This window comes from Herpetosiphon sp., from assembly GCF_003512625.1.
GTDB lineage: Bacteria > Chloroflexota > Chloroflexia > Chloroflexales > Herpetosiphonaceae > Herpetosiphon > Herpetosiphon aurantiacus.
This window is the reverse complement of sequence record NZ_DOPT01000015.1, coordinates 2,637-60,307: the sequence shown is the minus strand read 5'-3', so window position 1 is coordinate 60,307 and position 57,671 is coordinate 2,637. Positions and strand designations below refer to the sequence as shown.

At 50.4% G+C, this 57,671-nt stretch carries 45 protein-coding genes (1 of these 45 only partly in view); 28 read left to right on the top strand and 17 right to left on the bottom strand.

The genetic code is table 11. The features are described 5' to 3' along the window. The 4 genes in view from DEF47_RS03095 to DEF47_RS03080 are tightly spaced (at most 51 nt apart) and all read left to right on the top strand, a layout consistent with a single transcriptional unit that may run on beyond the window. Nucleotides 1–646: the 3' portion of a hypothetical protein gene (locus DEF47_RS03095; RefSeq protein ID WP_012191188.1), read on the top strand. The gene continues 59 nt to the left of window position 1, outside the view; the window shows 646 of its 705 coding nt (coding positions 60–705); its start codon lies beyond the left edge, outside the window; it ends in the stop codon at nt 644–646. A gap of 21 nt (nt 647–667) precedes the next feature. Beyond that, nucleotides 668–982, top strand: coding sequence for a hypothetical protein (locus DEF47_RS03090; protein ID WP_012191187.1), 315 nt, complete (start codon nt 668–670; stop codon nt 980–982). Nucleotides 983–1,014: 32 nt separating this feature from the next. Further along, entirely contained in the window at nt 1,015–2,016 is a 1,002-nt protein-coding gene (locus DEF47_RS03085; RefSeq protein ID WP_012191186.1) for a zinc ribbon domain-containing protein, read from the top strand. A gap of 51 nt (nt 2,017–2,067) precedes the next feature. Next, nucleotides 2,068–3,114 carry a zinc ribbon domain-containing protein gene (locus tag DEF47_RS03080; protein WP_012191185.1) on the top strand — a complete coding sequence of 349 codons (1,047 nt, stop codon included), beginning with the start codon at nt 2,068–2,070 and terminating at the stop codon, nt 3,112–3,114. A gap of 43 nt (nt 3,115–3,157) precedes the next feature. On the opposite strand, the gene DEF47_RS03075 is transcribed toward DEF47_RS03080, so the two are convergent. Continuing rightward, a complete protein-coding gene (locus DEF47_RS03075; RefSeq protein WP_012191184.1) occupies nt 3,158–3,823 on the bottom strand; it encodes a response regulator in 666 nt (221 codons plus the stop codon). Between the two features lie 157 nt (nt 3,824–3,980). On the opposite strand from DEF47_RS03075, the gene DEF47_RS03070 reads away from it, so the two are divergent. From DEF47_RS03070 to DEF47_RS03050, 5 genes are all read left to right on the top strand, one after another. Continuing rightward, on the top strand, nt 3,981–5,510 hold the full coding sequence (locus tag DEF47_RS03070; RefSeq protein ID WP_012191183.1) for a hypothetical protein: 1,530 nt from the start codon (nt 3,981–3,983) through the stop codon (nt 5,508–5,510). A gap of 185 nt (nt 5,511–5,695) precedes the next feature. Then, nucleotides 5,696–6,514 (top strand): SAM hydrolase/SAM-dependent halogenase family protein, encoded by an 819-nt coding sequence (locus tag DEF47_RS03065; protein ID WP_012191182.1) that lies wholly within the window; start codon nt 5,696–5,698, stop codon nt 6,512–6,514. Between the two features lie 154 nt (nt 6,515–6,668). Then, nucleotides 6,669–8,594: an ATP-dependent helicase gene (locus DEF47_RS03060; RefSeq protein ID WP_012191181.1), complete on the top strand. Its 1,926-nt coding sequence runs from the start codon at nt 6,669–6,671 to the stop codon at nt 8,592–8,594. Nucleotides 8,595–8,669: 75 nt separating this feature from the next. Then, the gene (locus DEF47_RS03055) at nt 8,670–8,882 is read left to right on the top strand and encodes a hypothetical protein (protein WP_012191180.1); all 213 of its coding nucleotides are present in this window, start codon (nt 8,670–8,672) and stop codon (nt 8,880–8,882) included. Between the two features lie 121 nt (nt 8,883–9,003). After that, entirely contained in the window at nt 9,004–10,089 is a 1,086-nt protein-coding gene (locus DEF47_RS03050; RefSeq protein ID WP_012191179.1) for an STAS domain-containing protein, read from the top strand. On the opposite strand, the gene DEF47_RS03045 is transcribed toward DEF47_RS03050, so the two are convergent. From DEF47_RS03045 to DEF47_RS03035, 3 genes are all read right to left on the bottom strand, one after another. Next, nucleotides 10,086–11,261 (bottom strand): NlpC/P60 family protein, encoded by a 1,176-nt coding sequence (locus DEF47_RS03045; protein ID WP_012191178.1) that lies wholly within the window; start codon nt 11,259–11,261, stop codon nt 10,086–10,088. The two genes, DEF47_RS03050 and DEF47_RS03045, sit on opposite strands and share 4 nt — an antisense overlap. Nucleotides 11,262–11,276: 15 nt before the next feature. Next, nucleotides 11,277–11,684, bottom strand: coding sequence for a cupin domain-containing protein (locus tag DEF47_RS03040; RefSeq protein WP_287044956.1), 408 nt, complete (start codon nt 11,682–11,684; stop codon nt 11,277–11,279). 334 nt (nt 11,685–12,018) lie between these two features. Then, the gene (locus DEF47_RS03035) at nt 12,019–13,500 is read right to left on the bottom strand and encodes a ComEC/Rec2 family competence protein (RefSeq protein ID WP_012191176.1); all 1,482 of its coding nucleotides are present in this window, start codon (nt 13,498–13,500) and stop codon (nt 12,019–12,021) included. 509 nt (nt 13,501–14,009) lie between these two features. On the opposite strand from DEF47_RS03035, the gene DEF47_RS03030 reads away from it, so the two are divergent. Beyond that, nucleotides 14,010–15,608, top strand: coding sequence for a M4 family metallopeptidase (locus DEF47_RS03030; RefSeq protein ID WP_012191175.1), 1,599 nt, complete (start codon nt 14,010–14,012; stop codon nt 15,606–15,608). 154 nt (nt 15,609–15,762) lie between these two features. Continuing rightward, complete coding sequence (locus DEF47_RS03025) at nt 15,763–16,602, top strand: DNA/RNA non-specific endonuclease (RefSeq protein ID WP_012191174.1); 840 nt, start codon at nt 15,763–15,765, stop codon at nt 16,600–16,602. Nucleotides 16,603–16,628: 26 nt separating this feature from the next. Here the strand turns inward: DEF47_RS03025 and DEF47_RS03020 are convergent, their stop codons facing one another. Further along, on the bottom strand, nt 16,629–17,138 hold the full coding sequence (locus tag DEF47_RS03020; protein ID WP_012191173.1) for a hypothetical protein: 510 nt from the start codon (nt 17,136–17,138) through the stop codon (nt 16,629–16,631). A 28-nt stretch (nt 17,139–17,166) separates the two neighbouring features. Next, nucleotides 17,167–18,582 carry a hypothetical protein gene (locus DEF47_RS03015; protein ID WP_012191172.1) on the bottom strand — a complete coding sequence of 472 codons (1,416 nt, stop codon included), beginning with the start codon at nt 18,580–18,582 and terminating at the stop codon, nt 17,167–17,169. 300 nt (nt 18,583–18,882) lie between these two features. Here DEF47_RS03015 and DEF47_RS03010 point away from each other — a divergent pair, with 300 nt between their 5' ends. The 9 genes from DEF47_RS03010 to ruvX all read left to right on the top strand — a co-directional run bounded on the left by DEF47_RS03010 (nt 18,883) and on the right by ruvX (nt 31,426). Next, entirely contained in the window at nt 18,883–20,217 is a 1,335-nt protein-coding gene (locus DEF47_RS03010; RefSeq protein ID WP_012191171.1) for an ABC transporter substrate-binding protein, read from the top strand. 80 nt (nt 20,218–20,297) lie between these two features. Next, the gene (locus tag DEF47_RS03005; protein ID WP_012191170.1) at nt 20,298–21,194 is read left to right on the top strand and encodes a carbohydrate ABC transporter permease; all 897 of its coding nucleotides are present in this window, start codon (nt 20,298–20,300) and stop codon (nt 21,192–21,194) included. A gap of 3 nt (nt 21,195–21,197) precedes the next feature. Continuing rightward, nucleotides 21,198–22,076, top strand: a complete 879-nt coding sequence (locus DEF47_RS03000; protein WP_012191169.1) for a carbohydrate ABC transporter permease — start codon at nt 21,198–21,200, stop codon at nt 22,074–22,076. 110 nt (nt 22,077–22,186) lie between these two features. Then, a complete protein-coding gene (locus tag DEF47_RS02995; RefSeq protein ID WP_012191168.1) occupies nt 22,187–24,121 on the top strand; it encodes a beta-galactosidase in 1,935 nt (644 codons plus the stop codon). Between the two features lie 157 nt (nt 24,122–24,278). Next, complete coding sequence (locus DEF47_RS02990) at nt 24,279–24,935, top strand: hypothetical protein (protein ID WP_012191167.1); 657 nt, start codon at nt 24,279–24,281, stop codon at nt 24,933–24,935. Nucleotide 24,936: 1 nt separating this feature from the next. Continuing rightward, nucleotides 24,937–25,740 (top strand): GNAT family N-acetyltransferase, encoded by an 804-nt coding sequence (locus DEF47_RS02985; protein ID WP_012191166.1) that lies wholly within the window; start codon nt 24,937–24,939, stop codon nt 25,738–25,740. Nucleotides 25,741–25,879: 139 nt separating this feature from the next. Beyond that, nucleotides 25,880–28,549, top strand: a complete 2,670-nt coding sequence (gene alaS, locus DEF47_RS02980) for an alanine--tRNA ligase (RefSeq protein ID WP_012191165.1) — start codon at nt 25,880–25,882, stop codon at nt 28,547–28,549. Between the two features lie 436 nt (nt 28,550–28,985). Beyond that, nucleotides 28,986–30,953, top strand: a complete 1,968-nt coding sequence (locus tag DEF47_RS02975) for a hypothetical protein (RefSeq protein ID WP_012191164.1) — start codon at nt 28,986–28,988, stop codon at nt 30,951–30,953. Then, nucleotides 30,950–31,426, top strand: coding sequence for a Holliday junction resolvase RuvX (gene ruvX, locus DEF47_RS02970; protein WP_012191163.1), 477 nt, complete (start codon nt 30,950–30,952; stop codon nt 31,424–31,426). Before DEF47_RS02975 ends, ruvX begins: the two co-directional genes overlap by 4 nt. Before the next feature lie 213 nt (nt 31,427–31,639). On the opposite strand, the gene DEF47_RS02965 is transcribed toward ruvX, so the two are convergent. From DEF47_RS02965 to DEF47_RS02950, 4 genes are all read right to left on the bottom strand, one after another. After that, a complete protein-coding gene (locus DEF47_RS02965) occupies nt 31,640–33,493 on the bottom strand; it encodes a bifunctional homocysteine S-methyltransferase/methylenetetrahydrofolate reductase (protein ID WP_012191162.1) in 1,854 nt (617 codons plus the stop codon). A gap of 272 nt (nt 33,494–33,765) precedes the next feature. Further along, entirely contained in the window at nt 33,766–34,593 is an 828-nt protein-coding gene (locus DEF47_RS02960; protein ID WP_012191161.1) for an endo alpha-1,4 polygalactosaminidase, read from the bottom strand. Nucleotides 34,594–34,595: 2 nt separating this feature from the next. After that, the gene (locus tag DEF47_RS02955) at nt 34,596–36,638 is read right to left on the bottom strand and encodes a glycosyltransferase family 39 protein (RefSeq protein ID WP_012191160.1); all 2,043 of its coding nucleotides are present in this window, start codon (nt 36,636–36,638) and stop codon (nt 34,596–34,598) included. Nucleotides 36,639–36,671: 33 nt separating this feature from the next. Further along, nucleotides 36,672–37,409 carry an alpha/beta fold hydrolase gene (locus tag DEF47_RS02950; RefSeq protein ID WP_012191159.1) on the bottom strand — a complete coding sequence of 246 codons (738 nt, stop codon included), beginning with the start codon at nt 37,407–37,409 and terminating at the stop codon, nt 36,672–36,674. A 493-nt stretch (nt 37,410–37,902) separates the two neighbouring features. On the opposite strand from DEF47_RS02950, the gene DEF47_RS02945 reads away from it, so the two are divergent. Next, nucleotides 37,903–38,895 (top strand): hypothetical protein, encoded by a 993-nt coding sequence (locus DEF47_RS02945; protein WP_012191158.1) that lies wholly within the window; start codon nt 37,903–37,905, stop codon nt 38,893–38,895. A gap of 184 nt (nt 38,896–39,079) precedes the next feature. On the opposite strand, the gene DEF47_RS02940 is transcribed toward DEF47_RS02945, so the two are convergent. From DEF47_RS02940 to DEF47_RS02930, 3 genes are all read right to left on the bottom strand, one after another. Further along, nucleotides 39,080–40,933 carry an ABC transporter ATP-binding protein gene (locus DEF47_RS02940; RefSeq protein ID WP_012191157.1) on the bottom strand — a complete coding sequence of 618 codons (1,854 nt, stop codon included), beginning with the start codon at nt 40,931–40,933 and terminating at the stop codon, nt 39,080–39,082. A 71-nt stretch (nt 40,934–41,004) separates the two neighbouring features. Beyond that, complete coding sequence (locus DEF47_RS02935; RefSeq protein ID WP_012191156.1) at nt 41,005–42,771, bottom strand: ABC transporter ATP-binding protein; 1,767 nt, start codon at nt 42,769–42,771, stop codon at nt 41,005–41,007. A 179-nt stretch (nt 42,772–42,950) separates the two neighbouring features. After that, nucleotides 42,951–43,520, bottom strand: coding sequence for a DinB family protein (locus tag DEF47_RS02930; RefSeq protein ID WP_012191155.1), 570 nt, complete (start codon nt 43,518–43,520; stop codon nt 42,951–42,953). A gap of 180 nt (nt 43,521–43,700) precedes the next feature. On the opposite strand from DEF47_RS02930, the gene DEF47_RS02925 reads away from it, so the two are divergent. The 6 genes from DEF47_RS02925 to DEF47_RS02900 all read left to right on the top strand — a co-directional run bounded on the left by DEF47_RS02925 (nt 43,701) and on the right by DEF47_RS02900 (nt 50,617). Further along, on the top strand, nt 43,701–44,438 hold the full coding sequence (locus DEF47_RS02925) for a glycosyltransferase family 2 protein (RefSeq protein WP_012191154.1): 738 nt from the start codon (nt 43,701–43,703) through the stop codon (nt 44,436–44,438). 139 nt (nt 44,439–44,577) lie between these two features. Further along, complete coding sequence (locus DEF47_RS02920) at nt 44,578–45,003, top strand: GtrA family protein (protein ID WP_012191153.1); 426 nt, start codon at nt 44,578–44,580, stop codon at nt 45,001–45,003. Continuing rightward, nucleotides 45,000–47,084 (top strand): glycosyltransferase family 39 protein, encoded by a 2,085-nt coding sequence (locus DEF47_RS02915; protein WP_012191152.1) that lies wholly within the window; start codon nt 45,000–45,002, stop codon nt 47,082–47,084. The genes DEF47_RS02920 and DEF47_RS02915 overlap by 4 nt, the downstream gene beginning before the upstream one ends. 44 nt (nt 47,085–47,128) lie before the next feature. Further along, nucleotides 47,129–48,295 carry a CaiB/BaiF CoA transferase family protein gene (locus tag DEF47_RS02910; RefSeq protein ID WP_012191151.1) on the top strand — a complete coding sequence of 389 codons (1,167 nt, stop codon included), beginning with the start codon at nt 47,129–47,131 and terminating at the stop codon, nt 48,293–48,295. 549 nt (nt 48,296–48,844) lie between these two features. Continuing rightward, nucleotides 48,845–49,993 carry an acyltransferase family protein gene (locus DEF47_RS02905; protein ID WP_012191149.1) on the top strand — a complete coding sequence of 383 codons (1,149 nt, stop codon included), beginning with the start codon at nt 48,845–48,847 and terminating at the stop codon, nt 49,991–49,993. Nucleotides 49,994–50,056: 63 nt separating this feature from the next. Continuing rightward, on the top strand, nt 50,057–50,617 hold the full coding sequence (locus DEF47_RS02900) for an arsinothricin resistance N-acetyltransferase ArsN1 family B (protein WP_041304685.1): 561 nt from the start codon (nt 50,057–50,059) through the stop codon (nt 50,615–50,617). Between the two features lie 168 nt (nt 50,618–50,785). Here DEF47_RS02900 and DEF47_RS02895 read toward each other — a convergent pair whose 3' ends face one another. After that, complete coding sequence (locus DEF47_RS02895; RefSeq protein ID WP_012191147.1) at nt 50,786–51,433, bottom strand: VOC family protein; 648 nt, start codon at nt 51,431–51,433, stop codon at nt 50,786–50,788. A 253-nt stretch (nt 51,434–51,686) separates the two neighbouring features. Between DEF47_RS02895 and DEF47_RS02890 the strand changes: the two genes are divergently transcribed. Continuing rightward, the gene (locus DEF47_RS02890; RefSeq protein WP_012191146.1) at nt 51,687–53,435 is read left to right on the top strand and encodes a DUF8814 domain-containing protein; all 1,749 of its coding nucleotides are present in this window, start codon (nt 51,687–51,689) and stop codon (nt 53,433–53,435) included. A gap of 104 nt (nt 53,436–53,539) precedes the next feature. On the opposite strand, the gene DEF47_RS02885 is transcribed toward DEF47_RS02890, so the two are convergent. From DEF47_RS02885 to recD2, 3 genes are all read right to left on the bottom strand, one after another. Continuing rightward, complete coding sequence (locus tag DEF47_RS02885; RefSeq protein ID WP_041304684.1) at nt 53,540–53,956, bottom strand: cupin domain-containing protein; 417 nt, start codon at nt 53,954–53,956, stop codon at nt 53,540–53,542. A gap of 12 nt (nt 53,957–53,968) precedes the next feature. Next, nucleotides 53,969–55,360: a Mur ligase family protein gene (locus tag DEF47_RS02880; RefSeq protein WP_012191144.1), complete on the bottom strand. Its 1,392-nt coding sequence runs from the start codon at nt 55,358–55,360 to the stop codon at nt 53,969–53,971. Between the two features lie 122 nt (nt 55,361–55,482). Continuing rightward, nucleotides 55,483–57,642 carry an SF1B family DNA helicase RecD2 gene (recD2, locus tag DEF47_RS02875; RefSeq protein WP_012191143.1) on the bottom strand — a complete coding sequence of 720 codons (2,160 nt, stop codon included), beginning with the start codon at nt 57,640–57,642 and terminating at the stop codon, nt 55,483–55,485. Nucleotides 57,643–57,671: the final 29 nt, after the last annotated feature.

The following is a 57,671-nucleotide window of genomic DNA, read 5'->3' as shown; positions in this document are numbered from 1 at the left end:
CGATTGGCCATTACGTGCGCCCGCAGCCGCAACTTCCTCAGCCGCCTTTGGTGAATCGCCAACCGCCAATGCTTGGGGTCGCGATCAAACCAATGATGCTGGGGTTTGGGAGCCAACCATGCCTGCTTCGGCAGCGTGGGAGCAACCAACTGCTGAGCCAGCCTCGACCTGGGATCAAGCGCCGCTGCAAAGCGTTGCACCACCACCAAACGCCACCATGATGGGCAACGCCATGCCCACAACGGTGACCTTGACCAGTGGCCAAAAGACCCAATTGCTGTTTGGCGCGTTTTTTCCACTCATCATCTTGGCGATCCCCATTTGGTTTATTGGAGGATCGGGGGGTTCCGAGGAAATTAGCTTTTTTTGGTTTATTTTGGGTCTATTTGGCTTGGTGGTGGGTTGGCAAGCAATTATGAATTTGGCCGATTTTTTCAGTGGCGTGGCCCAAGTCCAAGTTGATCGCTTGACTAAAACCCAAGTTGTTAAAAATAAAAATAGCCGAACCTATTATGGGCATTTCGAACGAATTGGCCGCTTGAATATTGGCCGCGAAAACTACGATGGAGCCTTTCAAGGGGCAATTTACCAAGTGACCTATAGCCCTCGTAGCAAACGGCTGTGGGCGATGCAACAGCTTGGCTAATTCAGCAGAATAGGAATCTCGATGCAATGTCCAGAATGTACTGCACCGATTACAACCACCGCTGGTAATTGTGATAATTGCGGTTTTGTAATCAATCAACAAGCCTTACAGGTAGTAGTTGCTCCGCTAGGTTCTCGGCCATTGACTGCCAAGCAAGCATGGCAATTCTTTTTGGTTGGCTTGGTGCCTTGGTCAATAATGCTCATTTTCTGTTGGTGGTTTTTCAGCTCATATGGCTGGTTGTATTGGCTGCTGATGGCGATTTTTGGCGTGTATCTAGTAGCTAAAATAGGCCGATTAATCTTTGATCTTTGGCGGAGTAAACGCGAAAAGTAAGTTCTAGCATGTGAGAACGATGGAACAGAGTTATGTATTGTCCAAATTGTTATATCAAATTCCCATCAGGTGAAACCCGCTGCCCTAAATGTGGTGGGCCTGGTGTACCAAGAAACACTCAATCACCAAAATCCCAGGTGAACTCAGTTCGTCGTACAACTGTGCCCCTAAACGGCAAACAACGTTGGAGTCTTTTTCTGAGTAGCCTTTTTGGGTTATTACTGCTTGCAATACCAAATATTATTATTTTTGGTATTCTTTTACCAATGCAATTTAATTGGTTAGTATTTACGCTAGGTATTGGTGTTATAATTATTGGTATTTATAAAATCTCTAGTTTGCATGAATTAATTGACGGAAATTCCTATATTAAGTCATTCCAACTCATTAGGGTTGATCGTGTTCAAAATAGCAGAACTTACTACTTTGGTTTCTTTAAAGATCTTGGCTGTGTGACAATTGATGCTGAGATGTTTGATAACGCTAAGTTAGGAGCAATATATCAGATACAGTATAGTCCAAGAAGTAAAATCGTTTGGAGCATGAAAATTGAAGATGAAAAACCAGCTAACATAATTTCTGATATAAAACCAAATCATCAGGAAAATATAAGTGATAAACAAAGAAAAATAACATTTATTCAGCGAAAAGAATTATTATTTATGCTGATGAGACATAGTATTCTTGTTTCTTTGTATCCAATATATGTTATTTTTAATCCAGCTTTAGCGTTATCTGATTTAAATGTATTTATAATTATTATATATATCTTTATTTTTTATAACCTAGGAATGATTGTTCTTGCTCTATTAGATTTGATTTCGAATACGAATGAGCTTGACAATGATCGATTGATTCGGGTGGAATTTACCTATGGCCGAAGAGGGAAACGTTTTTATGCAATATTTGAAGGCAATAATCGCCTGAATATTAATGAGCAACAGTATATAGATCTGGTTGAAAATCAAATATATCAAATTACGTATAGTCGATGGACTAGAAAGTTATGGGAGGCACAATTACTCGATTCTTAAACCTAAATTATTGGTTAAGCTAATTATTGATGCGATGAGCGAAGGAGTAAAATGATGAATTGCCCAAATTGTTATACCAAAATTCCTGATAATCAAGCTACGTGTGAACGCTGTGGCTGGCCGGATTTAGCCGAAAAAACTGAATTAAAGCCTGCAACGCCTCGTTCAAAGCAGGCTCCAAGCATGCCAATGACCGGCAAACAACGCTGGTATCATTTCATCAAAGCCTTGTTTCCATTATTATTTGCCTTAGTGCCAATTATTGGAATCTTTACGCTTGTTTCACCCAAAAATTTTACGTTGATTCCATTGTTGATCGTGATTGGCTTGATTGTTGCTGCTACATATTTTAATAAAGATTTACATGATCTTGTCAATAGTGTTGTGTACGTTGAATCGGACCAATTACTCAAAGTAGATCGGTTTTATGGTCATAAAGGAAGCATCATCTATATGGCTTTTTTTAAGCGTCTTGGTGATTTTCAAGTTGATCAAGAAATATATAATACTGTTGAATTGCAATCATTCTATCGAGTAATGTATAGCCAAAAAAGTAAAAAGCTTTGGAAGGTGAAACTTGAATCGAATCAAGCAGTTCTTGATAATGTATTAAGCGAAAAACAAATATCCTACTCACCAAATGAGGGTGTTCAAGGAGTAGGTCAATTATCACTTAATCAACGTAAAGAAATTATAGTATCGATTGTGAATTTTGTGATTTTTATGATATTAATTTATCTATTTTTAGGTAGTTATATAAAAAGATTATTATGGAATTCTGATAATGCATCTATAGGTATTATAGTATCTTCTGTAATTCTGTTTATATTTCTGAATTTATTTAAAGGAATAGTATTTCAAGTTATCGATTTTATTACAGGAAAGGTTGAATCTACGATCGATACATTTATCGATTTTGATAAGAGACATAGCAATCCTGGAGTTGAATATACGGCGAAATTTCAAAAACTTGGCAAGGTATCAGTTAAGCAACAGCACTATCTTGAGCTGGTCAAAGGCGAGAAGTATCAATTATTCTATAGCCGATGGAGTAAGATAGTGTGGGATGTGCAAAAAATTAACGAAAAATCGGCCTAAAAAACTAAAACCGCCACTCAACTGAGCGGCGGCTTGCGCCAAACTAGCGTCCAGGTAAAGGATCATCCATGGGGACGAGGCGTTGGCGTAGGGCATAAATCGCGGCTTGGGTACGATCCGCTAAGTGCAATTTCGACAAAATGTTGCTGACGTGGGTTTTGACAGTTTTCTCACTGATGATCAGCGAATCGGCAATTTCACGGTTGGAATGACCGCGGGCGATCAGGCGCAAAACATCCATTTCGCGCTCGGTCAGGGCTTCAGCATCGGGGTCGTTGTTGCGCGGCGCAGAGAATTCTTGCATCAATTTGGCGGCCACTTCAGGGTGCAACACCGCCTCGCCGCGTTTGGCGGAACGCACAGCCCGCGCTAATTCCAACGGGCTAACATCTTTTAATAGGTAGGATATTGCCCCTGCTTTGATTGCCGGAAAGACTTTTTCATCATCAGAGAACGAAGTCAGAACAATCACTTGAGTGGTGGGGCTGACGGCCTTGACGCGGCGAGTGGCTTCTACCCCGTCGATTTCAGGCATCACCAAATCCATAATCACCACATCAGGCAACAGTTGCTTAATCTGGCCAACTGCCTCAACCGGCATTCCCGAATCGCCGACAACTTCAATATCATCTTGGAGTTCGAGAAAATCGCGCAAGCCTTGGCGAACAACCAAATGATCATCGACTAAAAAAACGCTAATACTTTCCATAAGAACCTCATTGTGAGTGAATCGCGCTCTATTGATTGTACACGCAATCGGCAAATGAACGCCAACTGCTCACCACTTTTTCACTTCCAAGCGGCCAAAGCTGTGATATGCTCAATACACGTTTGAGAGATTTCGGCCTAGTTTTGAAGGAATGTCCATGAATCGAACACGTTCCGTGATTGTTGGTTTGGTGGTATTGCTGTTGGTAGCGCTTGGTGCTAGCGGTTGGCTCTGGTTTGAACGCGGCACAATTATCTCGCGCGATGCCACGACCCAAGCTGAATTTGGCAAATTAAAAGATCAAATTACTGCTGCTGATGAGGTGCAAGATAAAAACCGTCAGCTGCAAGACCAAGTGAATGATTTACAAGAGCGTTTGAATAACCCACCAACCAGCATTGCTGAGCCGACCAGCCCAGCGCTTGAGCCAACGCCTGAAGCTGGCCCGACTCCGACGGTTGATCCGGCTGCCCCGACCCCAACCGGCCCAGGTGGCGTGGAGCCGCCAGCACAAATTGTTGAAGTGATGAAGCAAATTGAGCAAGAAGTGATCGCGTTGCGTGGTTTGCCAGAAGAACGCCCCGTCACACGACGCATGCTCACCCGCGATGAATTGCGTGATTATATTGTGCGCGAAATGGAAACCGAAAATACTCCCGAAGATTTTCGCCGTGAAACCAGCCAATTGTGGATGCTTGGTTTAGCCGAAAAAGATATTGATTTGCAACAACTCTATATTGATTTGCAAACTGAGCAAATTGGTGGATTTTATGATCCCGAAACTGATACCTTCTATATTATTGCTGAAAACAGTGAATTTCCACCAGCTGATCAAATTACCTATGCCCATGAATTTAATCATAACTTGCAAGATCAATTGATTAATCTGCAAGATGGCCTGAAAGTTGGCGAATTTGATGCTGATCGATCTTTAGCATTTCGTTCGTTGGTTGAAGGCGATGCAACCAAATTAATGAGCGATTGGTTGCAAAACGATCTTATTCCACGCATGTCACCTGCCGAGTTGCAAGAATTATTGCGCACCTTGCAAGAACAACAAGATAGCAGCAGCATTCTTGATCAAGTGCCTGGCGTGTTGCGCGATGGGCTAGTCTTTCCTTATGAAGATGGTTTAGCGTTTGCTGAAGCAGTTTATGCCGAAGGTGGTTGGGAGGCAGTGACTAAGGCGTTGCAAGACCCACCAACCTCGACCGAGCAAATTTTGCACCCTGAAAAATATTTGAGTGCCACCCGCGATAACCCAACCCTGCCCGATCAATTTGATCTGTTGCCAGTGCTCGGTGCTGATTGGACAACCGCTATGACCAATACGGTTGGCGAGTTCGATGTTAAAGCGTTGCTCGAATATACCGCGACTGCTGGCGATATGGAAGCTGCGGCAGCAGGAATTGGCGGCGGTCGCATGACCCTGTATGAACACAACAGCGATTTCACGCCTGTGTTGCAATGGACATTGCGCTGGGATAGCGCCGCCGATGGTGATGAATTTTTGAGCTTATTCAATGGTACGCTTAACCCAAATGGCGATTTGCTGCTACGGGCTGGAGATCCAAACCGAAGTGATGATGATGTCCATGTTGGAGTCAAAGGCAGTGGCCAAGAATTTGTGATTATTTTTAGTTCGAACCAAGATTTGGTGCGCAATGCCTTGAATGCCTTACCCTAAATCTGGTTTGAATCGTTGCTTTCACCAATAAACGTTGGATTTCCCTCACGTTTTTTGCCACTGCTGTGGACGAGGATGTGAGGGTTTTCTGTTCTCGATTCTTTACTTTTGCCTTTCGTTGTGGCTTCTCGTATACTAAACTGCGTTAACAACTATTGACCTAAGCAACTTGTAGGCGGGAGTTTATGCAACCCAATGGAATTCTAACGCTGACAACCGATTTTGGCAGCGTTGATGCGTATAGCGCAGTGCTCAAAGGCGTGATTCTTTCGGTTAATCCTCAGGCAACCTTGATCGATGTGACCCATGAAATCGATGCCCAACGGATTGCCCAAGCGGCCTATTTATTGCACACAGGCTATCGCTACTTTCCCGATGGCACTGTTCATTTGGTGATTGTTGATCCAGGTGTGGGCGGTGATCGTAAAGCTGTGGCGTTGTGTTCGCCCCGTTGGGCCTTTGTGGCTCCTGATAATGGTGTGCTTTCGTATATTTGGAAGGATTTAGTCGCCGAATTTGGGCGTGAGCAATTACAGTTGATCGAATTAACTGATGATCGCTGGTGGTTGCCCAAGGTTAGTGCTACCTTCCATGGCCGCGATATTTTCGCGCCAGTTGCCGCGCATCTTTCAAAAGGTGTGCAGCCTGAGGAATTGGGCCAACCATTGGCCGAATTGATCGACTTGCCTTTGGCTGAGCCACGTCAACGCCCTGACGATGCTTGGGAAGGCCGCATCATCCACGTTGATAATTTTGGCAATTGTATTACCAATATTACCCGTGATTTTATTGCTCAGCATGGTGGCATCGAGCAAGTTGAAATTGGAATTCTCGATCAGCAAATTGGCCGAATTTGCCGCACTTACGCCGATAGCGAATGGGGCATGGTGATGGCGTTGTTTGGTTCTAGCGAACGGCTTGAACTGGCGGTGCGCAATGGTAATGCAGCTCGCATGCTCGGCGTTGGCATCGGCGATAGCCTGCGAATTCGCTTTGTAAGCTAAGTCAAAAGGCAAAAATCAAAAGGCAGAATACTAGGCCTTTGATTTTTGCCCTTTTTTGGTACTTTAATCAATTAAAGTAATCCTGCGATTTTGATGATACCATTTATATTCGATTTTTTGACTTTTGACTTCTGATTTTTGCCTTTAAAAAACTATGTTTGATACACTCAATAGCGAACAACGGGCGGCGGTAATGGCGCAGCTTGGGCCAGTTTTGGTCAAGGCTGGCGCGGGCAGCGGTAAAACTCGCGTGCTGACCTACCGCATCGCCTATTTAATCGAGCAGGGCGCTAGCTCCGATTCGATTGTTTCGGTGACCTTCACCAACAAAGCCGCCAGCGAACTGCGTACCCGCTTGCGCGATCTTTTGGGCAAGCGTAGCCGTGGCCTGACTGCCGGAACCTTCCACGCGATTTGTGGCAAATTGCTGCGCCAACATATTAATGGACGAATTCGCAATTACACTGCCAACTTTACAATTTACGCTGGCGATGAGCAATTGCAACTGGTGCAACAAGCCATGGATGGCTATACCGGACGCATGCCGCACGATCTTGAAGCACCGCAAGTGCTCAATTTGATTTCGCGCTTCAAAAGCCGCATGCAACCACCAACCTTAGCTCGGCAGATGGCTAGTGATCCGGTCAGTCAATATGCAGCAGCGATTTATCGCACCTATCAACGTCAGCTTGAGCGCTCGAATGCTGTTGATTTCGATGATATGATCGTGATGACCTACAAGCTGTTGTTTGAGCATCACGATGTGCTCGATGAAGTTCAATCGCGCTGGGCGCATGTGTTGGTCGATGAATATCAAGATACCGATTCGGCCCAATATGCCTTGCTCGAGTTACTTTCACGGCCAGTTGCTCAGCGCCCACGCTCATTGTTTGCGGTTGGCGATGCCCAACAATCGATCTATGGTTTTCGCAACGCCGATTACACGATCATCAATCGCTTCACCCGCGATTTCCCTGAAGCCCAAGTGGTTGAGTTGTTGACCAATTATCGTTCGCGCCAAGAGATTCTTGATGCGGCCTATGCCGTGATGCGCCATTCGGTCGCTGTGCCAGCCTTGACCTTGAAAGCTGCGCGTCGTTCGCCGCCAGTGCCAGCCTTGGTGATCAACGAGGCTACTGATGATCGCGCCGAAGCCGATGCGATTGCCAAATCAATTGGTAATTTGCTGAGCACAGGTCGTCGCAGCAAAGATATTGCGATTTTGTATCGTTCGCGGCATATGAGCCGTGGCCTAGAAACGGCGCTGCGCCAAGCACGGATTCCCTATTCGCTCAAGGGTCAAGCGGGGTTTTACGATCGGCGGGTGATTCGCGATGCTTTGGCCTTTTTGCGGATTATTGCTAATCCCAGCGATAGCCTGAGCATGAATCGGATTATCAATGTGCCAGCGCGTGGCATTGGCGCTAGCACAATCGCCCATCTCACCAGCAAAGCTGCTGCACTGGAACTACCGCTCGGTGAAGCCTTGTTGAAGCGTGAAGCATGGGAAGGCTTGAGTGATCGAGCCAGCCAAATGGTCAGCGATTGGGCACGCAAAGTCTATCGTTGGCGCAAATTGGCTAGCGGCAGCTACCCACCCGAGGGCTTGTTGCAAACGGTGCTGCAAGAAAGTGGCTATCAATCCATGATCGAAAAAGACTGGAACGACCCTGAGCGCAGTGATGCCCTGGCCCACCTTGAAGAATTACGGGTTGCTGCTGGCGAACATACCAGCCTCGCAGCCTTTTTGCAGGAAATTGCCCTGCTGACCAACGTTGAAGACAAAGATGAGCGTGATGCTGTTCAATTGCTGACCATCCACGGAGCCAAAGGCTTGGAATGGCCAATTGTCTACGTGGCGGGCTTGGAAGAAGGTACATTGCCCCACGAACGTTCGTTGGTCGAAGCAGGCGGGGTGGAAGAAGAGCGGCGTTTGTGCTATGTGGCCTTGACCCGCGCAGGTGAACAACTCTATCTTTCGCATGCCAAAAAACGCCAACGCAACCAACGTAATCCATCGCGCTTCCTTGATGATATTTTGGTTTATGGCCGTGAACGCGCCAAAGCCAAGGCTTTCTAACCGTTCGTTAACCTTTAGGTAAACTTTTGAGCCTACACTCAGAGTGTTAGGATTTTTGCAGCGTAGGAGTGACCCATGAAAGAGTTAATTGCCCAACTTGTCGAGAAGGCCAACTTAAACGAAGAGCAAGCCAACAAGGCGGTTGAAGTGGTCAAAGGCTTTTTGGGCGATAAACTGCCAGAAGGTTTGCGCGGTCAAGTCGAGGGCTTTCTGACGGGCGAAAATATTATGGATGTCGCTGATAAAGCCAAAGGCTTGCTCGGCGGCTTGTTTGGCAACAAAGAATAGTCCCAACATCGCCTAACTCAATTGATCAAGAGCAGCCAAGCTTGGCTGCTCTTTTGTTGTATTAGCATATGTCGAAAATTTGATACAATAGCAACACTGTGTGGCAAAAGGAACGTGATCTATGCAAAGCACTCGCATTGTTGACCCTGATCAACTGCCTGATCATCTGCGTTTAGGCCGTTATCTGGGCTTAACTGCCATCGCAATTTACCTTGGACTATTTACCGGGGCTGGCCTGACTGTGATGATTCCCGATGCCTCGGATTTCATCATGCAATCGAAAATTCCGCTTAGCGGTTTTGCGGTGCTGATACAAGGCTTATTTTTCATTGCCGCTCGCTTTTTTGCTCGCCGGAATGAGATCAATCGTAGTATTTACCTTATGATGCTTGGCTGTACCTTATTGCCAATGATCATTACCTTTTTCAATCCAATTGAATGGCCACTCAGTGTTTTGTATGTTTTTTTGATGTTGATTATTGCGGTTCAGTTTGTTAATAGCTATAACCTCAAACGGATTAGTATTGTGGCTTGGCTTTCAATTATTATCATTTTGTTTTTTGGCTTTATCTTCAATGATCAATATAATTATCCAAAAATCAATGTGCTGTTGATTATGATTACCTCTGGTGCACCAATCGTCACCATGATTATTTCAATTTTGTTTAGTTTTCATCGACGCTTGAATTTGACCTTGCGTGAAGTCAAACGAATTAATTATTCGCTAGAAGAATCGCGCGATTCGTTAGAACAACAAGTTGAGCAACGCACCCAGCAATTGCAACAGACGCTCGGCGAATTACAGCAACGTAATCAAGAGCAAGCAGCCTATGTTGCCCAAATTGAGCAACAACGCCAAACAATTCGCGAATTAAGCGTGCCAGTGCTGCCAGTTAGCCGCGATACCTTGGTGTTGCCAATTGTCGGCACTGTGGAAAATGAACGCTTACGCGATTTACAGGCGATTGCCTTAGGCGAAATTCAACGTCGTCGTGCTCAACGCTTGTTGCTCGATGTAACGGGGCTTTCATGGTTTGATAATGATGTGGCTGCTGGATTACTGCGTTTGATTGATGCTGCCCAATTGCTGGGAGCCAAGGTTGCCCTAATTGGCGTGCGGCCAGAGGTAGCTCAAGCTTTGGTCAATTTGGGGATTGTTTTTGATAATGTGGCGATCTATCGCGATTTACAATCGGCATTGAACTAGGGAAATGGCCGAATTGCCCCAACATAGCGGCTGCTCCAATAGCTATTGGATAAATCGGAAACGCGAATGCCTAAACTCTCGGAGAGCGCCTGAATCACTTTGCCATTGCCAGCATAAATGCCCACATGGCTCACGCCTTTTTTATAGGTATTTTTGAAAAAAACAATATCGCCAGGCACTAAATCGCGGCGACTAGCAACTTTCTCGCCATAACCACCAGTCCATTGTTCGGCGGCGCTATGGGGCATATCGATGCCTAATTTGCCATAAACATACAGCACCAAGCCTGAGCAATCGAAGCCACCGCGCGGAGTTTCGCCGCCCCAAACATAGGGATAGCCTACATATTTGCGGGCCAAACGCACCGCTTCAAGCGCGTTGGGCGAGGCACTCAAGGTTGGCACACGCCGCAAAATATAGGCATCGGCTTGTAACAGTTCGGCGGAAACCCAGCCCTCAGTGCCATCGTTGGTGCGCACATTGAACCAACCCTCACGTTGTTGCAATAAATTGACTTGCCCATGCTCAGCGCTCAAGGTCGTGATAATTTCAGCTTCAGTTTGCGGCTTCGAGCGAACATTAGCTCGTTCAACCGTTAATCCCGCCACTAAAACTGGATTTGGGTCGGCATGCAGATTAACTTGGGGCAGGGTTTGGGCTGAACTGGCCAAGGCCACATAACTATCATCAACCCAACCAAGCGCTCGTTGCGGGGTTACAACTTGCAGCCAGCCCTCAAATCGGCCAACTACTGTCAACGGCGTGGTGTTGAGCAAAATCGCCATGGGCAAATAATCAACGCTCGGGCCATCGCGCAAATTCAATTCCTCGCTGGCAACCAACCCAGCAATTGTTGTAGTAAAGACCGTATCAGCAGAGATCGAATCATACAATAGCGCACTAGCGGTTAACGGCAAGGTTTCAGGGATAGCCAAGGCCTGGGCTTCGAGTTCGGGGTTTAAAACGGGGGCTTGCCAATCAGCAGGAATTGGCTCATCGAGGGTTGCGCCGACGCGCACAATTTGCGGTGTGGCCGTTGCCCCAAGCGGCGCGGGAGAGGTTGCGGGAAACGTCCACCAAAGCAGCAACGGCACAGTTAACCCAGCGCCAAGCAATAACCCAGCGATCTGCAAGCGCCGACGATCCCGTGCGAGGATTGGCAATCGGGGCATATTGACGAATCCTTATTATTCAAAAATGATTCCATAGGCTTGATTCAGCTGCTGCAAAGCGGCAGCAGGCAATGGTAAGCCAAATTCTTGAAGGGCATGGCTGAAATCATTGAAATAATATTCGAAACCTGCCGGAGCCGCAACTATCAATGCTATGCCGGGACTGGTTCCAAGCGTGCGGAATGAATGGCGCACGCCCATTGGGAGATTAACCGTTGCCCCCGCCTCGGCAACAATCGTCTCACCATTAATCCAAAACTCAAAGACCCCCGCTTGAATAATAAAGGTTTTATCTTCACGGGTATGGATGTGTTGCATAACGCTCGTTCCAGGCAAGCTGGTATATTCAACTAACGAAAACGCCCCATCAGTATCCGCGCCGGTTAATTTGACCGCAACCTGGCTGTGCTGGGTATTTACCATTGGGTTTTCCTCAAACACCCAAGGTTCCGTAAGCTGTGACATAGGCAACCTCCGCTGATTATATTGATTATAGGCGATCGATAATGTGCTGCCTATGAAGCTTTACTGTGATCTTTGGCTAATACTATTCGCATTCGTGGGGAAGCCCGAAGTACGGGTGGTTTGCTCGGAGGGCGGTTAACCCTAGGTGTACGAAGTCTCATAATTATGGATGAAACTTCGCAAAGAGTGAGCCATTTTTAGCCCCTGATTTGTTTGATTTTCTGCTAGCTCTAAGTTGTTTTCTGGTTTACCACTATGTTTCTTGGCCCCTAGCCCTCTCTTTGCCTCTGCGTTAAATTCTTACTTCGCGTCCTTCGCGTTCTTCGTGGTTAACCATCCACGCCTTCGCCCCAACGCTCAAGCCATACGCCAGCACCAGCCAGCTCATGCCAAACCTAGGAATTTCGACCGCTGCCCAAGATAAATCGGCCAGCCATTCGGCGGCCTCAACGACCCAAGTTAATGCCGCCCATGTGATTGGCAAGGCCAGCAATGCTAACCAACGGCCAAACAACCCCAAGCATGCTAGCATTGCGCCGCTGGCCATAATCAACGGCACAACTGGCACAATCAGTACATTGGCGACGGGTGCAATCAACGAGAGATTACCAAAATGATACAGAATGATCGGCAGTGTCCAAATTTGGGCGGCCAATGTTGCGGTCAATGGCTCGATCATCCATTCGAGCCAGCGCCAACGCAGCCACTGCCGCAATTGAGCTTCAATTGGCTTGCCCCAAGCAAACAAGCTCGCCGTGGCCAAAGCTGATAGTTGAAAGCCTAAATCCCATAAGGTGTGCGGATCGATCAGGGTCATGAGCCAAGTTGCTGCCGCGAGTGCCGCCCAAGCATCGGATTTGCGACCAAGCGGCTGGGCTAGTGCCACGATTGCGCCCATCAAGGCAGCGCGAATCACAGCCCCGCTAGCTCCCACAAAGGCTACATACACCACAATTGCGCCAATTGCCACCATGGTGGCGTGGCGTTGACTAAGCTTTAAGGCCTTGCCCAAACCCAATAACGCCGCCACCACAATTGTAATATTCCAGCCTGAGATGATTAAGATATGCGAAAGCCCAGTGCGATTGAAGGTATCCCACACAGTTTGAGGCACGCTGCTTTTGACTCCCAGCAACATTCCGACCAAAACTGCTGCTTGCGGTTGCGGCAACGTTTGGTTGATGATTGTTTGCGAGCGCTGTTTGAGCGCGATTAAGCGTTGATAGACTGAATTTTTTGCAGGCAAGGCTTGTTCAACGGTTGCAGGCTCAAGCATGGCATAAATCGAGCGGCGACGTAGATAGTCGGCATAATCGAAATTTGGGCTAGCGGTTGGCGTGATGATTGTGCCGCTGACTAACAAACGTTCGCCATTACTGCGTGGTGGCTCGGCTGGAAGAGTTAACATAATCTTGCCAGTTGTGGCAACTCGTTGCTGATTATCTTGATAAGCATGGACGGCTAAAACCACCCGTTGTTGCTGTGGAGTCCATTGCGGCTGGCCGACAATTACTCCTTCTAAACGAGTTGTCATGCCAATCTGTTGACGAATATCGTCAAGATTTGAGGAATTTTGACTGACCGCCATTCGTACTACCCCTAGCATAGTACCAGCATATATTGCTATCAGCATAACCCGCCATGATTTTCGGATATAGATAATGAGTAAAATAATCGCTATTGATGCCATAAAATATAGATACCATGCTATTTGTAGCCTATCATTTAACCACAGCCCAAGCAGCCAGCCAGCAGTAAAACCACAAAGTCGCATATGCAAACTCCTCAATAATGCTGGTTTTTTAGAGCCGCAATCCCCTAAAAATCCCCCATGTCACTATTGCCACTGGATGGTGGTGAAAAATAGTAAAATAATTTTTATCCCTTTGTAGTGGCCTAAAAATAGTTAAAAATTAGTTGAAACAACGTATCAACAATTTTGCATATTGAAATAGGGCGTGGTATTGTTTTCTTGCGCCGATAGTACTATTCAAGCAAACCAAGACTCAGACCCTTCCATAAGCGCCATGAGCATGATAATGCTCCAGCTTTGGCCAACCGATGACTTCTAGCATGATGTCGCCCGACCTCATCAGAGAAGCCAGCGCCAGACCTGCCACGGCACTGCAATTTCGTAATTGGCTATGAACAACGCTCGTTGTTGATGCGCCAGCTGTATGACTATTTTCGTCAATTTTGAATAAGCTGCTGTTTTATGTGGTGGCTTGCTGATGAGCTAGTTGTTCTCGAAATCCCTACAAATTGCGGAGGTTATAATTCTTTATGGTTCGCAAACGTTTAATCACTGTGGCTGCATTGCTCGGTTTAGTTGGGGCTGTCTTTGGTTCTGCTGTTAGCACTGGTGCTCAAGATTACGACAAAGTTCGCGGGCAGTTGATCCGCACTTATCGCGAAGCCGAAGCCAAAGGCGTGCGCCCAGATTGGGTCACCGCAGCGGTTGATACCAGCTTGAATCACTTCGCTGGCAAGGGTGCCAATAGCGCCAATTTGCAAGTGCGTGGCGTTGATCAAGATGATCTGGGCATCAACGTGCGCCTTGACCAAACCTATGCTGGCTTGCCAGTCTTTGGCGGCCAAGTCATTGCGCACCTCGACAATAAAGGCAATGTGACCCAAGAAAGTGGTGAACTCTTCGCGGTTGATGGGATTGATACCAGCGCTAGCTTAAGCTCGGCCGAGGCGATCAAAATTGCTCAAAGCCAAGTCAAGTATGATTTCAACGCCAAAAACGCGAGCGGTACAGAAGTCAGTAGCGAACTCAAAATCTTGCCACGCGAAGGCAAAGATTCGGTGATCGTCTTCCAAGTAAGCTTGCACATTGAAGATGGCAGCGAAGCAACCGCTCACCACGAGTTCTTCATCAACGCCAAAACTGGCGAAACTGAGTTGTACTACAACGACATGGATGGAGTCAACGCGACTGGGACTGGCAAGAGCTTATACAGCGGCAATGTCTCAATTACCACCGACTTGGTGAGTGGGGTTTACTATCTGCGCGATAACTCACGCGGCGGGATGTACACCACCAACATGAACAACCGCACCACTGGCGGTAGCACCTTCACCGATGCTGATAATGTTTGGGGAACCAACACGACTGCCAACGTTCAAAGCGCTGGCGTTGATGCCCACTATGGCGCTCAATTGACCTGGGACTACTACTTGAGCAGCTTTGGCCGCCGTGGCATCGATGGCAATGGCTTCCGCGTATTGAGCCGCGTGCACTATGGCAATCGCTATAACAACGCCTTCTGGAACGGCTCAAGCATGACCTATGGTGATGGCGATGGCACAACCTTCCGTCCATTGGTTTCGCTCGATGTTGCAGGCCACGAAATTACCCACGGTCTGACCGAAAAAACCGCTGGCTTGATCTATAGCAACGAATCAGGTGCTGCTAATGAATCATTCTCGGATATTTTCGGCACAATGGTCGAATATAGCAGCGGCACAGGCGATTATCTGATTGGCGAAGACATCTACACCCCAGCCACCGCTGGCGATGCGTTGCGCAATATGTCGAACCCAGCCGCCGAAGGCGACCCCGACCACTACAGCAAGCGCTACACTGGCACTGGCGATAATGGCGGCGTGCACATCAACAGTGGGATTCAAAACCAAGTCTTCTATCTGTTGGCTCAAGGTGGAACCAACCGCACCTCTGGCTTAGCAGTAACTGGCATTGGCCGACCAAAAGCCGCTGCGATCTTCTATCGTGCCTTGACGGTCTACTTGACCCCAAGCTCAAACTTCAAGGCCGTGCGCACCGCAACCCTCAACGCCGCCCGCGACCTCTATGGCGCAAGCAGCGCTGAATACAACGCAACTGCTCAAGCCTGGACGGCTTGTGGCGTACAATAAGCACTAGCTAAATCTCGTTTCCAAGCACACGCTCCATGTGGGGCGTGTGTTTTTGTGTATTGTGAGAATGATTACCAATGCTCATGCACGTTTAAAGCGCCCAACTGTGCTACACTGCCTAGCAGAAACCATTCTAGTTGCTGTGAGGATGTTTATGCGCCGTTTTTGGATTGGGATCATCACGCTGATTGTATTGTTGAGTGGCTGCGATGCTCAGCAATTTCTGGCCACGCCAAAACCAGGTAGCTCCAATAATTCAAATCAACCGCAAGCCGAAGTGAATCACATGGCGTTGGGCAACCCTAGTGGAGCCTTGCCCGAAACTAGCAGCAGCGATAACTACTTGATCCAGCGCCCAGAATATAGTTTGGCCTATAATCGCAAACTGAATATTCTCAATTGGGTCAGTTGGCATCTCGATATTGGCGATTTAGGCAACACCGACCGCAGCCAATTTACCACCGACCCCGATTTGCCCGAAGGCTGGTATCGAGTTAAGCCGACCGATTACACCAACAGCGGCTATGATCGCGGCCACATGTTGCCATCAGCCGATCGCACCGCCTCGGAAAGTATCAATCGCTCGGTGTTTTATATGACTAACATCGTGCCGCAAGCTCCCGACAATAACCAAGGCCCATGGAAAGAATTTGAGGATTATTGCCGCGATTTGGTGCGTGATGGCAAGCAACTTTATCTGATCGCTGGCCCCGAAGGCTCCGACGGCAGCATTGGCGACCCAAAAATTCGCGTGCCCAAGTATGTTTGGAAGATTGCGCTGGTGCTTGATGCTAACGATCAGATCAGCGATATCAACCGCAACACCGAAGTGATTGCGTTGCGAATGCCCAATCGCGATGGCATTCGCGATAAAGATTGGCGCGATTATATCGTTTCGGTTGCCACCATCGAAGAAAAAACCAAATACACCTTTTTCACCAATTTGAGCAGCGAACTACAAAATAGCCTCAAGCAAAAAGTTGCTACTCCCTAAATCATGCGTTGCACTCAACCCCTCGCCTACAATTGCCGAGGGGTTGGGGTGAGCAAGCGTCGCGCAATAGTTGCCCGAATTGTTTGGGCTTGGCCTGCCGCCAAAATGAGCTCAGTCGCTTCAACCGAGCCAAACTCAGCCAGCCCACTCGCTGCGGCCTCGCGGCTAGCACGTTGCGGGGCGGTTTTAAGCAATTCAGCCAAATCAGCAAAGGCTCGTGCTCCACGAATGCGCACCATTGCCACCGCCGCATAGCTCTCGGCTAGCTGGCCAGGCGTAGCCAGCACAATTGTGCGAGCCGTTGCATATCCACAATCTGCACTAATCCGCCCAATCAAATACGCTACCAACCACGCGGGAGCTGTGCCAGCCTCAAATGCAGCAATTAGCAATTTGGCAGCAGCAGGGTCGGGCATCCGCTGAACCAGCATGGCATCAACCTGCTTGAACTTGGCAGGATCATGCAAGGCATAGCGTACCAATTCAACCGCTGAGTAGGTATGTGAATCTAAGGCTGTTGATCCAGATTCGATCATTCTTCGCACCCTTGAATTAAGATAGCGGCTATTCTCCTGTTGGCCGCCAGCCACGGCTAGCCCCAACAATTGTCGCCAATTCTTGACCTTGGGCATCAACTAGCACAATTCGGTTATTGCTGAGGCTGATTGCCAGCAATCCAGATGGCGATTCGCTGACACAATCGGGATAACTAAACCCCACATTGGGATAATGCAAAAATTGGCGGCTTTGGCCAGTAGCATCAATGGCTAAAACATTGGCCCCAACCCCTTGCTCAACTTGGCAGATCCAAGCATCCCCATCAGTTTTGCGCCAATCGCCAAAAGCTGTAAATAACTGCTCGGTGTTTGGCAACCACGCTACTGCTTGTTGGTTATGCTCAAAATGCCAGCCATCAAGCCGTAAGTTCCAGCTATACCCATTGCGAGCAACCGTTGCGGGTGGTGCGATCCAAGCGGTGCTAGTATTGGAAAGGCTTACCTGCTGGGTTTTTAGATCAAGCTTAAGTTCGTAGGTTTGTTGAAGGGTTGATGAAATCGATTGGGTATGATAAACCAGCGCAGCTTCATTGTTTTCAGCCCAAATTAGGCGCTCATCAAGCAGCAACGGTTGCTCAAACTGTAATCTATATAATTGGCCTGCTTGCCATAAATATAAACCTCGTGCTGCTGCCCGCCAACCATGAAACAACATGCGACCATCAGGTTGTGCTTGCATATCGATTAATCCACTAGAAACATTGCTATCCATCGTCGCAAAAACGCTGATTTCGGTTGTGTGCTCAGTAGCTGGCTCAAACTGATAGACCCATGTTGCTGGTGATGGAGCATGATTATAGGTCAGCCAAAATTGGTTATGTTGGAGCAAGACACCAACATCCGAAGGCTGTTCGCCCGTCGAATCGGCGGCGCTAATTAGCAGCCATTGATTTTTGGCAAGATCAAGAATCGCATAGCGAAATTGTTCCAACTCGGCTTGGCAACCAAGCAAAAACCAGCGACCATCATCTGACCATTGGGCAGACGGGGCGTAAGCAGAATGCTCAGAGCTACACCAACCAAGCTTTTCTAGCTCGTGGTTGGGCGAAAATAAAAGCTGGCCTTGTGGATCAAACAACCCTAGATCACGATAATTCAAGGCAGCGACAGAATCATCAAAACGTTGACTCAGTACGAGCAAGGCAGCGTTGGGCAATTCTTGCCAACGGAGATCCGCATCAACCCGCTGGACTTCCAATGCTGGCGGGATTGCTTCTACGAATAATGGTTCGGCTTCAACGAAATCAAAATGGGTCGGTAAAGCGCTGGTGAGGACTGTAAGTGTGGGTGGTGGCTCTACCAGCGTTGGCGTAATCAACAAGGCTTGGCTTGGGCTTGGCGTTGCTGCTGATGGTTGTTTCGTGGTTTGGCCACAACTCGTAAGCACCAATCCGAGCACGCCAAGAGCGATCAAGCGACGCATAGCATCCTCCAATAAACTATCTTCGCCCTAAGCGTAACAGACTGCATCACTCGCCGTTAATGAGCGATGGCTGAAAGTAAGCTTAGAAAGCACTGAAATGGATCGTTACAAGCAATGGAAACGCTCCCACGAAATAGCCAGAATATGCTATGATAGCTATAATAATTTAATCCATGATCTCTGTTAATGCGTACCTAGAGCTAAGCAAAGGAGGTCAGCCCCGATTAAATTTCCACAAGCCAGAACGTACCTAATAATTCGCAGTATGGTGGTATGTGCAATGTAGCGCAAGGAGACCCGATGATGGTTCGTCGCAAGATTCATGGTTCGTTAATTAGCCTGTTGGTATTGACGCTGATTTTGGCTGCCTGTGGCAGTGATAGCACCGCAACCACTACCAGCAACACCGGCTCGACCAATCCCGCCGAAGTTAAGGGCGAAATTACGGTTTGGGCTTGGAATGTGGCCGCCAAGAGCCTCGAAGCAACGGTTCCCTCGTTTAACCAAAAATACCCCAACGTCAAAGTTACTGTCCAAGATATTGGACGCACAGATGTCTACGATAAGCTAACTTCGGGCTTACAAGCTGGCGGCGCGGGCTTACCCGATGTAGTCGCGATCGAATCCGACCGCATGGATGTCTATACGTCAACCTTCCCCGATGGCTTGGCCGACTTAACCAGCCGCGCCAGCAAATACGAAAAAGATTTCGATCCTTCCAAATGGGCCCAATCCAAAATTAGCGATAAAATTCGCTCGATTCCCTGGGATTCCGGCCCAACTGGTTTGTGGTATCGCGTTGATATTTTCGAGCAAGCTGGCGTAGATCCTAAATCGATCGAAACATGGGCCGATTTGATCGCTGCTGGCGAAAAGATTTTGGCCGCGACCGATGGCAAAACCAAGCTCTTGCCAGTCGATATTGTGGCCGATGATGCTGGCTTCCGCATGATGACCAGCCAATTGGGCGTATGCTGTTATTTCAATAACGATGGCAAAATCAACCTGACCAATGACAAATCGGTACAAGCGCTGACCTTGCTCAAAGAAATCAACGATAAAGGCTTAGTTGCCAATATCAATGGTTGGGATGGTACAGTTGCCGCGACCAAGAATGGCGATGTTGCCACGGTTCCATTTGGGGTCTGGTATAGCGGCACAATCATCGACCAAGCGCCTGATCTTTCAGGCAAATGGGATGTGATGTTGTTGCCAGCCTTCGAAAAAGGCGGCAATCGCGCTGCCAACCTTGGTGGCTCGACCTTGGCAATTCCGGCTGCAACCAAAAATCTCGATGCAGCTTGGTTGTTCGTTGAGCATGCCTTGGCCACCAGCGAAGGCCAAAACATTATGATGGAAAAATTCGGCATTTGGCCAAGCTATCAGCCAGCCTACAGCGCTGACCTCTATAGCAAGCCAGTGGCTTTCTTCAACAACCAACCAATTTGGAAGTTGTTTGCTGATGAAATTAAGAACATTCCACCAGCAACCTACACCAAAGACTATGCTAAAGGCCAAGCAGTTTTGGCTTCAGCTCAAGCCAAAGTGCTGAGCCAAGGCATGGACCCCAAACAAGCTCTGCAAGAAGCTGCTGCCGAATTGGCCAACCAAACTGGCCGCGAAATCGCCCAATAGGTCATACCCTCACCCCAACCCCTCTCCCGTATGGCGGGAGAGGGGAGTTTGAATTAATGGCCTTTGCCTAGGAGGGTTCTATGGGGTCGCAGCTACTTACACCAGCAGAGCGCCGCCACCAATGGCGACGGCGACTAACCCCGTACATGTTTTTACTGCCAGCATTGTTGATTTTTGGCATCTTTATGCTCTACCCAATTATTGCCTCGTTGCAATTGAGCTTTGAGAGCCAACTCAACCCTAACAGCGGCTTCAGTCTCGATAACTATCGGCGCTTGTTCGGCGACACGGTGTTTCGTAAAGCACTAATCAACACGGTGTTTTTGCTGGTATTTCAAGTGCCACTGCAACTTGGCCTCGCCATGGTCTTGGCGGTGTTGCTCAATAGCGCCGTGCTCAAATTTCGCACAGCCTTTCGCTTAATTTATTTTCTGCCAGCAATTACCGCCTTATTCGCGGTAGCCTTGATCTTTCGGCTGCTGCTGAATGATGAAAAAGGCCTGATCAACTATGTGCTCAATGGCTTGGGCGTGCAGCCTGTGCCCTGGCTTACTAATGCTTGGCCCGCTAAATTCTCGCTGGTTATGGCAATTACCTGGCGCTGGACGGGCTATAACATGGTGATTTATCTCGCCAGTTTGCAGAGTATCCCAACCGAATTGTACGAGGCGGCAGAGCTTGATGGCGCAGGCGCATGGGCCAAATTCTGGGCGATTACCGTACCGATGATGCGCCCCACGATTTTGCTAACCACGGTGCTTTCAACCATTGGTACGTTGCAAATTTTCGATGAGCCATATCTGCTGACCCGCAGCGGGCCATCTAATGAAACCCTCAGCATGGCCACCTTGCTCTATCGCACGGCCTTCCAAAATGCCGAGTTTAATTATGCTTCAGCAATTGCCTACGCCATGGTCTTGATCATCGCCGTCTTTTCGCTTTTACAATTTCGCATCGCCCAGCGCGGGGAGGACTAAGCGATGGCAAAAACCAAGCTTTCCGATGAACTTGTGCCTAAGCCCTTTGTGAGCCGCTTCCAGCGTGGCGCGATCTATCTCTTATTGGTCGTTGGGGCATTTTTATCACTATTCCCCTTCTACTATATGTTTGTCCAAGCCTCGCAGCCCTCAAGCGAAGTGCTGCGCTTTCCACCACATTTGTGGTTTGGCAGCGCTGCTTGGTCGAATATTCAAGGCCTGTTTGCCAATGGCTTTGGGCGTTCGCTGTTCAATTCGGCATTTATTGCGGTGGTGTATGCCAGCCTCAGCGTTTTTATCGCTTCGCTGGCGGGCTATGCTTTTGCCAAATTCCGCTTTCGCGGGCGCTCAATCTTGTTTGGCATGTTTTTGTTAGTTTTGATGATTCCCTATCATGTCACCGCCGTGCCACTGTTTCAGCTCATGGCCAAAATTACGCTCTTTGGCGATCCAACCTGGATCAGCAGCTATCAAGCGGTGATTTTGCCTGCCCTAGCTAATCCATTTGGCATCTTCTTGATGCGCCAAAGCATGCAATCCTTGCCTGATGATCTGCTTGATGCTGCGCGAATTGATGGTGCTGGCGAGTGGCGGGTTTTCACCAGCGTGGCGCTGCCAACGATGCGCCCAACCTTGGCGGCCTTGGCAATTTATTCGTTTATGTTTCAATGGAACAGCTTCTTCTGGCCGTTGATTATTATGCGCGACAAAGCCATGGAAACCCTGCCCGTGCGGATCAACGCCCTCGTTGGCTTATCAATTATCGATTATGGCCAATTGATGATGGGCACAGCGCTCACCACCCTACCAATTATGATGATCTTTATCGCCTTCCAGCGCCAATTCATCTCCGGCGCACTCGCAGGCGCAGTCAAAGGGTAAAATCAAAAGGCAGAAGGCAAAAATCAAAAGGCAGAACCAAGGATATTTTCAAGCTGCATAGGCATTTTGCCCTTTGACTTTTGCCTTTTGACTTTCTAAAAGAGGTTTCTATGCCATTAGGTGTTTGTTATTACCCCGAGCATTGGCCCCAAACGTGGTGGGCCGATGATGCCAAACAGATGCAGGCCTTGGGCTTGGAATATGTGCGGATTGGCGAGTTTGCTTGGGCTTTGATGGAGCCAGCCGCTGGCCAGTATGATTGGGTATGGCTCGACCAAGCAATTGAAACCTTGGCGAGCCAAGGCTTGAACATTGTGCTTGGCACGCCCACCGCTACCCCGCCTGCTTGGCTAACGCATAACCAGCCCGATTTAATGCGGATCGATGCCCAAGGCCGTCGTTTAGGCCATGGTGGTCGTCGCCAAGCTTGTTTGGTCAATCCTCAGTACATCGAATATAGCCGCCAGATCGTCACGGCCATGGCCGAGCGCTATGGTCAGCATCCAGCGGTTGCCGCTTGGCAAATCGATAACGAAATTGGCAATCATGGCTCGGCGCGTTGCTACTGCGAACATTGTGCTGCGGCTTTTCGCCAATGGCTGATCCAACGCTATGGCGATTTAGCAGGCCTCAACGAAGCATGGGGCACGGCCTTTTGGAGCCAAACCTACAGCGATTGGCAACAAATTCCCTTGCCAAATGTACCAGTTGGCGGCGGCCATAATCCCTCGTTAGTGCTCGATTATCGCCGCTTCGCCTCGGATCAGCAGGTAGCATATTGCGCGATGCAGGCAGAAATTTTGCGCCAGCACTCTCCAAATCGCACGATTTTAACCAACATCGCACCTGGCGACGATGAGATTAATTGGTTTGATATGGCGCAGCAAGTCGATACAATTGCTTGGGATAATTACCCGCATGGCTTTCCCGATTGGCAAGCGGTGGCGATGTATCACGACCATATTCGTGGCCTCAAGCGTCAGCCATTTTGGGTGATGGAGCAACAGCCAGGCCAAATCAATTGGACTCCCACCAATCCACCAGTGCCACCCAACCAAGTGCGCTTGTGGAGCTATCAAGATGCCGCCCATGGTGCAGCCAATGTGCTGTATTTCCGCTGGCGGGCATGTTGGCTCGGCCAAGAGCAATATCATAGCGGCCTGCGCGATCATGCCAATCGGCCAGCGCGTGGCAGCACCGAAGCGCGGATTGTTGCCAACGAATGGCAGCAGCATGGCCAGCCCGAAGCTGCACCGCGCAAGGTTGCCTTGCTGGTTTCCTACGACGATCATTGGGCGCAACAACTCGATCCGCATGCTCAAGGCTGGAATTATTGGCAATTGCTGCGCACCATCCATCGCACGCTTACCAGCTATGGCGTTGGGGTCGATATTGTGCAGCGTGGCACGCCACTCGCTGCCTATCAACTAGCGATTGCTGTCGCCCCAATGCTCGATAATCCTGCTGAAACTGCGGGCTGGCGTGAGTGGGTTCAGGCAGGCGGCACGTTGATCTGCACGCCACGCAGTTTAACCAAACGCCGCGACAATCGCACCGCTCCCGATGGCTTCCCCAGCGGCTTGACCGATTTATTTGGGGCTGATGTTGCCGAGTGGAGCGCCCTCGACCCAGCCAAGCCGTGGGCAGTCAAATTTGGCGAGACGAGCCACACCGCACCACTTTGGATGGAAGTGCTGAATGTGAGCCATGCCAATAGCTTAGCAACCTGGAGCAAAAGCTACGCAAAGGGTCAGGCTGCAATCACCGCCGCGACCTATGGCAAAGGCCTAGCAGTATTGATGGGCTGCTATCCCACCGAGGAAATTTTGGGCGATCTGCTGCCACGGCTCTGGCCCGCTGCCCAACGCTTGCCCAACGAAATTGAACGCATCGAGTTGACCGATGGCGTGTTGTGGTTCAACCATGGCGAACAAGCCCAAAGCGTCAAACTTCAAGGCACTTGGCACGATCGCTTGAGTGGCGAGCAATGCAGTGGCGATTGTTCAATCGAAAGTTTAGGTATTCGCTGGCTCAAACCCCTATAAGCTTTGATTGGACTATGTTGTAAACTACTGGCCCCTCGCCGTCTTCGTGCGCGAGAGGCCAGCTTGAGTTGTGATTAAACGCTAGCGCTAATCTGCGAGACAATGCTATAATCCTTGCGACTGCCCATCGTTTTTGCAGTGGAATTTCGGAGGAGCTATGTCACGGCTCAATCATGAGACAAATGAATGGCATTGCAAGGTCGTGTTGTTTGGCCCACCTACCCGCAATGCAGTGAAGCTAGCCGCCCAATTGGTTACAGCGATTCCATTAGCTGAACGCGAAGTAACGTGGGATACCCCGCCAGCCGAAGAACCAACCCTCGTAGCTCGCTACCGTCCTGCAAATGCTGCCCTTGGGGATATCAAGCCTGTTTATATGTTGCATACCTTGCGTTCGGCTGGATCGACTGCCGCTGATCGCCAGCATGTGTTGCATAATACCGATGGCGTGATTTTGCTGCTTGATCTCGAAAGTGAAGATCAATCAATTTTTGCTGAGCGCGAACTCGAACGCTTTTTGAGCACCTACGGCAAAACGATTGCCTCGATGCCCGTGATTTTGCTGGGAGCCAGCCCACTTGATGATGGTCAGCAAGCCCGTTTGAATGCTAATAGCCTCTCGTATTTTGCAGCTGAAAATGCTACAACGTTGCAACGGGCTTTGCATACGCTCACCAGTGGTCTCGAAGAAGATTCGGGCTTGGCTGGGATTGGCTTTGACCTTGATGACTTCGATAGCGACGGCAGCGCTGTTGACCTTGATGATATAGAGTTTGATGATTTACATGCCTACGACGACGACGATCTCAAATAGAATGACGTTGCGCCCAGCAACTCTCGCCGATCGCGAGCCGATTGTAGCTTGGTGCAACACCCTCTGGAATGGTCAGCCCGATTATATTGGCGATGTTTGGGAATATTGGTTGCCGCAAGGCCATTTGTATGTTGGCGAGATGGCAGGTTGGCAAGTTCCAGTCGTGGTGCTGCGCCTGCGCGTGCTCTCGCCAACTCAGGCTTGGTTTGGTGGTTTACGCATTCATCCTGAGCTTCAAGGCCAAGGTTTGGGTCGCGAATTGATCGACTATTCGATTGCTTGGGCCAAAAGTTGGAGCGCAGCTACGCTTGGCTATATGACCGAGCAGAGTAATCAGCGCATGCATTCGATGGCCGAAAAACTCAATTTTGCCAATGTAGGCTTTATTGAGTGGTACGAATTGAATGATCTGCCTGCTGCGCAAGCCGAAGTTTTGCCCGACCCACGTTTGGTTGATCTGAGCCAAGCGGCGAATTTGCAGGAGCAAGCGGGTCGCTATGTCTATCAGTGGACGGTGCGCAACCTCGATCAAGCTGAGCTTGAACGCTGTGCCGAGCGCCAAGAATTGTATGTTCTGGCGGATGGCAGTGGTTGGATGATTTGCGAACACGATGGCTTTATTGCCCAAATTGAGGGTGATTTGGCCGCCCAAACCCGGCTTTTGGCTCATGCTCGTACCCTGCCCGAATGCGAAAATTTATTAACTCCAGTTTGGCGGGGCAGTCGGCAAGCTCAATTAATCACCCAACTCAACTGGCGTAATACCAACGAAGCCTATAGTTTGTTTGAATTAAGCCTAACCTGATGCACAAATAGCCCATCAGCATCGTGTATAATCGTGAGAGCACAGAGCATAGAACATAGAACATTAAAGGCTTGAGCACGATAATTGGCTTTGTTCTATGCGCTTTGTTCTATGTTCTTAGTACCTTGAGGTTTCCTAAATGAAAGGTTCAGAGCTACGGCAGCGTTTCTTAGACTACTTTGCGCGGCAAGGGCACGCCGTCGTGCCAAGTAGCTCGCTGATTCCTGCCGATAATCCCACCCTGTTGTTTACAGTGGCTGGGATGGTTCAGTTTAACGATGTCTTTTTAGGTCGCGAAAGCCGTCCCTACAGCCGCGCAGTTTCATCGCAAAAATGTTTGCGCATCTCCGGCAAGCAAAACGACCTTGAAAATGTTGGGCCATCGCCGCGCCACCACACCTTTTTTGAGATGCTGGGCAATTTTTCGTTTGGCGATTATTTCAAAAAAGATGCCATCCGCTTTGCCTGGGAGTTTCTGACCCAAGAAATTGGGCTTGATCCCAAACGCATGTGGGTCAGCATTTACGAAGGCGATGAGCAAATTCCTGCCGACGAAGAAGCTCATGATTTATGGCTGGCCTATATGCCTGCCGAGCGGATTTTGCGCTTCGATGCCAAAGATAATTTGTGGTCGGCAGGTGATGTCGGGCCACGCGGGCCATGCTCAGAAATTCATTATTACATCGGCGATGATCCTGATAACCAAGTGCCTGAAGGTGTTAACTCTGAAGATGACACCTATATGGAAATTTGGAACTTGGTGTTTATGCAATACAACCGTGATGAAAACGGTGTATTGACGCTGCTCCCCAAGCCATCAATCGACACAGGCATGAGCCTCGAACGCTTGGCAATTGTTAAGCAAGGCGTGTTTCGCTCGTATGAAACCGACTTGTTCACGCCAATTATCCACACGGTGATGGAATTGCTGGGCACTGGCAGCGACCATTATCAAGCCAATAGCTCGGCTTATCATGTTGTAGCCGACCATAGCCGCTCGATCGCTTTTATGATTGCCGATGGCTTGCGGCCTGGTAACGAAGGTCGTTCGTATGTGTTGCGGCGGTTGGTGCGGCGGGCGGCCTATTTTGGCCAAACGATCGGCTTCAAAGCGCCGTTTTTGGCCGAAACGATCGCAACTGTGATCGATATGATGGGTGCTGCCTACCCTGAGTTGCGCAGCAAACAAGCCTATATTGCCGAGGTTGTGACGGGCGAAGAAGAACGCTTCAACAAAACTTTGGCTGGTGGTTTGCGCCAACTCGAAGCGATGCTGCCCAATCAAGCCGACAAAGCCGTTTTCAGCGGTGCTGATGCCTTCAAGCTCTACGATACCTATGGCTTTCCGCTCGACTTGACCGAACGAATCGTGGCTGAACGTGGTTTGACGGTTGATTTGGCGGGCTATGAGGCTGAACTTGAGGCTCAACGCGCTCGAGGCCGTGGTGCTGCTCAATTCAAAAAAGGTGCAGTGACCGAACGCTGGGCTGAGCGTAATTTGGCTCCAACTAGCTTTACTGGCTACAACGAGCTGGAAAGCTGGGGTCATGTTTTGGCGCTCGAATTCGATGGCGAGGAGCTTGGCACGGTTCAACGTGGTCAAGAAGTGGCCTTTGTGCTTGATCGCACGCCCTGCTATGCCGAAAGCGGCGGCCAAATGGGCGATAGTGGTGTGTTGGTCGGGCCACATGGCACCATCGTGATCGACGATGTGCAAAAGCCCGTGCCTGGTGTATTTGTCCATCGTGGCAAAGTCAGCAAAGGCAGCGTGAGCCTTGGCGAGCAAGTCACCGTAACGGTTGATGCAGCGCGTCGCCGCGATATTGTGCGTAATCATACAGCAACCCACTTGCTGCACCGAGCCTTGCGCGATACGCTTGGCGATCACGCTGAGCAAAAAGGCTCGTTGGTTGCACCCGAACGCTTGCGCTTCGACTTCAACAACCAAAAAGGCTTGAGCAGCGAACAACTCCAGCAAATCGAAGATCAAGTTAATGCCTGGATTCGCGCTGATAGCAAGGTTGAGGCTGCCGAAATGGCCTTGCCGCAAGCCCGCGAATTGGGCGCAATGGCCTTGTTTGGCGAAAAATATGGCGATGTGGTGCGGGTGGTCACCGTTGGTTGTGGCAATGCAAGTGATCACATCCATACCAACAGCGAAGCGCCAGTATGCTCACGCGAGCTTTGCGGTGGTGTTCACGTTGCCCGCACTGGCGAAATTGGCTTCTTCAAAATCGTCAGCGAAGGCTCGGTTGCCTCAGGTGTGCGGCGGATCGAGGCAGTAACTGGCCGCGCTGCTGCTGAATGGGTCAGCCAACAAGCCCAATTGATTCGCACGCTCGGCGATAAACTGGGTGCACAACCAGGCAAAGTTGAAGAAAAACTCGATGCCCTGTTGCTCGACCAAAAAGCTCGCCGCGACGAAATCGAACGCTTGCGCGGCGAAATTGCTGCTGGTCAAGTCGATAGCTTGCTCGCCCAAAAAATTGAGCAAGCTGGCACGCCATTGGTGGTCGCCCGCGTTGAAGCCAGCGATGCTGATAGCTTCCGCCGTTTGGGCGAACAACTACGCGATAAAATTGGCAGTGGCGTGGTGATCCTCGGCACGGTAATCGATGGCAAGCCTTTGCTGCTCGCCGCTGCAACCGCTGATCAAGTCAAAGCTGGTCGGCATGCTGGCAATTTAGTCAAAGCCTTGGCTGCCAAAGTTGGCGGTGGTGGTGGCGGTCGCGCCGATTTTGCCCAAGCTGGCGGTCGCGATGCGGCTGCGCTTGATCAAGCCTTAGCCGAAGCCAACGGTTTGCTGTAACTGGAAATAGCCCTTGCCCCCTAGCCCCCTCTCCCGCCCAGCTAGGCGAGGGGGCACTATACTTGTAATGGTAGATTTTAATCGAGGCCTGTTTCGAACCACGGAATCGGTGGTTCATCGATGGATGTGAGACAATCCCGAATTGTCATTGAGGGGGTGCAGGGGGATTAAAGCCCCCTGCGTTTCCCGCCTTGAGGCGGGACGGAAGGGTGGTGATCACTGATTTTGGTGATCATCCATACCATTGGTTAAAACTTATCCTTGAAAGGAATGGGCTAAGGGTGATGACCCACTCTTAGCTTACCCCAATCGCCCAATGAGGGACCAAACTGTGGTGTTGCCCTCATCAGGATAAGATCGTTGTACAATATTGCCGATCCTGCCAACACCACAGCATCCGATGTGTGTTCATTCTGAAAGCTTTGGGGGCAACCCAATGACAACTGGCAAAACTGAACTGATCACGATTGCCCTTGCTGATCCAATTGATAGCATTATTCAGCAAGTGCGCAATGCCAAAGCAGAGCATGTTGATATTTTCATGCCCGAAGGCTCGATTTCGTTACAAAGCCGTAAAACCTGTGATCGCTTGCGCGAAACTGCCAATCGCGAGGGCATTGAGTTAACGCTCTATACCAGCGATCCCAAGGTGGTTAAGGCGGCTTTGACTTGCCAGATGATGGTGGTCGAAATTGAGCCAGCCGTTGTTTCAACCAAAGCGCCTGCTGCTCCGCCAGCTCCAGCTAAACCAGTTGCACCAGCTAGCCCTGAAGAAGATTTTTTGGCTTCGCTGGAAGGGTTGCCCTCTGCTTCCACCACCGATCGGTTGCAAACCAGCCCCAGCATTAGCAAGCCGATTCCAACGGCAGCCCCCAGTCAACCAGCCCGCAGCGAAATCGACGATTGGGCTGATGCCCTTGATAGCCTTTCAGTGGCTTCGACTGCTGGCGAAACTGGCTTGCGCCAACATGAACAAGCGCGTGGCAACGATAGCTGGGATTTTGATTCATTCAACGATCTTTCTGATGCGCTGAGTGGCGATACGGCCAGCGCTGCGCCAGCTCGCCCACGGATTCGCCCCGAGGATATTGAATTAACTAGCGATGATATGCATCGCCAAGATGCCAAAGCTCGCCGTGCTCGGGCCGAGCAAAAACGCGCTGACGAAAAGGCTGAACTCAAACAACAAACCGCGCCCAAACGCAATTATCCCTTGTGGGGTATGGTTATTCTAGGGGCGATTGCAATTATCGCGTTGTTATGGCTGCTGTTTGGCAATAAATTGGCCAGCGGCGTAACCGTGGTGGTGCGACCAGCTCCAACCTCTGGCGGCCAAACCTACGAAGATGTGCGGCTCAACTATCAAGCCGACCCAATTAGCGAACCAAGCTCGGCGGCAATTCAAGGGCGCTTGATCAACGTGCCAATTTCGGTGAGCGTGCGTGGTACGGTCATTACGGCAACCGAACAACCTGATCAAGCGGCGACTGGCATCCTCGAAGTTTATAACCGCAACACCCAGGCCTACCCAATTCCTGCTAATACGCGGGTTCGAGTGCTCAACTCGGCTGGCGAAGAAATTATCTTTTTGACCCAAGCCGAAACGACGATTCCTGCCGCAACAGGCAACTTTGCCGGAATTGTCAGCGGGGTTGGTTCATTGCAAATCGTGGCCAGTGCTGGTGGTACGCGCTACAACATGCCTGCTAGCCAAGATCCGGTTTGGACGATTGAAGGCTATGAAGGTGCACTCTTTTCGATCAATCCTGAGCCAATTCAAGGCGGCACAACTGCGCTGCTAAAATTGCCAGTCGAAAGCGATTGGATGCCGTTACTGCCCCAAGCAGTAGCCCAATTCCGCAGTGCGATTCCGGCTCAAATGCAAACCGTGCTACAAGAAGGCGAAGTCTTGGCTGATGTTGAATTTTTGCCGAATGTCGATGCCTTGACTCAAGACCCTTCGCTTTACGATATTCAAACCCGACCAGTGCCCGAAACCGATGGCGGTTTTGAGTTGGTCGTAACAGCGAATTTCCAAGGCTTGGCGGTGCGTGGCAGTTTTGCCGAGCAGTTGAATCGAGCTTTGCCGAATGCCTTGCGGATCAAAGACCCATCATTCAGTACCGATACCACCAGCATTGTGCGTAGCCAAGTGCGCTTGGATGATTCAGGTGCTAGTTTGTTGCTGGCAACGGTCGAAGTTGCTCCCAAAACCGCAGTTGGTTTACCCGATAGCACTAAACTGAAAATCGCTGATAGCATCAAAGGCCTAACCCCAGCCGAAGCCTTGGTGCAGTTGGAAGCTTTGCGCGAAAGTGGCTTGATTGGCGATATTGTGTCAGTGCCCGAAGTTGAGCGCTTGCCCGTTGATCCAGCCGAAATTAATATTCAGGTGCAGGAATGAGTGAGCGTCCAACCCATGGCCGAATCATCGCTTTGGATGTTGGCAACAAACGAATCGGGGTGGCTATGTGCGACCCCGACCGAATTATTGCTAGCGGCCAGCCGACCTTGCCAGCACAGCCAACTGATAAAGCCTATGCTCAGCTTTTGCACATGATTACTGAGCACGAGGTGGTTGAAGTTGTGATTGGCTTGCCTTTGACCTTGCGTGGCGAGGTTGGGGCACAGGCCAAAGCGGTGCAAGCCTTCAGTCGTGGGCTGGAAAAACGCACCAAGATTCCGATTACTTTGTATGATGAGCGCTTTACCAGCGTTGAGGCTGAGCGTTCGCTCGAAGCCATGGGCATCAAAAAAAGCAAACATCGCGATCATGTCGATGAATTAGCTGCGATTTTGATTCTGCAAGATTATATGAGCTCGATTGCGCCGCCCCGCCCGCGCTACCACGACCCCGACCACGACGATTGGGAGTGAACTGATCGTTGTCACAATCAGTTGAGGTTGCAATAAAGGCTAAGCCCCCTCACCCATTGCCCTCTGCGGCGGGTGAGGGGCTTTTGGTTTGGTGGTTCCCCCTCGCTCGCTGGGCGGGAGAGGGGCCAGGGGTGGGGGCATATTAATCGACAGGAAATTCCACCCAACCATTGTTAACAACCTACCATTATACGGCAGGGGGCGAGGGCATGCTCACGCGTTAGCGGCTTTCAACACTTCCAACACTTCGGCGGCCATTTCGTAGCGCCCAAACGATGGCATGATGTAGACCCCTTGAATGCGATCGTAGGCAGCAGCCAAAATTTCTTGTGAAACTTGTACTCCGACCGCCCGACCATTGGCCCCAGCTTCTTTCATACGCTCCAACACATCCTTGGGCAAGGTAATGCCTGGCACTTCGTTATGCAAGAATGAGGCATGGCGATAGCTCTGCACTGGCATCAAGCCCAAAATAATCGGAATTGGCAGTGGGCCAAGCTTATCAAGGAACCGATCAAGCTCTGTTGCATCATATGAAATTTGGGTCATGGCATAATGCGCACCGGCTGCTACTTTTTGATGCAACCGATCAATTTCCCAATCGGGGTCTTCGGCATTGATATTCAGCGCTACGCCAATTAAGAAGTTGGTTGGTGTGCCAATATCGTTGCCAGCCGTATCAACCCCGCTATTCATACCCGCAATTACCTTAACCAAGCCGATGGTATCAACATCGAATACCCCCGATGTACCAGGATAGGCTCCAAACGAGGGCGGATCACCCTTTAATGCCAAGATGTTGCGCACACCCAAGGCATGCGCACCGAGTAAATCGCTTTGTAGGCCCATTAATGAGCGGTCGCGGGTGGTAAAGTGCAGAATCGTTTCCATGCCAACTTGTTGCTGAATCAAGTTACACATGGGCAAGGCACTCATGCGCACCCGTGCCATCGGGCTATCAGCAACATTGATGAAATTGACCCCAGCGGCCTGCATTTGGCGAGCACCTTCGAGGCAACGCCGTGGATTATGGCCTTTAGGCGGATCGATTTCGACACTCGTGACAAACGCACCATCGGCCAACATGCGGCCAAGTTGGGTCGTTTCGGCGCTCTTGCTGGGCAATTGGACGCTTGGCACTTCATCATCAACAATCGTAATATTCAGCGTGCTAGCTGGATTCAGATCCTGCAAGGCGCTGTGCATGTTGCTAATATGCTGCGGAGTAGTGCCACAACAGCCGCCAACAATTTGCACATTCAATTCTTCGACCATGCGGCGGGCATAATCGGCCATATATTCAGGCGACGACGGATAAAACACGCGGTTATGGCGCTCGGTTGGCCAGCCAGCATTTGGTTGTGCTGAGATCGGAATCGTCGGATTGACGGCTCGCATGCTTTGTACCACGCGAAAAACCCGTTGCGAGCCAACCGAACAATTAACCCCAACTACTGCCACGCCCAGCTCAACCAATTTGCGCACCACTTCCTCAGGCGTGTTGCCCAGCACCGTGCGGCCATCTTCGGCAAAGGTCATCTGCGCCACGATTGGCAAATCGCCAACTTGCTTCGCAGCTTTGACGGCAATCAGCATCTCGCGCAAGTCGCTAAATGTCTCGAACATCAACAGATCAGCGCCCTGCTCCAGCAAGGTGCCAATTTGTTCGGCAAAGGCTTCGTGGGCTGCTTGCTCGGTTAGGGGTCCATAGGGTTGTAATAAAACACCCAAAGGGCCAACCGCACCGGCAATTAAGGTGTTGGTGCCAGCTATTTCGCGGGCTTCGCGGGCCAGCTTCATGCCACGATGATTAATTTGGCGGACTTTATCGGCCAAGCCAAATGGCTCCAATTTGAAGCGATTTGCGCCGTAGGTATTAGTTTCAATAATATCGGCCCCAGCCTCAATATAACTCTGGTGAATTTCACGCACGACATCTGGCTGGGTCAGATTCAAGGCATCGAAGCACTCGTCAAAATCGATGCCGCGACCATACAGTTGCGTACCCATCGCGCCATCACATAGTAAGGCTCGCTGCCCTAGTTGTTCCAAAAATGGATTTGCCATAGCCTTAGTTCCTTGTCCATTGGTAAAGTTGTTGTCGCACGATCCCCATTGATCGCCAGTAACTATAGCATATTGCTTAACATTTGCAGGTATACGCTTTAAATGATCGAACTCATAATTCCTGCATCCCCTTATTGCATCGCCGCCTCAAGGCGGAAGCCGCAGTGGGCTTTAATTCCCCCGTATCTCCTCAAGGATAATTGATGGTGAGCAGATAGTGATCGCTGAACCTTACGATGCATGGAGCGAGGGGAACGGTTTTATTGTGGATTTTAGGGCGTACAGCCCAGCCGATAGGCATCAAGATTACGATGTTTGAGCATGGCCTTAATTCCCAGTTGGCGGGCTTGGGGGCAGAATTGGCTGGTTTGTGCCCCAGTATCAGTATATTCAATCGCGAATACTGGCTTGCCTGCGGCAATAAATGGACTTAATTCGGCACACCAGCCTTGGTCAAAACAATCTTCAGTTAATGCCCAATCGTAATAATCGATCAGCTCACTGATTTGCTCGGAATCGTTTTTTAGGCCAATTGATAGGCCACGGCTATGGGCTTCGTTGGCTAGCCAGCGGTTGAAAATCAATTGATCATTGGCAGTTAATGGAAAACCAGTATTATTTTGATAGCCATTGATATTATCTGGCTCGATGCCATCGAAGCCTTTGCTTTTGCATGCATCCATGCGTGCTCGCATAATCGGCGCAAGCAAGTCGATTTGGCGAATATCCAGCCATTTTTCACCTGGCCAGCCATCATAATCATTGCCCAGCACACTACTCGGAAACGCAGCGGCATCATCGCGCCAATCTTCCCAAGCGCCAACATTGATGTAGCACACAACTTTACGGCCTTGGCTATGCAGTTGGCTGACCGTTGCGCTGCTGGTATCAAACAAATCCAAGTCATACACCGTTACATCAACCGAAAGATCAAGCGGTGTTCCAGTGAATTGTAGTTGCATGGTGGAATTAACGCTCGGTTGCCACCATGAATTGCGCTGGGCGATCGGCACAAACGCCCGTTGGCTGAGCGGACGCGCAAACAGTACCGAGGCTACCACCAAGGCCAAGCCAATGCCAATCAACCAATAACGGCGCATACTTACCTCGCTAATTCAACCCAATCCACCACAATGCCCAGCTGACGTTGGTCGCTTGGGGCTTGCCATGGCTGAGCCAATAGTTCAATCTGACGTTCGTTTGAACTCTCAGCAAGTGGCAGATGCAGCACCCGCCACTCAGCCCCAAGTTCGGCATGGATACAGTGCTGCTCGCTAACACAGATTTGCAGGTTTGCCGCTGGCGCATCGCCTGGCCGTGGATTGGCAATCCGCAAACGGACAACGCCAGCCTCGCCCGCAGGCAGGCGCAAACGAGCATGAGCGGTTGACCAACGGGCGGTGCTCGCATTCAGGTTTTCAGCCGGATAAAATCCCTCGATCAAGCCAATATCCAAGCCAGCCCCAAGATCGATCTGTGTTTCGGCTGAGCGATCGGCTGACCGCCAAGCCCAATCCAGCAGGCTGGTGCGATCAACATAGGGGTTAGCCCAGGCCTCACGCGCCGCTGCCAGATCCCCGCGTTTGAGTAAATAATTGCCTAAGCGATAGCTAGCCAAGGGATAATCGCGGTTGTGATTGGCCGCAGCAATATAGGCTTCGAGTGCAGCATCAGCTTGACCAAATTGCTCTTTAATGTTGGCCAAGGCCAACCAGCCATCAGCAGAAGGCAAACGATTGAGTGCGCGTAAACTTGCTGCCTCAGCTTGGGCCAAATCGCCAGCCGCTAGGGCTTGGTCGGCTTGCCAGCGCCACCAACCACGGCTTATTTGCTGTTGCAGCAATTGCCAAGGCGAATGATCAATAATCACCCAGCCAATGATTAGGCCGAGTGCGCTTGCTCCCAAGCGTTGCCAAATTGGCGTGCTGACCCGTAATTTAGCCAAACTAAACGCCGCATACATCAGCATGATTGGCCAGAAAAACTGGCGATAACGGGCCTCGCCGTGGGTGAACATCGTGCTACCAACAATATAACCCACCCAGAGCAAGGCCAGCCACCAGCGGGCATCACGCGGAGCACGCGCAAAGCCCCATAGTGCCAACACGACACACAGCACATACCACATATCATCGAAAATCAAGGCAGCAATTAAATATGGTAAAGCCACATCACTATAATAATTGGCCTGAATAAAACGATCCTCAATCGGCTTGATCCGCCAGAGATACACCGTATTCGTCCAAGGCTTACGCGCCAAAATGCTCGGATCGGCGGCTAACAACTCGCGGCCTTTGGCTGAGGCATAATCAGCTCGCTCCGCTGGATTAGGTATCGCCGCGAGAATAGTATTAATCTCGCTTAGCTCAAGTGCTGGTTCACTAAATGCCCATAGATTATAGGCAAAGCCAGTTTCAACCGTAATCAAACGGCCATAAGCCAGCCAATTGCGTAACGACCATGGTGCAACCACCGCACAGGCGACTAAGCCCAAGGCCAAGCCATGCTGCACACTCCGCCAACCTCGCCAATTCCACCACATCCAGCCAATTAATACTGGCACAAATGCTAAGGGCAACGAGCGCGTCAGAATCGTCAGGCCAATCGTTAAGCCTGCTGCCAAGGCAAAACGTAGTTGTTTCGTCCGCTGCCAACGCAGGATCAGCAGCAAACTGCTAGCCCAAAGCACATTCCAGAGCGTTTCGCTCATCCATAAATTGGCAAAAGTTGCGAAGGTCAACAAACCACTAGCCAAGCCAGCTGTCCACAGGCCAACTTTTTCAGCATGAGGATGATCGCCAGCCCAATCGCGCCCAAGTAACCACAGCAACCACAGGTGAATCAGGCTCAAACCGATATTAAAGAGCAAGGCATGTTGGGGATCGTTGTTGCTTAACCAGAGGGTTGCCGCCAGATAGAGCGGGTACAACGGAGCACGTAGCCATGGGTACGCATCATAAAAACGCCAACCTTGGCCTGCCAACAAATCGCGGGCAACCGCGAGGTATTCAACTTCATCATTGGCTGGTTGGTGGCTTGGCAATAGCCATAGCCCTAAGCGAACCGCTGCCGCCCCAACCAGCAAAAGCATTAATATCAGTCGATAGCGCCGAATGGTCGGCCACCAACGAAAACGTTCATCCATGTAATCAGCCAACTTGATCAATCTATCACAGCATTATTGATCAAGTTGTTGCAATACGTCTAGCGCTGCATCTAGGGTTTGCTGTTGTTGCTCTGCATGGCTAATGGTGGCTGGCAAATCGCCCGATTGCTCACCATACCAGCCAAATTGGGCATGATTCCCACCCTGAATCTCAACCCAACGAGTGGTGCTTGGCATCAGTGGTCGGGCTGCTTCAATATCAACTAATGTTGCCAATCCATCGTTGCTTGCATAAATCATGCTGCTAGCTAGCTCACGCTCGGCCAAACTGTTCGAGGCCGTCGGGTAGGCCGCCAGCAGAATCAGACCATCGATGGTATCGGGATGTTCATAGGTGTATTTCGCGGCCATGGCACCACCCAACGAATGCCCCCCAAGCGCCCAATGCTCAATCTGCGGATAAGCCGCCAGCACCGCATCGGCGCGGTCGGAGCCAAAAATTGCCATATTCAGCGGCATTGGCACAATCACAACCAAGTAGCCAGCGCTGGCCAATTCATGAGCCAGCGGGGCATAAGCTGCAGGCGTAACTCGTGCCCCAGGATAGAAAATTAGGCCTGTGGTTGGTGCTGCGCTTGGCTCAAAAATCAGCCAATCGGTTTCTGTCACCGTGACGGTTTGGTCGGAAACTAAGGCTTCGTTGGCTGTTGCCATGGCGGCAGCGGGATTACTCGCCCACACCACAAAGCCGACAACTCCTATGATTAACAGCAAAACTAGCCCAATCGCAAGGCGTTTAACCAATTTCATCAGCGTACTCCTAGCATGTATTTCAGTTATATTCTACGCAACGCCCAGCATGCAGGATGAATCACAAGAACAAAGAACATAGAGCAAAGAACCTAAGAGTTGGGGGTCGGTAGTTGCTTACAAGGGTAGGTTTTAAACAATCGTTGGATGGGATTCGCCGTCGATTGGCAGTCCCTCACCCCCTAGCCCGCTCTCCCGCCGAGCGAGGCGAGGGGGAACCCTCCATCATGAACAGTGGAACGCCCCTCGCCCGCCGCCGTGGGAGAGGGGTCGGGGGTGAGGGATCTTAAAACCTACTCTTGTAAGGTCGGTAGTTGGGGATTGGGGATCGGAATGTGAACGCAGAACCCATAGCCGTATCGACCTTCGTGAATCATTAACCTAGCTTTTTGACTATAAGCCCATTTTCAGCTAATTATCATTGCTTGGGCTTGGCTGCACACATTAGGCTAATAGCAAACTGAGTAGAATTAAAGAAGGAAGAGGTTTTACGATGCGCTATCGTTTGTTGATTGGGTTGATCGTGGTCGTGATCTTGGCAGTAAGTTGTGGTCGTACACAGATAAGCAATGACGAACGTTCCGCTCAATCAGCCACCCTTCAAACAGCCACAAGCCCTATTGAACCATCGCATACCCAAGCCCCATTGATTATCTACGAACCAATTGTGAATACTCCAACCCGCGAATATCGGCTTTTTACCCAAAAAGAATGTGGTACTTATACTGAAGAACCTGGGCCAGCAAGTTTTACCATCAACTGTTGGCATGGCTTAGTTAATGGCAACGATTTTTTCGTCGATGCCAATGGCGTTCGCCATAAACCAGCCAATTACGCGGTTCTTGCTGGGTTTCTTACGATTTATAAAAATGGTGAATTTATCAATCATTTTCATTTTCCTGTCGAGCTAGGCGGCTTGACGATTGTCAGAGAGATGTTGCCATCGCTGGTTATTTCGGTTGGCGGGCACTTTGAGTCTCTGTTCAATTTAGAAACCTATCAATGGACGGATCTGGAAGGCATGCCGATTGTGCTCAATCCAACCACTACTATTTGGCCAACGATTTCTATTCCGACGATTGCCCCAAGGATCGAGATTTTAGGGGTGAGCTTGCTTGATGGCGATACAAACCAGCCAATCCCGGGCTTTGATCCCATGCCCAATCCTGCGACTATCATCCTTGATTCGTTGCCAACAAAGCATTTTAATCTCCAAGTGCATACAAACCCCGCAACGATTGGTCATGTCGCCTTTCTGTTTGATGGAGATACTCCATATCGAATTGATGATACGCCACCCTATACCTTTGTTGAGATCAATGAAAGGTGGTCGCCGCAAGTAGGTATTTACCAATTGGCAGTTGTTGCTTCCCCAGGCGATTCAGTCGAATGGCAACGCAATAGTACGGTGATAGAAATGATCGTCAGCAAACATCCAATTACCCCAACCATTGAAACCAAAGCTACGCCTGCAAAACCACGATAAGCAGAAAAGGTTGAGTGTTCAGGATGCAGGGTTGGGCTAGCGGAATAAGCAGCCTTCACGATCTTTGCGCCCTTCGTGGTTTCGGCCCTTCGTGTCCTTCGTGCCCTTCGTGGATCAAAATTAAGCGGCGCTGAGAACCGAAATTCCCAGCGCCCCTATGCTCGATGTTCAATGCTCTATGTTCTTACTCGCCAATCGTGCCGTTGCCTTTGCTCCATTGCATGGTGTAAAGGTTGTAGTAGCGGCCTCGACGGGCCAACAACTCGGCATGCGTGCCCATTTCGCTAATTTGGCCGCGATCAAGCACCACAATTTTGCTAGCATTGGTGATTGTGCTCAGACGGTGGGCAATCACAAAGCTGGTTCGGCCACGCATCAGTGTATCCAAGGCGGCCTGAATTTGGCGCTCGGTGGTGGTATCGACACTGCTGGTCGCTTCATCCAAAATCAGCAAGCGCGGATCGGCCAACAAGGCCCGCGCAAATGAGAGAATTTGGCGTTGGCCCACACTCAAATTGACCCCATTTTCGCCAACATCGGTGGCGTAGCCTTCGGGCATGCGCTCGATAAACTTGTGTGCCCCAACCGCTTTGGCGGCAGCAACTACATCGTCATCGCTCGCATCCAAACGGCCATAACGAATATTTTCGGTGATGCTGCCGCCAAACAAGAAGGTATCTTGCAGTACGATGCCCAATTGTTGGCGTAAGCTGGCTTGGGTTACCTCTCGAATATCATGACCATCGACCAAAACTGCGCCATCGGTGACATCGAAGAAGCGCCCAAGCAAACGAATAATCGTGCTTTTGCCAGCGCCTGTTTCGCCTACCAAAGCGATTGTTTCACCTGGCTGGGCTTCGAGGGTCACATCGCGCAGCACTGGCTCGCCGTCGGCATAGCCAAACGACACATGATCAAACATCACATGACCACGCACGGCAGGCAAGGCTTGGGCATTCGGCGCGTCGAGCATATCTGGCTCGGTGTCGAGCAAGGCAAACATGCGCTCTGAAGAAGCCATTGTTGATTGAAAGGTGTTGTAGCGTTGCGCTAACTCCAAAATTGGGTCGAAGAAACGGCTGACATATAGCACAAACGCCACCAAAACCCCCGGCGTAAGATTATCGCCGAGCACCAGCCAACCGCCCACGCCCACGACCAAGGCCGTTGCCAACGAACCCATAAAATCGACAGCGGGAAAAAAGGTTGCCGCTAGCCGCGCAGCGCTGGTGTTGGCGTTAAAATATGAGCGATTCAGATCATCGAAGTGCTCGCCGTTGGCTGCTTCGCGCACAAAGCTCTTGGTTACCCGAATGCCTGAGATTGATTCGTTCAAATAGCCGTTGATCAAGGCGATCCGTTCGCGGGTTGAGCGATAGGCTTGGCGCACGCGCACTCGCCAGTAGTTGGTCACGATGACCATAATTGGCAGCACGGCAAAGGTTACCAGCGCTAATTTCCAATTCAGCAAGAGCATGGCAATTGTGATGCCAACCAGCGAGAAGGTTGCCCGCGTTAGCCCAGTAATCGACCAAGTAACAAAATCTTGTAAGACATCAACATCAGAAATGAGGCGGCTCATCAAGCGGCCAACGCTGTAGCGATTGTAGAAATTGAGCGATAAACGCTGCAAATGGCGAAAGAGCGCCGAACGCACATCGGCAACCACGCCCGTGCCCACAATCGCCAGCAAGTGAATCCGTGAGCGGTTGGAAAGCCATTCGCCCAACGAAACCACTGCAAAAATGATTGTCCAAGTGTAGAGCGAATCGAGCGATTGAGCTTTAATTCCCACGTCAATTGCTTGACCAATCACCCATGGCGAGACGACCGACAGCACTGTGCCAATAATCATCAGCACAATTGCGGCGGTCATGGTGCGTTTGTATGGCCCGATAAAGGCCAAGAGTCGCCGCATCAACCGTGGATCATAGGCCTTGCCCAAGCTATTTTCATCGTCCTTGGGCAATAAATCGGCGACCTTTTTTTCTATTTCATCATCGCGCTTACGCGACGGTGCTAAAGCTTTGGTTGTCATAACACCCTCATAAAATCAAAAGGCAGAAGTCAAAAGTCAAAAAACACCAACAAAGTCCTATGCTCTATGTTCTATGCCCTTTGTTCTTCAACAAGGCTTTCCTCTTGATCTTTGAGTTGCAGATCGTAGATGGTGCGATACAAGCCTGGTTGGGCCAGTAGCTCGGTGTGCGTGCCATGCTGCACGACGTTGCCAGCATCGAGCACCAAAATTTGGTCGGCATTTTTCAGCGTCAGCAAGCGTTGGGCAATCACAAAGGTTGTGCGGCCTTGCATCAGTTGTTCAAGCGCTTGTTGAATCAAGTGCTCAGTTTCCGTGTCAACGCTCGATGTCGAGTCATCCAAAATTAAAATGCGTGGGTTGAGCAACAAGGCACGAGCGATCGCGATGCGCTGACGTTGACCACCAGAGAGGGTCACGCCACGCTCACCAATTTTGGTTTGGTAGCCTTCGCTAAAATGCAAAATAAAATCATGAGCACGCGCTGCTTTGGCTGCCGCAATCACTTCTTCATCGCTGGCCTCAGGCCGACCGTAGCGAATGTTATCGGCGATGCTTGAGCTAAATAAAAATGAATCTTGCAGTACAATCCCAATTTGTTGGCGCAAACTTTGAATTGCCAAATCACGCACGTCGTGGTCATCGACCAACACCCGACCTTCGATTGGGTCGTAAAAGCGTGGGATGAGATTGGTAATCGTGCTTTTGCCTGAGCCAGTTGGCCCCATCAAGGCCACAACTTGACCAGGCTTGGCCTCGAACGAAATATCGTGCAACGTTGGGCGGCCACCTTCGCGATAGGCAAACGAAACATGCTCAAATTTAACGTTGCCCTGCACATGCTCCAACGAATGGGCATCAGCTTTATCGGCTAATTCATCAAACGTATCGATAATTTCAAATACGCGAGCCGAGCTTGCTACCGCTGTCGCTGCCAAGTTGACGGTAAAGCCCAAGCGTTGCACAGGGTTATTCAGCAATAGCACATAGCTGATCATCGCGAATAACGAGCCAACCGTAATTGTGCCGTTCATCGCCTGTGGTCCGCCAATCCAGAGCAAAATAATCACGCTGATGGCGACCAAAAAGTTGAAAAAGGGCCAGCTATTGCCCCAAATGCGAATTACCGCAAAACGGCGGTTATACCACTCGCCATTATCACGATCAAATTTTTCAAGTTCATATGGCTCACGCGCAAAAGCCTTGACCACGCGAATACCAGTCAGGCTTTCTTGCATCATAGTCGAAAGCTTGCCCATTTGCTCTTGAATTTTGGTAAACAGCGGCTCAACCGTGTTGCCAAAGCGAATTGTGGCGTAGAGCAGCACAGGCAAGGGCAAGAGTGCCAAGCCAGTCAAGCGTAAATCTTCAACGACCATCGCCACGATAATGCCGAATAGTAAGAGCATAGTTGAGCTAAGTTCGAGTAGCCCAACCCCAACAAAGCGCTCAGTTTCGGTAATATCACTGGTGGCGCGGCTCATCAGGTCGCCAGTTTGTGAGCGATCATGGAACGAAAATGGCAGCCGTTGAATCGCATCGTAAAAACGATTGCGTAAATCATAGGCCACTCGAAAGCTCAGCCATTCGCCATAGTAGCGTTGAGCAAAGCCAAAAATTACCCGTACCACCGCCACGCCCAAAATAATCAGTGCTGTAATCAGCAAAGCACGACTTGAACCGCTAGCAATGCCTTCGTCAATTGCTTGTTTGAGCAATTGCGGAATTGCGATGTTTAAACCAACCGCCAATAGAGTAGAACCATAGGCATAGAACACTTGCCTAGGGTAAGGCCGTAGGTGCGCCAGTAGCCGTCGATACTGATCTAGATGCTTCACGCATGCCTCCTTTTTGATGGTTATCCCGAACCAGCAGACTATATAGTATATGCTAAAATGTGCATAACAATATCAGTCTTTGGTCGCATGATCATGTTCCAAACGGTTAGATCATGGGTTAAACCACAAGGACACATCAGCTTAATCGCGATGTGTCCTTGTTTTCTGGCAAGTGAAATTTAGCTGCGGGCGGCTTTGGCTTGGCGCATTACTTCGTGAAATTGCGCAACATGATCGTTTAAATGCTTCAAACCAAGGAAGTAGCGGCCATGGGCGTTGAGCGGCCCCCATGCTTCATACAACACTTTGCTAATTTCAAGATGGGGTTGGTCGGGCCATGCATCGAGCATGCTCAGGCACATACGGCGGCTTTCTTCGAGGCGTTGGCGAGCTTGCTCAAGGGTTTGCAAATCGCGCCATGGGGTTTCGTAGCGCAACCGTTCATTAGGCAAAATGCCCGAAGCCATGGCCAAGGCGGTTAAGGCGGCCTCTTCGTTGCTCGAAGTCACATGGCAAATCAAATGGCCAAACGTCCAAGCCATATCCTTTTCTTCCTCTGAAGCTCCAGGATCATTGGCCTTGGGATCGGATGGCACAAAGACGATATCGGCATCAACCGCATCAGTTAATAAACCGAGTAGGTCGCCGATCATCTCGTCGGTTGCATCCCATAGATCTTGCTTGCTCAAGCTTGCCCCAAGCTCGCCCAACGTTAGTTTCCCTTCCTTCAACGGCCCAAAATCGATCATAACACACCACTCCTATTGCCAAGTTGAAACAATATTCAGTGTACCCCAGCTTCTACACAAATTTAGCGATGTTTATTCACGATTTTTTCACACGGCTGGCCGATAGTAAAGCCAAGCAAACATTCTAGTGCTATGACAAGCACCGACCACCAATCGCTCGTGTGTTTAGGAGGCCCGCCAATGGATTCGCAGCCCGATCTTTCGATTGTTTTTCCGGCCTATAACGAGGCTGAAAATATTGAAGCCAGCATTCTCGATGCCATTCAAGTGCTCAACCAGCTTGGCCTGAACGGCGAGATTGTGGTGGTCAATGATGGCAGCCACGATCAGACTGCCAACGTTGTGCGCGATGTGGCAACCCGCCATCACCAGGTGCATTTAATCAATCACGACATGAACCAAGGCTATGGCGCAGCGGTTTGGACAGGCCTAACCAACGCCATGGGCAAATTGGTTTTTTTCTGCGATGCAGATCGTCAATTTGATTTGGCTGAATTGGAAAAATTGGTGGCGCGTCGCCATCATGCGCCGTTGGTGGTGGGCTATCGTGCACCGCGCCGCGACCCAGTGTTGCGCCGCTTGAATGGCTGGGGTTGGAGCCATTTGGTGACGCTTTTGTTTGGCTACACCGCTCGCGATATCGATTGCGCCTTCAAAATGCTCGATCAACGGGTGATCGATACGCTGCGCCAACAGGTGCAATCACGCGGGGCCACCTTTAGCGCTGAATTATTAGTGCGGGCCAAACGCGCAGGTTTTCAGATTGCCGAAGTGGCGATTATTGGCCATCGCCCACGGGTTGCAGGCAAGCCAACTGGAGCCAAATTGAGCGTTATTTTGCGGGCGTTTCGTGAATTATTGCAGCTTTATCGCGTGCTCAATCGCGAGAGCCGCACAACCAAGCCCGCCATCCTCTAAATCGAGATTAAGCCAGTTGTGTACCAATTGCGCTGTGCTGTTTACACTCAAGTTTGCGCAAGCCACATCAATGGAGATCGAAGCGGTACGTCATGGCTATTTAGCAGTTGTTACAAAACCACGGTCGGAGGACGTTTCCATGACTATTTTAATCGCTGAAGATCGGCAACGTTGGTGGCGTTTCGCCTTGGTTGGCCTCAGCGGAACCTTGGTCGATCTGATCTTGCTGGGCATGCTCAAAATGCTGGGTTGGGCGACGATTTTGGCCAACATTGTTTCCTACAGCGTCGGCATCATCAATAACTTTTGGTGGAATCGCCGTTGGACGTTTGCCAGCAACAATCCCGCTTGGTTGCCGCAATTTTTACGCTTTGGGGCAATTAGCCTAAGCGCCTTGGTGATCAATACCTTGATTGTGGCCGTAACCGAAGCTCCGCTCAATGATCTTTGGCAAAGCCATGGCTATGTGCTAGCCAAGGGAGTGGCGACGATGGTTGGTTTTGCTTGGAATTTTGGTTTGAATCGAATTTGGACATTTAATCTTGAACATGAGGTGGTCGCATGAGCGCATCAACCACGACGAGCAATCTGCGCCGCCCATTGGCTTGGCGGATTGCCCAATTAACCCGTAGCCAAGCGTTGGTCCTGCTGAGTATCATTTTGCTATGTGCTGGCTGGCTGCGTTTGCAGAATTTCGCTGCTGTAGCTGAAGGCAATACCTACTACACCGCCGCCACCGTTGCCATGACCCAATCGTGGCATAACTTCTTCTTTGCAGCAGCCGAGCCTGGTGGCTCAGTCACAATTGACAAGCCAGCGCTAGGGTTATGGATTCAGGCGATTTTTGGCAAGTTGTTTGGGGTTAGTGGCACAGTGGTGGTGCTGCCGCAAGTTTTGGCTGGGCTAGCCACAATTGGCCTGCTATATTGGATTGTGGCGCGGCGCTGGGGGCGGTCGGCAGGCTTATTGGCGGCAGCGATTCAGGCGATTAGCCCAATTAGCATCGCCGTCGAACGTACTAACAATCTTGATGCGTTGTTGATCGTGACTTTGGTTGGGGCGATGGCCTTGTTTTTGGTGGCAACCGAACGTGCCAGCACTAAATATTTGTTATTGGCAGGTGCAGTGGTTGGCCTCGGCTTTAATATCAAAATGCTACAGGCCTTTTTGCCCTTGCCAGCCTTTTATGCGATGTATTTTTTTGCTGCCAAAACTGGCTGGTGGCGTAAGCTTTGGCAACTTGGACTGACCACACCTGTGCTGTTGGCGGTCAGCTTTTCGTGGGCAATCGCGGTTGATCTGGTTCCAGCCAGCGAACGGCCATACATCGGTAGTAGCGATACCAACTCGGTTGTCAACTTGATTTTGGGCTACAACGGGGTTGAGCGCTTGACTGGACGCGAAGGCCAAGCCATGGGCGGCGCAATTCCAACAACTGATGATCGCCAGCGACCCAATGCCACCGATGGTAATGCTCAAATGCCTGCAATGCCCAATGGCAACGCACAAACTCCGCCCAACGGTATGACCGATGAAGGCATGCGCGGCCAATTTGGCGGCCAAACTGGCCGCACTGGTGGCGGTGGCCCAGGCATGGATAGCGGCGAATCGGGTTTATTCCGAATGTTCAGTTCACCGATGAACACTAACATTGGTTGGTTGCTAGGAGCGGCACTCTTCGCCGTGGTTGGCTTGGCTGCCCACTACATCAAGCAACGCCGCTGGCCCGATGCCGATGTTTGGGGCTGGGCTGGTTGGCTGGTTACTGCCTTTGTCGTGCTGAGTTTTGCTGGTTTTTCGCATGGCTACTATAGCGCTACGATTGCTCCGGCGATTGCCGGCACACTGGCAATTGGCATCACGGTTTGGCGACGCAGCGCCAGCAAGATCGTTGGTTTATGGCTCATTGGTTTGGTAGCAGCGGCCTTGGTAGTGCAAGTGATTGCTGCGCAGCCCAGCGTCAGCGGCTGGCTGATTCCCTCAGTGGCACTTGGGTTGGCGCTGGTGGCGGCTGGCTTGGCATTCCGAGCTTCGTGGCGGGTGGCAGCAACGGCGGTTGGCATCGCCGCGATTCTGCTCATCCCTAGTGAATGGGCCTACAAAACGTCGGCGATGGAGCAAATGAATACAACCTTGCCCAGCGCCGCTGCCCCAACCGATAATGCCACTGGCTTTGCGGCGGGCTTTGCTGGCAATCGTAACCGCTCGGATAGCAGCAGCCCCAGCGCTTTGGCAACCTATCTACAAGAGCGTACTAGCGATACTTACTATATGCTCGCCGTGCCAAGCTCGATGATGGGTTCGTCGTTGGTGATTGAAACTGGGCGGCCTGTTTTGATGATGGGCGGTTTCTCCGGCAGTGATCCGGTGATTGATGCCGCTGATATTGCCCAGTTGGTAGCCGACGGCAAATTGCGCTACATCATGACTGGCGGTATGGGCGGCGCTGGCCGTGGTGGCAGTTCAACGGTGCAAACTTGGGTCCAGCAAAACTGTACGGCAGTCACTGATGCACCGAACAGTCAAGCAGGCTTTGATTTGCCAAATGGCCAAATGCCAAATGCTCAAGCAGCCCCCACCAATGGCAACACTGGTGGCGCACAATTTGCTCAAAACAATTCATCATTGTATCGTTGTGGCGAATAATTCGCCTGAGGAAGTTACTTCCTTCTAGTTAACGGTACTGCTCAATGCTGAGTTCTCCGCTCGATGGCCTGCTCGTGCTCGACCTCTCACGGGTGCTGGCAGGCCCATATTGCACCATGATTCTTGGCGATCTTGGGGCTGATGTGATTAAAGTTGAAGCGCCGCAAGGCGATGATACCCGCCGCTGGGGGCCGCCGTTTGTTGCTGGCGAGAGCGCCTACTATTTGGCGGTCAATCGCAATAAACGCTCATTGGTCGCCGATCTCAAAACTGCCACTGATGCTGCGTTGATTCGCACAATCGCCAACCACTCCGATATTGTGGTTGAGAACTTTCGGCCTGGCACGCTCGAACGCTTTGGCTTGAGTTTAGCCAGCCTGCGCGAGCAAAATCCCCGTTTGATCACGCTCACAATCAGCGGAATGGGCGCGACTGGGCCTGAAGCTGAGCTGCCAGGCTATGATTTTATTGTGCAAGCGACTGCAGGTTTGATGAGCATTACCGGACCCGCCGAGGGCGAGGCCAGCAAAGTTGGAGTTGCTGTCGTCGATTTGACGACTGGAATGTTGGCGAGCAACGCGATTTTGGCGGCGTTGTATGCCCGAGAACGCACAGGTTTGGGGCAGCATATTGATATTTCGCTGTTAGAAGCCCAAGTTGCTTGGTTGGCGAATGTTGGCAGTGCCTATTTGGTAACTGGCGAGGAGCCAAACCGCTATGGTAATGCTCACCCTACGATTGTGCCCTATCAAACCTTTGAGGCCAGCGATGGCGCGTTTGCCTTGGCCGTCGGCAATGATCGCCAATGGCAACAGTTATGTGCTGTTTTGCAACAACCAGCTTGGGCGGAAGATCCACGCTTTAGCACCAACCCGCAACGAGTGCAGTACCGCAGCGCATTGGTTGATTTGCTGAATCACCAGTTCGGCCAAAAACCAAGCGCCGAGTGGGTGGCGTTAATTCAGGCGGCGGGCATTCCGGTGGGCGCAGTGCGCAGCGTTGGTCAAGTGTTGAACGACCCGCAGGTGTTGGCACGTGAAATGGTGGTCAGTGTGCCACACCCAACGATTGGTGATTTAAAAGTCTTGGGAATTCCGTTTAAATTCTCGGCAACACCCGCGAGTATTCGTTTGGCCCCACCACTACTGGGACAACATAGCCAAGAAATTCACCAACAATTTAACCCAAAAGTACCATCTAAAACCGACTGATTTAATTGCAACCCCGCCATGACTCTGCTAAAGTTGCTAGTACCGATAGCTGTTAGGATCTTTGATGCTGGACGAACGCTTGTTTGCTGGTTTCGGGCTATTTTGGTCAAATGCTCAGGCTGAGCATTGTTTGGATAATCGAATTCATTAAATATTGTTAATAATCGTTCGATTGCGATCAACAAGACCCAAAATAATGCCAATATTTTGATTGAACAGGGCCAAACGAATAATGCTAAGCAGAATTAATCTGCATTCGATGAATAATGATAATTGATTTGCTAAAGATAATTTTAGCAACAATAATGTAAGGAGGCAGCTTTATTTTTGACGATAAAGTTGCTTTTTTATTTAGATCGAGTTCTTGATCAATTGATTCATTTCTACTATACTAGGTCGTATCAATCGCAGCCTGCGATCCTCACACTGATATCCCATCGACGCTGAACTGTTTGGCATTGTTGCTGCCTGTGGCGGTGATTCTTTGAGTTCTGAGTTTTTTGCAGTGTGGGGCATCGATTGGTTGGCGAATTTTGCTGAGGAGGCATTATGGCATTTTTTCGGCAGCGCTTTGAGCTAGCCCGTGGTTTAGCAGGAACCAACCTGCGCTCGATGGAAGGCTTGCGCGGAATCGCAGTTTTTCTGGTGTTTTTGGTGCACTTTCGTAGTTCAATTCAGCCGTGGTTATTCAGCGATAGCCCAACCGCAACGATTAATAATGCATTGGCAATGGTTGGCAACACTGGGGTTGATTTATTTTTCGTGCTCAGTGGCTACTTAATTTATGCCTCATTGATTAAACGTCAGCAAGCCTATATGGGCTTTATTGGGCGACGAATTCGGCGGATCTACCCGACATTCTTTGTGATTTTCATGGTCTATCTGGGGTTATCAATTCTTTTTCCGGCTGAAAGCAAAATCCCCAGCGGCGTAACTGCTGCAACGCTCTATTTCATTCAAAACTTAATCTTTTTGCCTGGGTTGCTGCCGATTGAGCCAATGATTACGGTGGCTTGGTCGCTGAGTTATGAAGTATTTTATTATCTGATTATGCCAGTCATCGTCGTGGCGATTGGCTTGCGTGGCAAAACCCCCCAATGGCGGATCGGCTTTTTCAGCGTGGTTGGCGTGGTGCTCACCGCCGTTTGTATCATCTGGCAAGGCCCGCTGAAATTGGCGATGTTTATTGCTGGCATTTTGCTGCACGAATTGTTGGAATCGTATCGCGAGCGCACGCCAGCGGCTTGGCTCGGCTTGCTTGGTTTGGTTATGGGAACCTGTGCACCGTTGTTGCCGCTGACTGGCACGCTGGGTAATGCGATTCGGTTTACATTAATTTTCAGTGGCTTTTTGCTGGTATGCTGGCACTGTTTTAGCCAAACTGAATCGTGGCTCAAACAAGCGCTTTCGTGGACACCACTGCGTTGGTTGGGCAATATGAGCTATTCGTATTATTTGATTCATGGCTTGGCCTTGCATGCAGGCTTTATGCTGCTTGCTAAATTACTGCCCGCTACCCCGACGGCTGGCTGGTTCTTTTGGCTGATCTTGCCGTTGATGTTTGGCTTGACGCTGGTGGTTGGCGCAGCGTTATTTATTGTGGTTGAACATCCAATGTCGCTGAAAAACAATGCCAAACCTGCGGTTGAACCGCGTGATCCAGAAGTTCGCCCAGCCCTCAACGCTGACGCTGCCTAACTTTCAAACCAGCCCTTTTCAGCTATCATGCAGAGGGCTGGTTTCTTTTTAGTTGAGGTGGCTATGGCTGAAATTCGTGTTGCGACGGTGGCTGATGCGGTGGCTATTCAGGCGATTTATGCGCCAATTGTTGAGCAAACCGTAATCTCATTTGAAATAGAAACTCCAAGTGTGGCTGAAATGGGCCAGCGTATCGGCAAAACGCTCGAATCATACCCATGGCTGGTTTGGTGTGATGAACAGGCTGTGGTGCAAGGCTATGCTTATGCCAGCCAGCACCGAACGCGGGCGGCCTATCAATGGTCGGTTGATACCACCGTGTATGTGGCTAATACTGCCCAGCGCCAAGGTGTTGGTCGGGCGTTATACCAACAGCTTTTAGCGATTTTGCGTGGGCTTGGCTATTATTCGGCCTATGCTGGTATCACCTTGCCCAATGTTAAAAGTGTTGGTTTGCATGAGGCGTTGGGTTTTACGCCAGTTGGGGTTTATCGCCAAGCAGGCTTTAAACACGAGCGTTGGCATGATGTTGGTTGGTGGCAATGTCAGTTACAAGTTGGCGATCAAGCTCCAGTCGCGCCACGCAAGTTTGATCCAAACAAGGAATCAGTTGCTAAGGGCTAGGGGTTAAGTTTGATCTGATCCACACGGGGCTGGCAACTACGAAGGCTACTTTCGTTTCTGCTGTGGCTGCGTAGTAAACCTAGCCCCTTGATCTATCCTCTGCGCTTCTGCGTTAAAATCTAGCCCCAATTCCTACCCACTGATCCCTAGCCCCTAGCCCCTCACTTTTCATCCTGGCGCTTGCTCGATGTGTCTGATCCCGCTTGGGGTTGCAATCGTGGCGATTAATTGTGGCTGGGCGGCAGTTTGCCAACGAATTACATCCTTCATACCAATTTGGCTGAGCATGATTTCGATCTGGCTGGCCTGAGGGTGGTGTAGCTCCAACTGCAATAAACGACAACCTTGATCGGTTAATCGCTGGATTGGATGTTGCTCGCGTGGCCATTCGATCAACATTGGCGCAACGCCAGCAAACGGCAAACTGCCATCGGCGGGAATCGTGATTTGCCAAGCTAAATCGCCACGGCGCATCGGCGTGACCACCCCAAGTTGTTGGTGCAGCAATTCGCTTGCCGCCTGAATCAGGATTGTTTGCGCGACCCAAGTTGCCAAGCGCGGAGCACTGGTTGGCTGCAACGAATCTAATGCGAACCAGCGTGGGCGATCGGGTGCAGCCAGCGTTGGATCAGGCGCGATCACTTCGAGGTAGCAATGCTCGCCTAGTTTGAGCAAACAATTGTGGGTTGCCATCGCCTGATGTTGGCCACCAGCCTGCATCGGCACGCCCAACAAATCTTCGATATAGGCCACGCCCAGTGCGAGATCGGGCGCAGTGACAACTAAATGATCGATCCATGTGGCTAACGGCATCATTGGAATAACTCCTTTTTTATGGCTATTTTTAGCATATATGTGGCCCCAAAATAGCCCAAACTGAGAAAAACCTGATAATTAGCTGAAAATTATTATTGACTTTAAGGTATCAACCCGCTATGATTGGCCTCCAAGCCCCATCTCCCTGTTGAGATGTTTGTTGCCATGAACGCTAAGAACGTGGAGTTTATGGCCATGTATTGCCTTGCTGTGGTTCGTGGGCTGAATTCACACTTGTAGGAGGTTGTCGATTATGCGGCGTTATTTGCTCGCCGCCGTCGCCATTGCCCTCTTGATTATGCCAGTATTGACGATTAATGCTGGTCCAGAGCAAGTTTGGGTTGATGATTTAACGGCTGGCAGCTTTGATGGGTTGGTCGGCAGTGGCACTATCACCCTCGCTCCCAACGCCCCTCCCGCTCCTGCATTCGTTGGTGATTATCCGCAAGCAGGTAGTTACCTTTCTTCCGAGCATCAATTTGAATCAGTCGTTGCTGCGGTTGTAATTGATACCGATACAACCTTGACGACTGGGAGTGCTGTGCGCTTTGATGTGCGTGGCAAAAATCCCAGCGGTTCGTGGCAGATGTGGCAAGAGGCTCCACGTGGTGGCCGAGTTGCGCTCGAACGCCCAAGTAGCGTGATTCAATATCGTTTGTGGCTTTTGGCCAATGGCGAATCACCACGGGCGCGTTCGGTCACAATGGTGGCTGAATGGTCAGATGGTATGACGATTCAGGCTGAATCGCAAGCACCAACCTACCGAATTTATGCCACTCGCGAGGGTTTGGTCGGCCATCGGACGGCTAACGGCCATATCATTCGCCCATACGATCAATTTGTGGCCTTGCCTTCATGGCGAGCACTCTCATCGTATCGGGGTTATGAATACCAAGTGCGCGTGACCTACAAAGGTCGCTCCAAGGTTGTGCCAGTTTGGGATGTAGGGCCGTGGAATACCCGTGATGACTATTGGTCAACCAATCGTCAGTCGTGGAAAGATTTGCCACGCGGTTTGCCCGAGGCTCAAGCCGCCTATTATGATGGCTACAATGGCGGGCGCGATGAGCGTGGTCGCCGCCCGAATTTACCCAACGGCATTGATATCGCCGATGGAACATTCTGGGATTTAGGTATTCCGGATAATGCCTGGGTTGAAGTAACATTCTTGTGGGAAGGCTACGATCCTGGGGCTGGCACGCCTGCGGCAACCCCAACCCCGAATGTTACCGCAACTCCATTGCCAGTGGCCTTGCCGCCAGCAGGCTCGATCTTGGTCGATAATCGCGATAATAGCTTCCGCGAAATGCAAGGCACATGGTTCGATGCTCGCTGTGGTTTCAATGGTTCACACCGTTGGACCAAGAGCGTCGCCAACGAAAGCCAAGTTGATAACCTTGGGGTTTGGAAAGCGCCAATTACCAACCCTGGTTTCTACGAGGTGATGGCCTATATTCCGCCGTGTGGCGAGCCAGCCACCAAAAATGCCACCTACGTGATTGCTCACGACGGCAGCAATACCAAAGTACGCGTCGATCAAGAGGCCAATCAGAATAAATGGTATTCTTTGGGGGTCTATTACTTCAAGGGTGGTAATGAAATTCGGCTCGATGATGTGACTGGTGAAGAGGGCTTGAGCGTGCGTTACGATGCCATGGCTTGGTTGCCGCGCTCCGATAACACTGCACCAAACGCTACCATCATCGATGTCAAGGATCTCGGCGCGGGCCGCTACGAGGTGCATTGGAACGGCCAAGACGATAGCACAGGGGTGGCTAGTTTCGATGTACAGGTGCAACGCAATGGTGGTGAATGGGTCGATTGGTTGGTCACAACGACCGAACTGAAAGATACCTTTATCATTGATGTAAGCGCTGCTGATGCCGAAAATAGTACCTATGGCTTTCGTGCGCGGGCGCGTGACTGGGCTGGTAATACTGGCGAGTTCCCGCCGAATGCCCAAGCTACCTCAGCTGAACCGTTGATGATTCAACAACCCTAAAATTGGGCAACGAACGCAATGACCAAAACTCCCGTTATCAAGCTTGATAACGGGAGTTTTGCGCTGTGTACCTCACGGGCTGATCGGCTCGTTCTAGGTTAAAATCAACTGCTCAACCGTTCTAAATCAGGGCGTAACACAACGCTTTCTTGCTCGTGAGGATCGGTGCGGGCAATGATTGCCACGGCTTCTTCAGTGTACGGGTTAAATGGGAAGTGTGGCATTCCAGCTGGAATATACACATATTCGCCAGCGTTTACCACCGCATGGTGTTCTAATTGTTGCCCATAATACATTTCGACGGTACCGCTAAGCATGTAAATTGCCGTTTCGTGGTTTTCGTGGTGATGCGCTTTGGCCCGTGCTCCTGCTGGCATGCGCAACATATGCATACAAATTGCTTGCGATCCCGCAGTTTCCGCAGCGATTCCGCTAAAATAATCGAGGCCTTGTTTGCCAGCAAATCCGGTCTGCTCGTTTGGTCGAATAATGACACAGCTCGCTTGGTCGGTCATCAGCATTCCCCCGTAATCTTAGCTTTCCCAAAATGGCTTGAGTACGCCTCGTTCAACCAATACCTCACGCATTTCAAGCATGGCAGTATAGGTCGGCAACATCGTCAACGGCTCATCGCCAGCAATTGCTAGATCAAAGGCCTGAGCCAAATCTGGCTCTACCTGCAATTGGTGCTGGTCAATTCCTGCATATTTTAGGCGATTAGCCATGTCAGCGGCCCGCGTGCCACTCACGACAATCCGCTGTGTATGGCCAGCTAATGCTTCAAAATCGGCATCCCAAAGCCATGAAACATCAGTGCCATCGGCAATTTTATCGTTGATTGCGATCATCAGATTAAGCGGTGCTTGGCTGCCGCTCGTAATCATGCGTACCGTTTCGCTTGCCCCAATTGGATTTTTAATCAGCGCCATCAACACCGATTTTTGCTGATATTCAAAGCGTTCGATTCGGCCAAAGGCGGCGCTAAATTGCTCTAATGCGTTGCGGATGATTGGCAAAGGTACATTCAAGGCACTGGTTGCGGCGATCGCGGCCAAGGCATTAAGCGCATTGTAAAGCCCAGGCAAGGGTAAATTTAATTCGAGAGCTTGCTGCCCTTGGTTTTGCCCCGCAATCACCCGCAATGTGCTACCACGCGTGCCATCGAGCTCCAATTGGCGCAAAATAACGTTTGGCTCAGGCCGCCGATGCCCACAAGCTGGGCAATGATAGCGCCCAATATGGCCATAATAGGCTGGCTCGTAGCGATAGGGCTGGCCACAACGCCGACAGAAAATCGAATCGGCGGCATGGCGCAGGGCATCGTTTCCATGGCGTTGATCTTCTAGGCCATAAAAGAGTACTTGAGCTTGCAAGCCGGTCGCCAAATCGGCCACCGCCGGATCATCAGCATTCAAAACGACCGTGCTGGTGCTCGGCAAGCTGGCAAGTACTTTTTGCCATTTGGCGGCTAGCGTATCAACCTCACCATAACGATCAAGCTGATCGCGGAAGAGATTGAGCAACAGCACCACCCGTGGCTGGGTTTCAGCAATCGCCGCAGGTAAATGGGCTTCATCAACCTCAAACAAGGCCCGTTGATAGTGCGGCTGGCCCCAAATGCCTAAATCAAGCGTAGCCGCAGTTAAGCCGGTGATCAAATTGGCCCCAGCGCGATTGTGCAAGGCGGGTTGGCCTTGCTGGCTACAAATTGCTGCAATCATGCGGCTGGTCGTAGTTTTGCCATTCGTGCCTGAAACTAACACCACCCCGCCGGATAAGCGCTTAGTTTGATGGCGCAGTACATCGGGCGCAATCCGCCGAGCAATTCGGCCAGGCAAATTTGTGCCGCCACCAAAGCCAAACTGGCGGCTTGCCCATTGCGCCATTTGCGCAACACTTAATGCAACATGCTCTCGTATCGTCATCGGTATCCTCAATCGCAACCAGCTCACAATATGCTGTGCATAGAGTAGCATAAAAGGCTAATATTTAAGTGTAGGATGTTTGACACTTCCACAGCGCAGCGCTTGATCCTGCGAGACATCCATCAATGCATCCCAAAGCGTTGGCTTAACCCCGTGATGCGCTGCCCACTGCGGCGTTGGGCAATCGCAAATTCGACGGCCTGCCAATCGCCAGTCAGAATCACCAATTGACGAGCGCGAGTGATGGCGGTATACAGCAACGGTCGGTTGAGCAGCACATTGTAATAACGCAACATTGGCACAATCACCACCGGATATTCTGAGCCTTGGGCTTTATGTACGCTAATTGCATACGCCAAGGCCACTTCATCAAACTCATTCCACTGATAGACGACGTTGCGAGTATCGTCAAAATAAACGCTAACCGTGCGTTCTTCGAGATCAATCGTTTGAATCAGGCCTAAATCGCCATTGCTGACATCGAGATCATAATTGTTACGGGTTTGAATAACCCGATCACCTTCGCGAAAGAGCGTGCCAGCAATCGTGGCTTCTTGGCGAGTGGTGTTTGGCGGGTTGAGTGCTGCTTGCAGTTGGCTGTTTAATTCGAGCACGCCTGCCGCGCCCCGATGGGTTGCTGCCAACACCTGAATATCGCGCAGAGGATCAAATTGCGGGAATTGGCGTGGAATACGGGTAGTCAACAAATCCACAATCATCGCACCGCATTCGGCTGGGTTACTGCGCGGAAACCAATAGAAATCACCTTGATTGACGCTGGGTAACTGGCCTTGATTGATTGCATGGGCATTGGTGATAATTTGGCTATCAGCGGCTTGGCGAAAAATCGTATCCAAATGGACGGTTGTGATGCGGTTGCTAGCCAACAAATCGCGCAATACAGCGCCTGGCCCAACTGCTGGCAACTGATCAGGATCGCCAACCAAGAGCAAATGGGTGGTTGGAGCCAAGGCCTTGACCATATGATGGGCCAGCACAATGTCGAGCATTGAGGTTTCGTCGATGACCACTAAATCGGCAACTAGTTGGGCATGTTCGTTGCGGCCCCAGCGGTCATTGCCAGCGCCGCCGCTATATTCGAGGGTGCGATGAATTGTGGCAGCTGGATGATTGGTGGTTTCGGCGAGACGACGGGCGGCGCGTCCGGTTGGAGCCGCCAAAATTGTGCGTAACCCAACTTGTTGGAGCAAGGCCAAAATTGCGCGGACTGTGGTGGTTTTGCCTGTGCCAGGCCCGCCAGTTAGCAACACCACTTTGGAGCGGAGCACGGCCAGCACGGCTTCGGCTTGGCGTTGGCTCAAATCGAAGCTCGCATTATGCAATTGGCGCATAATAATCGCATCGCTTTGCTGCTTGAAGCGCAATTGGATTGCACTGGGGAGCTGTTGCAAGCGCTGCAAGTTATGTGCTAACTCGGTTTCAGCATGATAATAGGCTGGTAAATAGACTAGATCGCCATCAAGCACCAATAACACTGATTCGGTTGCCACCGCCAATTGTTCGGCAATCAGCTCATGGGGTAATTCTAGGATGGTTTGAGTTTGCGCGATTAACTCGATTTGGGGCAGAGCGCAATGGCCTTCGGTGTTGGCAACCATGCTGAGGGTATAGCGCAATCCAGCAATCACCCGACTGGGAGCATCTCGCGCTACGCCCAAAGCTTGGGCAATGTGGTCGGCAGTCGGAAAGCCAATGCCTTCAATTTCTAAGGCTAGACGATAAGGGTCGTGTTGCACAATCTGGCTAGCCTGCTCGCCATAGTGCCGAAAAATGCGTAAGGCTAAACCTGTCGTTAACCCAACGGCTTGGCCCAATTCGAGCAAGGCTTTGATTGCACGTTGTTCTTGCCAGGCTACGATAATTGCGGCAATTTTCTTCGTGCCTAAGCCTTTTACTTCGCGTAAGCGTTCGGGCATAGTATCAAGTACATCGAGCGTGGCTTCACCAAAGGTATCAGCGATGCGTTGGGCATTGACTGGACCAATGCCTGGCAATAAGCCCGATGCCAAGTAGCGCACAATACTTTCGTTGCCAGTTGGCCGGGCAGTTTGATAGCTAGCAACTTCAAATTGGCGGCCATGGGTTCGATGCTCGATCCATTGGCCTTCAAGTTGCAACTGTTCGCCAACTTGCACATCGGGCAAACGCCCAACAATTGTGATCACGCTGCGCTGGCCTTGGGCTTTCAAACGCGCCACGGTATAGCCCGTTTCATCCGAGCGATAGGTGATGCGTTCTAGGTTGCCTGTTAGTTGATCCATAGTTACGTCAAAAGTCAGAAATCAAAAGT

Bases quoted from the DNA above. Each gene is read 5' to 3' on its own strand.
- DEF47_RS03090 (WP_012191187.1), top strand. From the start codon at position 668: ATGCAATGTCCAGAATGTACTGCACCGATTACAACCACCGCTGGTAAT.
- DEF47_RS03085 (WP_012191186.1), top strand. From the start codon at position 1,015: ATGTATTGTCCAAATTGTTATATCAAATTCCCATCAGGTGAAACCCGC.
- DEF47_RS03080 (WP_012191185.1), top strand. From the start codon at position 2,068: ATGATGAATTGCCCAAATTGTTATACCAAAATTCCTGATAATCAAGCT.
- DEF47_RS03075 (WP_012191184.1), bottom strand. From the start codon at position 3,823: ATGGAAAGTATTAGCGTTTTTTTAGTCGATGATCATTTGGTTGTTCGC.
- DEF47_RS03070 (WP_012191183.1), top strand. From the start codon at position 3,981: ATGAATCGAACACGTTCCGTGATTGTTGGTTTGGTGGTATTGCTGTTG.
- DEF47_RS03065 (WP_012191182.1), top strand. From the start codon at position 5,696: ATGCAACCCAATGGAATTCTAACGCTGACAACCGATTTTGGCAGCGTT.
- DEF47_RS03060 (WP_012191181.1), top strand. From the start codon at position 6,669: ATGTTTGATACACTCAATAGCGAACAACGGGCGGCGGTAATGGCGCAG.
- DEF47_RS03055 (WP_012191180.1), top strand. From the start codon at position 8,670: ATGAAAGAGTTAATTGCCCAACTTGTCGAGAAGGCCAACTTAAACGAA.
- DEF47_RS03050 (WP_012191179.1), top strand. From the start codon at position 9,004: ATGCAAAGCACTCGCATTGTTGACCCTGATCAACTGCCTGATCATCTG.
- DEF47_RS03045 (WP_012191178.1), bottom strand. From the start codon at position 11,261: ATGCCCCGATTGCCAATCCTCGCACGGGATCGTCGGCGCTTGCAGATC.
- DEF47_RS03040 (WP_287044956.1), bottom strand. From the start codon at position 11,684: ATGGTAAATACCCAGCACAGCCAGGTTGCGGTCAAATTAACCGGCGCG.
- DEF47_RS03035 (WP_012191176.1), bottom strand. From the start codon at position 13,500: ATGCGACTTTGTGGTTTTACTGCTGGCTGGCTGCTTGGGCTGTGGTTA.
- DEF47_RS03030 (WP_012191175.1), top strand. From the start codon at position 14,010: ATGGTTCGCAAACGTTTAATCACTGTGGCTGCATTGCTCGGTTTAGTT.
- DEF47_RS03025 (WP_012191174.1), top strand. From the start codon at position 15,763: ATGCGCCGTTTTTGGATTGGGATCATCACGCTGATTGTATTGTTGAGT.
- DEF47_RS03020 (WP_012191173.1), bottom strand. From the start codon at position 17,138: ATGATCGAATCTGGATCAACAGCCTTAGATTCACATACCTACTCAGCG.
- DEF47_RS03015 (WP_012191172.1), bottom strand. From the start codon at position 18,582: ATGCGTCGCTTGATCGCTCTTGGCGTGCTCGGATTGGTGCTTACGAGT.
- DEF47_RS03010 (WP_012191171.1), top strand. From the start codon at position 18,883: ATGATGGTTCGTCGCAAGATTCATGGTTCGTTAATTAGCCTGTTGGTA.
- DEF47_RS03005 (WP_012191170.1), top strand. From the start codon at position 20,298: ATGGGGTCGCAGCTACTTACACCAGCAGAGCGCCGCCACCAATGGCGA.
- DEF47_RS03000 (WP_012191169.1), top strand. From the start codon at position 21,198: ATGGCAAAAACCAAGCTTTCCGATGAACTTGTGCCTAAGCCCTTTGTG.
- DEF47_RS02995 (WP_012191168.1), top strand. From the start codon at position 22,187: ATGCCATTAGGTGTTTGTTATTACCCCGAGCATTGGCCCCAAACGTGG.
- DEF47_RS02990 (WP_012191167.1), top strand. From the start codon at position 24,279: ATGTCACGGCTCAATCATGAGACAAATGAATGGCATTGCAAGGTCGTG.
- DEF47_RS02985 (WP_012191166.1), top strand. From the start codon at position 24,937: ATGACGTTGCGCCCAGCAACTCTCGCCGATCGCGAGCCGATTGTAGCT.
- alaS (WP_012191165.1), top strand. From the start codon at position 25,880: ATGAAAGGTTCAGAGCTACGGCAGCGTTTCTTAGACTACTTTGCGCGG.
- DEF47_RS02975 (WP_012191164.1), top strand. From the start codon at position 28,986: ATGACAACTGGCAAAACTGAACTGATCACGATTGCCCTTGCTGATCCA.
- ruvX (WP_012191163.1), top strand. From the start codon at position 30,950: ATGAGTGAGCGTCCAACCCATGGCCGAATCATCGCTTTGGATGTTGGC.
- DEF47_RS02965 (WP_012191162.1), bottom strand. From the start codon at position 33,493: ATGGCAAATCCATTTTTGGAACAACTAGGGCAGCGAGCCTTACTATGT.
- DEF47_RS02960 (WP_012191161.1), bottom strand. From the start codon at position 34,593: ATGCGCCGTTATTGGTTGATTGGCATTGGCTTGGCCTTGGTGGTAGCC.
- DEF47_RS02955 (WP_012191160.1), bottom strand. From the start codon at position 36,638: ATGGATGAACGTTTTCGTTGGTGGCCGACCATTCGGCGCTATCGACTG.
- DEF47_RS02950 (WP_012191159.1), bottom strand. From the start codon at position 37,409: ATGAAATTGGTTAAACGCCTTGCGATTGGGCTAGTTTTGCTGTTAATC.
- DEF47_RS02945 (WP_012191158.1), top strand. From the start codon at position 37,903: ATGCGCTATCGTTTGTTGATTGGGTTGATCGTGGTCGTGATCTTGGCA.
- DEF47_RS02940 (WP_012191157.1), bottom strand. From the start codon at position 40,933: ATGACAACCAAAGCTTTAGCACCGTCGCGTAAGCGCGATGATGAAATA.
- DEF47_RS02930 (WP_012191155.1), bottom strand. From the start codon at position 43,520: ATGATCGATTTTGGGCCGTTGAAGGAAGGGAAACTAACGTTGGGCGAG.
- DEF47_RS02925 (WP_012191154.1), top strand. From the start codon at position 43,701: ATGGATTCGCAGCCCGATCTTTCGATTGTTTTTCCGGCCTATAACGAG.
- DEF47_RS02920 (WP_012191153.1), top strand. From the start codon at position 44,578: ATGACTATTTTAATCGCTGAAGATCGGCAACGTTGGTGGCGTTTCGCC.
- DEF47_RS02915 (WP_012191152.1), top strand. From the start codon at position 45,000: ATGAGCGCATCAACCACGACGAGCAATCTGCGCCGCCCATTGGCTTGG.
- DEF47_RS02910 (WP_012191151.1), top strand. From the start codon at position 47,129: ATGCTGAGTTCTCCGCTCGATGGCCTGCTCGTGCTCGACCTCTCACGG.
- DEF47_RS02905 (WP_012191149.1), top strand. From the start codon at position 48,845: ATGGCATTTTTTCGGCAGCGCTTTGAGCTAGCCCGTGGTTTAGCAGGA.
- DEF47_RS02900 (WP_041304685.1), top strand. From the start codon at position 50,057: ATGGCTGAAATTCGTGTTGCGACGGTGGCTGATGCGGTGGCTATTCAG.
- DEF47_RS02895 (WP_012191147.1), bottom strand. From the start codon at position 51,433: ATGATGCCGTTAGCCACATGGATCGATCATTTAGTTGTCACTGCGCCC.
- DEF47_RS02890 (WP_012191146.1), top strand. From the start codon at position 51,687: ATGCGGCGTTATTTGCTCGCCGCCGTCGCCATTGCCCTCTTGATTATG.
- DEF47_RS02885 (WP_041304684.1), bottom strand. From the start codon at position 53,956: ATGCTGATGACCGACCAAGCGAGCTGTGTCATTATTCGACCAAACGAG.
- DEF47_RS02880 (WP_012191144.1), bottom strand. From the start codon at position 55,360: ATGACGATACGAGAGCATGTTGCATTAAGTGTTGCGCAAATGGCGCAA.
- recD2 (WP_012191143.1), bottom strand. From the start codon at position 57,642: ATGGATCAACTAACAGGCAACCTAGAACGCATCACCTATCGCTCGGAT.